Annotated in this window: 46 protein-coding genes, 14 tRNA genes and 1 rRNA gene; 55 read left to right on the top strand and 6 right to left on the bottom strand. The window is 39.8% G+C overall.

Annotation, left to right across the window (positions count from 1 at the left end; genetic code table 11):
* Positions 1-26: 26 nt before the first annotated feature.
* The 26 genes from J7E81_RS29470 to J7E81_RS30770 all read left to right on the top strand — a co-directional run bounded on the left by J7E81_RS29470 (position 27) and on the right by J7E81_RS30770 (position 15,777).
* A tRNA-Val gene (locus tag J7E81_RS29470) sits at positions 27-102 on the top strand.
* Positions 103-264: 162 nt separating this feature from the next.
* Positions 265-337 (top strand) — tRNA-Thr (locus J7E81_RS29465).
* 27 nt (positions 338-364) lie between these two features.
* Positions 365-449 (top strand) — tRNA-Leu (locus J7E81_RS29460).
* 37 nt (positions 450-486) lie between these two features.
* A tRNA-Gly gene (locus J7E81_RS29455) sits at positions 487-561 on the top strand.
* 5 nt (positions 562-566) lie between these two features.
* Positions 567-655 (top strand) — tRNA-Leu (locus tag J7E81_RS29450).
* Positions 656-689: 34 nt separating this feature from the next.
* Positions 690-766, top strand: a tRNA-Pro gene (locus tag J7E81_RS29445).
* A 20-nt stretch (positions 767-786) separates the two neighbouring features.
* Positions 787-862, top strand: a tRNA-Ala gene (locus J7E81_RS29440).
* A gap of 25 nt (positions 863-887) precedes the next feature.
* Positions 888-964, top strand: a tRNA-Met gene (locus J7E81_RS29435).
* Between the two features lie 25 nt (positions 965-989).
* Positions 990-1,082 (top strand) — tRNA-Ser (locus J7E81_RS29430).
* Positions 1,083-1,096: 14 nt separating this feature from the next.
* Positions 1,097-1,181, top strand: a tRNA-Tyr gene (locus J7E81_RS29425).
* Between the two features lie 4 nt (positions 1,182-1,185).
* Positions 1,186-1,259 (top strand) — tRNA-Trp (locus J7E81_RS29420).
* 25 nt (positions 1,260-1,284) lie between these two features.
* Positions 1,285-1,369 (top strand) — tRNA-Leu (locus J7E81_RS29415).
* A gap of 19 nt (positions 1,370-1,388) precedes the next feature.
* Positions 1,389-1,462, top strand: a tRNA-Gly gene (locus tag J7E81_RS29410).
* Positions 1,463-1,467: 5 nt separating this feature from the next.
* Positions 1,468-1,541: transfer RNA gene (locus J7E81_RS29405), tRNA-Ile, on the top strand.
* A 129-nt stretch (positions 1,542-1,670) separates the two neighbouring features.
* Entirely contained in the window at positions 1,671-2,480 is an 810-nt protein-coding gene (gene mutM, locus J7E81_RS29400; protein ID WP_215047696.1) for a bifunctional DNA-formamidopyrimidine glycosylase/DNA-(apurinic or apyrimidinic site) lyase, read from the top strand.
* Between the two features lie 202 nt (positions 2,481-2,682).
* Entirely contained in the window at positions 2,683-3,339 is a 657-nt protein-coding gene (gene ccpN, locus J7E81_RS29395) for a transcriptional regulator CcpN (RefSeq protein WP_308162309.1), read from the top strand.
* Positions 3,340-3,358: 19 nt separating this feature from the next.
* A complete protein-coding gene (locus tag J7E81_RS29390; protein ID WP_215047694.1) occupies positions 3,359-4,174 on the top strand; it encodes a pyruvate, water dikinase regulatory protein in 816 nt (271 codons plus the stop codon).
* A gap of 2 nt (positions 4,175-4,176) precedes the next feature.
* Complete coding sequence (gene ppdK / locus J7E81_RS29385) at positions 4,177-6,846, top strand: pyruvate, phosphate dikinase (protein ID WP_215047693.1); 2,670 nt, start codon at positions 4,177-4,179, stop codon at positions 6,844-6,846.
* Positions 6,847-7,113: 267 nt separating this feature from the next.
* Positions 7,114-7,305, top strand: a complete 192-nt coding sequence (locus J7E81_RS29380; RefSeq protein ID WP_215047692.1) for a YbxH family protein — start codon at positions 7,114-7,116, stop codon at positions 7,303-7,305.
* Positions 7,306-7,691: 386 nt separating this feature from the next.
* Complete coding sequence (locus J7E81_RS29375) at positions 7,692-10,268, top strand: DEAD/DEAH box helicase (RefSeq protein ID WP_215047691.1); 2,577 nt, start codon at positions 7,692-7,694, stop codon at positions 10,266-10,268.
* Positions 10,269-10,453: 185 nt separating this feature from the next.
* The gene (locus tag J7E81_RS29370) at positions 10,454-10,609 is read left to right on the top strand and encodes a hypothetical protein (protein ID WP_215047690.1); all 156 of its coding nucleotides are present in this window, start codon (positions 10,454-10,456) and stop codon (positions 10,607-10,609) included.
* A gap of 108 nt (positions 10,610-10,717) precedes the next feature.
* Positions 10,718-12,241 (top strand): M6 family metalloprotease domain-containing protein, encoded by a 1,524-nt coding sequence (locus tag J7E81_RS29365; RefSeq protein WP_308162307.1) that lies wholly within the window; start codon positions 10,718-10,720, stop codon positions 12,239-12,241.
* 167 nt (positions 12,242-12,408) lie between these two features.
* Positions 12,409-13,878, top strand: a complete 1,470-nt coding sequence (dacB, locus tag J7E81_RS29360; RefSeq protein ID WP_251028966.1) for a D-alanyl-D-alanine carboxypeptidase/D-alanyl-D-alanine endopeptidase — start codon at positions 12,409-12,411, stop codon at positions 13,876-13,878.
* A 247-nt stretch (positions 13,879-14,125) separates the two neighbouring features.
* Positions 14,126-14,992 carry a deoxyribonuclease IV gene (locus J7E81_RS29355; RefSeq protein ID WP_215047689.1) on the top strand — a complete coding sequence of 289 codons (867 nt, stop codon included), beginning with the start codon at positions 14,126-14,128 and terminating at the stop codon, positions 14,990-14,992.
* A gap of 63 nt (positions 14,993-15,055) precedes the next feature.
* Positions 15,056-15,328, top strand: coding sequence for a hypothetical protein (locus J7E81_RS30775; protein ID WP_251028965.1), 273 nt, complete (start codon positions 15,056-15,058; stop codon positions 15,326-15,328).
* A gap of 176 nt (positions 15,329-15,504) precedes the next feature.
* A complete protein-coding gene (locus tag J7E81_RS30770) occupies positions 15,505-15,777 on the top strand; it encodes a hypothetical protein (protein ID WP_251028964.1) in 273 nt (90 codons plus the stop codon).
* Positions 15,778-15,889: 112 nt separating this feature from the next.
* Here the strand turns inward: J7E81_RS30770 and J7E81_RS29345 are convergent, their stop codons facing one another.
* Positions 15,890-16,606, bottom strand: coding sequence for a hypothetical protein (locus tag J7E81_RS29345; protein ID WP_215047688.1), 717 nt, complete (start codon positions 16,604-16,606; stop codon positions 15,890-15,892).
* 234 nt (positions 16,607-16,840) lie between these two features.
* On the opposite strand from J7E81_RS29345, the gene J7E81_RS29340 reads away from it, so the two are divergent.
* Positions 16,841-17,563 carry a DsbA family oxidoreductase gene (locus tag J7E81_RS29340; protein ID WP_215047687.1) on the top strand — a complete coding sequence of 241 codons (723 nt, stop codon included), beginning with the start codon at positions 16,841-16,843 and terminating at the stop codon, positions 17,561-17,563.
* 67 nt (positions 17,564-17,630) lie between these two features.
* Here J7E81_RS29340 and J7E81_RS29335 read toward each other — a convergent pair whose 3' ends face one another.
* Positions 17,631-17,933 carry a hypothetical protein gene (locus J7E81_RS29335; protein WP_215047686.1) on the bottom strand — a complete coding sequence of 101 codons (303 nt, stop codon included), beginning with the start codon at positions 17,931-17,933 and terminating at the stop codon, positions 17,631-17,633.
* Between the two features lie 250 nt (positions 17,934-18,183).
* Here J7E81_RS29335 and J7E81_RS29330 point away from each other — a divergent pair, with 250 nt between their 5' ends.
* The 3 genes from J7E81_RS29330 to J7E81_RS29320 all read left to right on the top strand — a co-directional run bounded on the left by J7E81_RS29330 (position 18,184) and on the right by J7E81_RS29320 (position 21,771).
* Positions 18,184-18,936 (top strand): GTP cyclohydrolase II, encoded by a 753-nt coding sequence (locus tag J7E81_RS29330; protein WP_215047685.1) that lies wholly within the window; start codon positions 18,184-18,186, stop codon positions 18,934-18,936.
* Between the two features lie 178 nt (positions 18,937-19,114).
* Positions 19,115-20,065, top strand: coding sequence for an alpha/beta hydrolase (locus J7E81_RS29325; RefSeq protein ID WP_215047684.1), 951 nt, complete (start codon positions 19,115-19,117; stop codon positions 20,063-20,065).
* Between the two features lie 113 nt (positions 20,066-20,178).
* Positions 20,179-21,771 (top strand): long-chain-fatty-acid--CoA ligase, encoded by a 1,593-nt coding sequence (locus tag J7E81_RS29320; protein WP_215047683.1) that lies wholly within the window; start codon positions 20,179-20,181, stop codon positions 21,769-21,771.
* Positions 21,772-21,816: 45 nt separating this feature from the next.
* Here J7E81_RS29320 and J7E81_RS29315 read toward each other — a convergent pair whose 3' ends face one another.
* Positions 21,817-22,794 carry a ring-cleaving dioxygenase gene (locus tag J7E81_RS29315; RefSeq protein ID WP_215047682.1) on the bottom strand — a complete coding sequence of 326 codons (978 nt, stop codon included), beginning with the start codon at positions 22,792-22,794 and terminating at the stop codon, positions 21,817-21,819.
* A 376-nt stretch (positions 22,795-23,170) separates the two neighbouring features.
* Between J7E81_RS29315 and J7E81_RS29310 the strand changes: the two genes are divergently transcribed.
* The 6 genes from J7E81_RS29310 to J7E81_RS29285 all read left to right on the top strand — a co-directional run bounded on the left by J7E81_RS29310 (position 23,171) and on the right by J7E81_RS29285 (position 28,014).
* On the top strand, positions 23,171-24,364 hold the full coding sequence (locus J7E81_RS29310) for a glucose-1-phosphate adenylyltransferase (RefSeq protein WP_215047681.1): 1,194 nt from the start codon (positions 23,171-23,173) through the stop codon (positions 24,362-24,364).
* A 125-nt stretch (positions 24,365-24,489) separates the two neighbouring features.
* A complete protein-coding gene (locus J7E81_RS29305; RefSeq protein WP_215047680.1) occupies positions 24,490-25,284 on the top strand; it encodes an HAD family hydrolase in 795 nt (264 codons plus the stop codon).
* A gap of 307 nt (positions 25,285-25,591) precedes the next feature.
* Positions 25,592-26,470 carry a LysR family transcriptional regulator gene (locus tag J7E81_RS29300; protein ID WP_215047679.1) on the top strand — a complete coding sequence of 293 codons (879 nt, stop codon included), beginning with the start codon at positions 25,592-25,594 and terminating at the stop codon, positions 26,468-26,470.
* A 135-nt stretch (positions 26,471-26,605) separates the two neighbouring features.
* Positions 26,606-26,974, top strand: coding sequence for a CidA/LrgA family protein (locus J7E81_RS29295; protein ID WP_215047678.1), 369 nt, complete (start codon positions 26,606-26,608; stop codon positions 26,972-26,974).
* A complete protein-coding gene (locus J7E81_RS29290; protein WP_308162308.1) occupies positions 26,974-27,666 on the top strand; it encodes an LrgB family protein in 693 nt (230 codons plus the stop codon). The genes J7E81_RS29295 and J7E81_RS29290 overlap by 1 nt, the downstream gene beginning before the upstream one ends.
* Before the next feature lie 180 nt (positions 27,667-27,846).
* Entirely contained in the window at positions 27,847-28,014 is a 168-nt protein-coding gene (locus J7E81_RS29285; RefSeq protein WP_215047676.1) for a hypothetical protein, read from the top strand.
* 106 nt (positions 28,015-28,120) lie between these two features.
* Here the strand turns inward: J7E81_RS29285 and J7E81_RS29280 are convergent, their stop codons facing one another.
* Positions 28,121-28,924, bottom strand: a complete 804-nt coding sequence (locus J7E81_RS29280; protein WP_215047675.1) for an HAD family hydrolase — start codon at positions 28,922-28,924, stop codon at positions 28,121-28,123.
* Between the two features lie 161 nt (positions 28,925-29,085).
* On the opposite strand from J7E81_RS29280, the gene J7E81_RS29275 reads away from it, so the two are divergent.
* Positions 29,086-30,195 carry a threonine aldolase family protein gene (locus tag J7E81_RS29275; RefSeq protein WP_215047674.1) on the top strand — a complete coding sequence of 370 codons (1,110 nt, stop codon included), beginning with the start codon at positions 29,086-29,088 and terminating at the stop codon, positions 30,193-30,195.
* A gap of 102 nt (positions 30,196-30,297) precedes the next feature.
* Here J7E81_RS29275 and J7E81_RS29270 read toward each other — a convergent pair whose 3' ends face one another.
* On the bottom strand, positions 30,298-30,747 hold the full coding sequence (locus tag J7E81_RS29270) for a S1 domain-containing RNA-binding protein (RefSeq protein WP_215047673.1): 450 nt from the start codon (positions 30,745-30,747) through the stop codon (positions 30,298-30,300).
* Positions 30,748-31,519: 772 nt separating this feature from the next.
* Here J7E81_RS29270 and J7E81_RS29265 point away from each other — a divergent pair.
* The 5 genes from J7E81_RS29265 to J7E81_RS29245 all read left to right on the top strand — a co-directional run bounded on the left by J7E81_RS29265 (position 31,520) and on the right by J7E81_RS29245 (position 34,088).
* The gene (locus J7E81_RS29265; RefSeq protein ID WP_251028963.1) at positions 31,520-32,173 is read left to right on the top strand and encodes an LbetaH domain-containing protein; all 654 of its coding nucleotides are present in this window, start codon (positions 31,520-31,522) and stop codon (positions 32,171-32,173) included.
* A gap of 82 nt (positions 32,174-32,255) precedes the next feature.
* Complete coding sequence (locus tag J7E81_RS29260; protein WP_215047671.1) at positions 32,256-32,525, top strand: hypothetical protein; 270 nt, start codon at positions 32,256-32,258, stop codon at positions 32,523-32,525.
* A gap of 106 nt (positions 32,526-32,631) precedes the next feature.
* Positions 32,632-32,772 carry a hypothetical protein gene (locus J7E81_RS29255; RefSeq protein WP_215047670.1) on the top strand — a complete coding sequence of 47 codons (141 nt, stop codon included), beginning with the start codon at positions 32,632-32,634 and terminating at the stop codon, positions 32,770-32,772.
* Between the two features lie 20 nt (positions 32,773-32,792).
* Positions 32,793-32,936 carry a hypothetical protein gene (locus J7E81_RS29250; RefSeq protein ID WP_215047669.1) on the top strand — a complete coding sequence of 48 codons (144 nt, stop codon included), beginning with the start codon at positions 32,793-32,795 and terminating at the stop codon, positions 32,934-32,936.
* A 150-nt stretch (positions 32,937-33,086) separates the two neighbouring features.
* Positions 33,087-34,088, top strand: coding sequence for an LLM class flavin-dependent oxidoreductase (locus J7E81_RS29245; protein WP_215047668.1), 1,002 nt, complete (start codon positions 33,087-33,089; stop codon positions 34,086-34,088).
* Positions 34,089-34,135: 47 nt separating this feature from the next.
* Here J7E81_RS29245 and serC read toward each other — a convergent pair whose 3' ends face one another.
* Positions 34,136-35,233 (bottom strand): 3-phosphoserine/phosphohydroxythreonine transaminase, encoded by a 1,098-nt coding sequence (gene serC, locus J7E81_RS29240; protein WP_215047667.1) that lies wholly within the window; start codon positions 35,231-35,233, stop codon positions 34,136-34,138.
* A gap of 260 nt (positions 35,234-35,493) precedes the next feature.
* On the opposite strand from serC, the gene J7E81_RS29230 reads away from it, so the two are divergent.
* The 13 genes from J7E81_RS29230 (at position 35,494) to rrf (ending at position 46,854) form a co-directional block, all read left to right on the top strand.
* On the top strand, positions 35,494-35,964 hold the full coding sequence (locus J7E81_RS29230) for a redoxin domain-containing protein (protein ID WP_308162306.1): 471 nt from the start codon (positions 35,494-35,496) through the stop codon (positions 35,962-35,964).
* A gap of 180 nt (positions 35,965-36,144) precedes the next feature.
* Complete coding sequence (locus tag J7E81_RS29225; RefSeq protein ID WP_215047697.1) at positions 36,145-37,701, top strand: spore germination protein; 1,557 nt, start codon at positions 36,145-36,147, stop codon at positions 37,699-37,701.
* Between the two features lie 26 nt (positions 37,702-37,727).
* On the top strand, positions 37,728-38,840 hold the full coding sequence (locus tag J7E81_RS29220; RefSeq protein WP_215047665.1) for a GerAB/ArcD/ProY family transporter: 1,113 nt from the start codon (positions 37,728-37,730) through the stop codon (positions 38,838-38,840).
* A complete protein-coding gene (locus J7E81_RS29215; protein ID WP_215047664.1) occupies positions 38,821-40,044 on the top strand; it encodes a Ger(x)C family spore germination protein in 1,224 nt (407 codons plus the stop codon). Before J7E81_RS29220 ends, J7E81_RS29215 begins: the two co-directional genes overlap by 20 nt.
* 19 nt (positions 40,045-40,063) lie before the next feature.
* Entirely contained in the window at positions 40,064-40,264 is a 201-nt protein-coding gene (locus tag J7E81_RS29210) for a CLC_0170 family protein (RefSeq protein ID WP_215047663.1), read from the top strand.
* Positions 40,265-40,296: 32 nt separating this feature from the next.
* Positions 40,297-40,452 (top strand): hypothetical protein, encoded by a 156-nt coding sequence (locus J7E81_RS29205; protein WP_215047662.1) that lies wholly within the window; start codon positions 40,297-40,299, stop codon positions 40,450-40,452.
* 74 nt (positions 40,453-40,526) lie between these two features.
* Positions 40,527-41,174: an SDR family oxidoreductase gene (locus J7E81_RS29200; protein ID WP_215047661.1), complete on the top strand. Its 648-nt coding sequence runs from the start codon at positions 40,527-40,529 to the stop codon at positions 41,172-41,174.
* A gap of 284 nt (positions 41,175-41,458) precedes the next feature.
* Positions 41,459-42,559 (top strand): iron-containing alcohol dehydrogenase family protein, encoded by a 1,101-nt coding sequence (locus J7E81_RS29195; protein ID WP_215047660.1) that lies wholly within the window; start codon positions 41,459-41,461, stop codon positions 42,557-42,559.
* A 26-nt stretch (positions 42,560-42,585) separates the two neighbouring features.
* The gene (locus tag J7E81_RS29190) at positions 42,586-43,575 is read left to right on the top strand and encodes an ABC transporter substrate-binding protein (RefSeq protein ID WP_215047659.1); all 990 of its coding nucleotides are present in this window, start codon (positions 42,586-42,588) and stop codon (positions 43,573-43,575) included.
* 79 nt (positions 43,576-43,654) lie between these two features.
* The gene (locus J7E81_RS29185) at positions 43,655-44,452 is read left to right on the top strand and encodes an ABC transporter permease (protein ID WP_215047658.1); all 798 of its coding nucleotides are present in this window, start codon (positions 43,655-43,657) and stop codon (positions 44,450-44,452) included.
* A 1-nt stretch (position 44,453) separates the two neighbouring features.
* On the top strand, positions 44,454-45,284 hold the full coding sequence (locus J7E81_RS29180) for an ABC transporter ATP-binding protein (protein ID WP_215047657.1): 831 nt from the start codon (positions 44,454-44,456) through the stop codon (positions 45,282-45,284).
* 94 nt (positions 45,285-45,378) lie between these two features.
* Positions 45,379-46,587 carry an aminotransferase-like domain-containing protein gene (locus tag J7E81_RS29175; protein WP_215047656.1) on the top strand — a complete coding sequence of 403 codons (1,209 nt, stop codon included), beginning with the start codon at positions 45,379-45,381 and terminating at the stop codon, positions 46,585-46,587.
* 151 nt (positions 46,588-46,738) lie between these two features.
* Positions 46,739-46,854: ribosomal RNA gene (gene rrf, locus J7E81_RS29170) — 5S ribosomal RNA — on the top strand.
* Positions 46,855-46,991 lie beyond the last annotated feature (137 nt).

Below are 46,991 nucleotides of genomic sequence, written 5' to 3'. Positions count from 1 at the left end.
GAGTAGGACGTTGCCAGGCTTTTTATGGAGGATTAGCTCAGCTGGGAGAGCATCTGCCTTACAAGCAGAGGGTCGGCGGTTCGATCCCGTCATCCTCCACCATATACCTTGCCGGGGTAGCTCAATTGGTAGAGCACGACCGAATAAGCTTCCTGAATAAACTTCAGCATACTGACCGAGCTGCTGCTTGAATAATCTTTCTGAGGTCAGGATGACGGTAACAAGGACAATGTGCCTCAAATTAATATATTTCTCTTACTTTACGCCGGGGTAGCTCAATTGGTAGAGCAACTGACTTGTAATCAGTAGGTTGGGGGTTCAAGTCCTCTCGCCGGCACCTTTTCTATTAGGTTATTTTAATTATGCGGGTGTGGCGGAATTGGCAGACGCACCAGACTTAGGATCTGGCGCCGCAAGGCGTGGGGGTTCGACTCCCTTCACCCGCACCAATGTTTTTTTGAAACCATAAAAATTATTTATCATAATGCGGAAGTAGTTCAGTGGTAGAACACCACCTTGCCAAGGTGGGGGTCGCGGGTTCGAATCCCGTCTTCCGCTCCATATATGCCGGGGTGGCGGAACTGGCAGACGCACAGGACTTAAAATCCTGCGGTAGGTGACTACCGTACCGGTTCGATTCCGGTCCTCGGCACCATATTAAATTTTACGATAAGTAGAACTAAAAGTTTCGGGAAGTAGCTCAGCTTGGTAGAGCACTTGGTTTGGGACCAAGGGGTCGCAGGTTCGAATCCTGTCTTCCCGACCATGAAACATCTTAAACAAATTGGGGTCTTAGCTCAGCTGGGAGAGCGCCTGCTTTGCACGCAGGAGGTCAGGGGTTCGATCCCCCTAGACTCCACCAATGTTTTTTAAAAAAATGATAATATGGCGGTGTAGCTCAGCTGGCTAGAGCGTACGGTTCATACCCGTAAGGTCGGGGGTTCGATCCCCTCCGCCGCTACCATAATTATAAATATGGTTTTTTAAATGGAGGAATACCCAAGTCCGGCTGAAGGGATCGGTCTTGAAAACCGACAGGCGGGTTAAACCGCGCGGGGGTTCGAATCCCTCTTCCTCCGCCATTTTTATATTCTTTGGAGGGGTAGCGAAGTGGCTAAACGCGGCGGACTGTAAATCCGCTCCCTCAGGGTTCGGCGGTTCGAATCCGTCCCCCTCCACCATTTTAGGGGCATAGTTTAAAGGTAGAACTAAGGTCTCCAAAACCTTCAGTGTGGGTTCGATTCCTACTGCCCCTGCCAGATATTTTCTTTGATTTTAATACATGCCGATGTGGCGGAATTGGCAGACGCGCACGACTCAAAATCGTGTTCCGTGAGGAGTGTCGGTTCGACCCCGACCATCGGTACCATCTAGTATTTTAAACTTTTGCGGGTGTAGTTTACTGGTAAAACCTCAGCCTTCCAAGCTGATGTAGTGGGTTCGATTCCCATCACCCGCTCCAATAACGGGCCTATAGCTCAGCTGGTTAGAGCGCACGCCTGATAAGCGTGAGGTCGATGGTTCGAGTCCATTTAGGCCCATTAAAATATGAATGAATCAACCCGAACAGAGTGCTGTTCGGGTTTTTTTGTATCGATAAAGAAATAAATTTTATTTTCTGCTGTGTAATGGGAACGATAGTAGAAAATGAAATAAGGGAGGATTCCAACATGCCCGAGCTCCCGGAAATGGAAAACTATAAAAACCTGTTAACAGGCAAAATTGTAAATCAGCTCATAACAGATGTACAAATAAACCGTGAGAAATCCATCAATATCAATCCTGATCTCTTCAAAAAGACAGTTCAGCAACAAAGAATCATGGATATCAAACGTCGAGGAAAACATCTTCTTTTTCAGCTGGAAAATGAGCAAACACTATTATTACACTTAATGTTGGGAGGATGGATGTTTTTCGGGACAGAATCAGAAAAACCAAAACGAACGATTCAGGTTCGACTATCATTTGGACAAAACCATCTTTATTTTATCGGTCTCCGGTTAGGATACTTACACCTATATAATCAAACTCAAACAGAGGAAAAGCTATCGGACTTGGGTCCAGAGCCATTAGATTCGGAATTTACTGTAAATGACTTTTTAAAAAGAATAGGTACTAAACACGGTCGTTTAAAAACCACTTTACTCGATCAATCATTTATTGCCGGTATCGGGAATTGCTACTCTGCGGAGATTTGCTTTCAGGCTGGGATCAAACCGACCAAGGATATTGATGACATAAATAATGGAGATCGAAACAAACTCTACGATTCCATGAAAAGTGTTCTTCAAGATGGTATCAAGCACGGCGGCTATATGGATAACCCTCTCTTTAAAGGAGACACATTAACTGGTGGGGTTAATAACCAATGCCAGGTTTATGACCGCGAAGGACAACCATGCAATCGGTGTGGCACAACTATTGTCATTGAGGTTATCTCCTCTAGAAAAACTTTCTTTTGTCCGAGTTGTCAGAATTAAAAGATACCTAGTAGGGTTATAACATGCATACTCTTATAAAAAGACACTAACGATGTTTTAAGATCGCTGGTGTCTTTTTTATGTTGCTTTATCAAGTTTTTTTGCAAATAACTATTTCACTTTATATTTAAATGTTATATACTAAATGAAATTAAGTATAACACATTTAAATCGATTACACATATTATAACATGATAATAGAATAAAGGGGGTGGTAAAGATAAAACTTTCAAAGCGTCAGGACGAAATTCTCGAGATTGTAAAACAAAACGGGCCAATCACAGGAAAAGAGATTGCTGAAAAGTTGTCATTATCGAGGGCAGCGTTAAGACCTGACCTAGCCATCTTAACCATGTCAGGAAATATCGATGCAAGACCGCGTGTCGGTTATTTTTATAATGACAAATTTAGGGTTAAGCGCCAAGCCGAACGAGTCCTGCATCAAAGTGTCAATAATTATAAAGCCCACCCTATAGTCGTTGGTAAATCAGCCTCCGTATACGATGCCATTGTCCAATTATTTTTAGAGGATGTTGGTACACTTTACGCGGTAGATTCCGAAGGGCTTCTAGCTGGGGTCATTTCTAGAAAGGATTTGCTCAGAGCATCACTTGGTAACCAAAATCTCTCAGAGTTACCAGTCAGCGTCATTATGACAAGAATGCCAAATATTATCACCATAAATCCGGAAGAAACCTTACTTGAGGCAGCTAAAAAAATGATCCAAAATCACATTGATTCGCTTCCAGTTGTGCGGAAATCTGACGAACAGACGAATACATATTTGCTGGTGGGGCGTATTACAAAAACAACCATTACAAGGGCCTATTTAGAAGTGATGGATGAAAAAATAGACTAAGGGAGGAGTGGCTGTCATTTTGGCACAAAAAGAAGTAGTCTATGTGGTTTCCGACTCAGTTGGGGAAACGGCCGGATTTGTTGTAAAGGCAGTGGCTACACAATTTAACGGGGGACAGGTGGACATTCGTCGTAATTCTTACGTGGAAGATTTTGAAGATATTGAAGACGTCCTATTATTAGCCGTAAAATCAAACTCGATTATTGCTTATACGATTGTCATACCAGCTTTAAAAGGGTATTTAGATCGTCGTGCTGCCGAAGAAGGAATTATGGCAGTGGATCTGCTAAGTCCATTGATGAATGCATTCGAAACCAAATTTAATAAAGAACCGCATCACCGTCCAGGATTAATGAGGAAGCTTGATGAGGAATACTTTCGAAAAATAGAAGCGATTGAGTTTGCCGTAAAGTACGATGATGGACGTGACCCAAGGGGGCTACTAAAAGCCGATATTGTCCTGATTGGGGTATCACGTACTTCGAAAACACCACTATCGATGTACTTGGCGCACAAGCGGTTTAAGGTGGCCAATGTGCCTCTCGTCCCGGAAGTGCAGCCGCCTGATGAACTATTTCAAATTCCGAGAAAGAATTGCATTGGACTTATTATTTCACCCGATAAGCTAAACGAAATCCGTAAAGAACGGCTAAGAGCGTTAGGATTAGCCTCAAGGGCCAACTATGCTAGTTTCGAAAGAATACTAAAGGAACTTGATCATGCAGAAAAGATCATGAAGCGGGTAGGATGTCCGATTATTGATGTATCCAACAAAGCTGTGGAAGAAACTGCTGGGTTAATACTAGATGTTCTAAAAAAAGAGAGGAGCTTTTAAAGATGGAGAAATTTGTTTACTTATTTCATGAGGGACAAGGTAATATGAGAGACTTACTTGGGGGTAAAGGGGCAAATCTTGCCGAAATGACTAGAATTGGCCTTCCAGTGCCATTTGGTTTTACACTAACGACCCAGGCCTGTAATGCTTACTATGAAGCTAGTAAAACCATTCCAGCTGAAGTGGAAAAACAAACACTGGAAGCACTTAGTCGCTTAGAAGAAAAAATGGGGAAAAAATTGGGCGACCCTAAAAACCCATTGCTAGTGTCAGTACGGTCTGGCTCCGTTTTTTCAATGCCAGGGATGATGGATACGATCTTAAACCTTGGAATGAATGATGAAACCGTAGCAGGTTTAGCAGCATTAACAAATAATCCTCGGTTTGCTTATGATTCCTACCGCCGCTTTATTCAGATGTTTAGTAATGTAGTCCTAGAAATTGATACATTTTACTTCGAGCAATTCTTAGAAGAAACACGTGAACAGAAAGGATACAGTACTGATCCAGAAATGTCTGCTGAAGATTGGCAGGAAGTGATTAGTGGCTATAAAGATATTGTCAAAAAGCATACGAGAAGAAATTTTCCTCAAGACCCAAAACAACAGCTTTTTCTAGCGATTAACGCTGTCTTTAATTCTTGGAACAATCAGCGCGCCATCGTCTACCGCCGCTTGAATAAAATCCCAGATCACCTTGGAACAGCAGTTAATATTCAAAGTATGGTGTTTGGCAATATGGGTAATGATTCAGGGACTGGAGTTGCTTTTACACGAAATCCTTCAACAGGCGAACATGTTTTATACGGTGAATACTTAATAAACGCCCAAGGAGAGGATGTGGTTGCGGGTATTCGGACACCACAGCCAATCGTTACATTAAAGGACGAAATGCCTGGGGTATATAAGCAATTTACAGATACATGTAAAATTCTTGAACAGCATTATCAGGAAATGCAAGATATCGAATTCACGGTAGAACGCGGCAAGCTTTTCATCCTGCAAACCCGGAATGGGAAACGGACGGCACAAGCAGCGATTCGAATTGCCGTAGAGATGGTTCAAGAAGGCATTATTGATAAAAAGACGGCCCTGCTGCGCGTAGACCCTGATCAGTTGAACCAACTGCTCCACCGCCGGATTGATGACAAATTCCAAAAAAATATTTTAGCTAAAGGATTGCCAGCATCACCGGGTGCTGCAACAGGTCAGGTAGTTTTTGATGCTGATGAAGCGGAAAGTTTAGGGAATGATGGGAAAAGAGTCATCCTCGTTAGGCCGGAAACAACTCCTGACGATATTCATGGCATTGTCGCTGCGCAAGCAATTTTAACAAGCCGTGGAGGAATGACCAGCCATGCAGCTGTTGTAGCACGGGGGATGGGAAAAGCTTGTATTTGTGGATGTGAGGCGTTAAAAATCGATGTAAGAGCAAAACAATTTACTGTTGGTGAAACAGTGGTAAATTATGGTGATATAATAACAATTGATGGTTCCACCGGAGAAATTATGCTTGGGGAAATTCCCATGATTGACCCGGAACTTTCTGATGAATTTCAACTTCTTTTAGCTTGGGCTGACCAAGAGCGGAAAATGGGTGTACGTGCGAATGCAGATACTCCGGAAGATGCGAAGAAATCTTTTGAATTTGGCGCTGGCGGCATTGGATTATGCCGTACGGAGCATATGTTCATGGATTTGAAGCGGATTCCAATTGTCCAAAAAATGATTTTGGCTGATAATTACGCTGAAAGAATGGAAGCCCTAAGCGAACTGCTGCCAATGCAGCAAGGCGATTTTGAAGGGATTTTTGAAGCTATGCAAGGCTTCCCGGTTACCATTCGTTTACTAGATCCGCCGCTCCATGAGTTTTTACCAGATAAAGAGGAACTGTTAGTAGAAGTGACTAAGCTTCAAATTACGGATCCACGATCAGCTGAATTAAAGAAGAAAGAGCAATTGCTTAAAAAGGTTCGTCAATTAGATGAATTTAACCCAATGCTGGGACACCGCGGCTGCAGATTAGGGATGATTTATCCAGAAATTTATGACATGCAGGCAAAAGCGATCTTTTATGCTGCTGCACAACTTGCTGAAAAAGGCTTGGAAGTTCAGCCTGAAATCATGATCCCATTAGTCGGTCATGTGAACGAGTTGAAACAAATGCGCCAATTAGTGATGGAAGCAGCAGAGCTAGTTCAGCAAGAAACCGGGAAGAATTTCCATTATACAATCGGTACGATGATAGAAATTCCTCGTGCCGCCTTAACGGCAGACCAAATTGCCGAGGAAGCTGATTTCTTTTCTTTTGGAACCAACGATTTAACGCAGACCACATTTGGTTATAGCCGGGATGATGCAGAAGGCAAATTCCTGCAGGCGTATATTGAAAATAAAGTACTGCCAGAAAATCCATTTGCTGTACTTGATCAGGATGGGGTTGGCAAATTAGTTGAAACAGGTGTGAAGCTTGGCCGTGCGACAAAGCCGTCGTTAAAAACAGGGATTTGCGGCGAACATGGCGGAGAGAAAAGTTCGATTGACTTCTGTTTCAAAATTGGTCTAGACTATGTCAGCTGCTCGCCATACCGTGTACCGCTTGCCCGCTTGGCTGCAGCACAGGCAACTATTCGCCATGAATTAAACAAAGAAGAGGTTTATACAACTGCCTAAATAAACTTGGGAAAAGGATGTGAGCATCCTTTTCTTTTTTTATTTATTTGAATTTGGAGTAATATGTAAAAATAGCCAAAACTATCGAAAAATGAGCCAATAATACATGAAAATGAGCCAAAGTCGTTAAAGAATCGGCCATAAAACGAATAAAAGAGCCAATCCTCTTCTAAAATGAGCCAATCACAAAACGGAACTTTTTCTAAACATGATAATCTCCACATTTTCCGATTATACTATAATAAAAAATGAAAAAGGGGTCTATTAATGGGGGCAATTGAACGAGGCGGATACCGATTTGTACCAGAGTATAGTATCATCCAACAAAATGGGGCTATTCATGTGTATAATCGCGAGAGTTTTATTGAGGAAATTCAATTTAAATTTACGGGGAAATATCCAGAACTGGACAAAATTGAGGAATTAGTTGATGATTATTGTAATAAACATAATATTTAAAGAACACTTGTTCGATATTTTGATTAATGCTATAATGAACATGCAATAGCATAGTTATTCTCAAGGGTGGACGGCACATCTCCTAACAGAAAGGGGGTGATGCTTTTTGACAGTTTTTCAGGCATTGATGTTTAGCTTATCGTTTGCTAGTCTCATTGTCACGGTTCTGTCCTTCCACAAAAAAAAATAATCCACCCTTGAGCCGGCAAGCAGAAGCGGTGGATTATGGTCCGTAACGCCGATCCCCGGAAAAGGGAAGCAGCTATTGCATGACCGAGCCATTTTATCGTCATGCTCGGTCTTTTTTACTATACGATAATCTATACTCACATTATACATAACTTCGAGAAAAAAGGAAAATCAAATTTTCCCTGGAGGGATGAGATTTGAATAAATTAACCAATATATACCCTCAAGCGATTGAACAGACAAAAGTGAAAATTTATGAGGATATCAATCGCTATCTAGAAACTCAAGAATTCTTGCCGACATTTGAACAATATTTAGCTGACCGTGGCCACTATAGTGAGCAAATATGGGTAAATGTCTGGTTGAACAAAGTAACAAACGATGTACCAAAGAATGAAAAGAAGCAATTTTTAGCTGAAAAAGGGTTTGAAGTTCAGGGTGTTGATCGTAAGCTTATAAATAAGCTTTTTCGTGATGAAATGAGGACCTATTTGCCCTTTGATGCCATGGAATGGCTTCGAGAACAGTTTGAAGGCCAAAAGGAACAGTGGACTAACCGGTATTATGTTGCCAAGAAGAACTTCGTGAAGCGGGAGGAACAGAAAAAACTCGAAGAACAGAAGCGCTTAATACAAACGGAAATAGAGGATGTTGCAGTAGGTATTTTGGAGGATCAATACGAACTGTTTTATTTATACGTTCGATACTTTACAGCCAAACAGCTGGATGCAGATATAAAAAATAATGTAAAGTTCCAATCGGTTGATACTTTTGCCCTTGAAGAAAAACTGGTTGATCAGGGGGCATTCAATCCGTCTGCCTATACAACCGTGGCCACCTTTTTTGAAGAGCTAACCGGCGATATTCATAAAACCTTGCATTGGGGGAGGAGCTTTTATGAATACCAAACCTATTTTTTCATTTATGAAAGCTTAATTTCTGACTACCTGTCCGATTTAATTCCCCAGAAAGTACTCGAACAGCTGCCGAATGATCTTAAGAAAGATTTTTATGAAACCTTTCATGAAGAAATTTCAGCATCCTTTGTCAAGGGAAGCATCACACAGCCTTTATATGATGTAGAGAGCTATTTTATTGAAGATATTCAGCAAGAATACCTGGCAGATTTACTAAAATTATCAGAAGTCCCTTTTGACGAGGATGTTCATAGTGAAATTTTTGAAAAGGATTATCAGGAGCGGGAAATAAAGAAAAAAGCTGAAGAGGAGGAACTCAGGCGCAAAAAAGAAGCGGAAGATCGGATGATGCAGGATATCTTTGGGGAAGAGTACGACCCTTCGTTAAGACGAAATGTCCGCTATGTACTGCATATAGGTGAAACCAACACCGGTAAAACCCATCATGCCCTTGAAAAAATGAAAGAGGCAGCCAGCGGTTTATATTTAGCCCCGCTTCGCTTATTAGCACTTGAGGTTTACGACAAATTAAATGCTGAAGGAATAGCTTGTTCGTTAAAAACAGGTGAAGAAGAAAAAATTGTTGCTGGTGCGGAGCATATCTCAAGTACTGTCGAGATGTTCCACGAAAAAGCATATTACGAGGTTGTAGTTATTGACGAAGCACAAATGTTAACTGACAAGGATCGAGGTTTTGCTTGGTATAAAGCGATTACCAAAGCCAATGCAGAGGAGGTCCATATCATTGGCAGCCGCAATGCCAGGACGATGGTTTTGCAGCTATTAGGAGATGCTAATATTGAAATTCACGAATATAGCCGCGATACCCCTTTAGAAGTGGAAAAGAAAGAGTTTAATATCAAACACGTTAAAAAGGGCGATGCCTTAATCTGTTTTTCAAGAAGACGCGTGCTGGAAACGGCCTCTAGGCTGCAAAATGACGGCCATTCTGTCAGCATGATTTACGGCAGCATGCCTCCGGAAACGAGAAAAAAACAAATTGAGCAGTTTAATACAGGAATGACCAAGGTAATTGTTGCAACCGATGCAATTGGAATGGGTCTAAACTTGCCAATTCGGCGTATTGTTTTTTTGGAAAATGACAAGTTTGATGGAACTAGAAGAAGGCTGTTAACCTCACAAGAAGTGAAGCAAATTGCCGGTCGTGCTGGTCGAAAAGGAATTTATGATGTCGGAAAAGTCGCTTTCACGAGTGATATTAAGAAAATGCGCAATTTACTGGAACAGGAGGATAAACCGGTTCATACCTTTGCCATTGCCCCAACTAACTCAGTCTTTGAACGCTTTCAGCGCTATTATCACGACTTAGGAACATTTTTTGATCTTTGGGATAAATTTGAAAGCCCTAATGGGACGAAAAAAGCTTCTTTATCTGAAGAAAAGTCACTATATCAACTCATTGCAGGGACTGAGGTGGAAGCGCGTCTCTCATTAATGGATCTTTATGGATTTTTACACCTCCCTTTTTCAAAGAATGAACAGGTGTTAACGAGACAATGGGAAGATACCATGTATGCCCTCATCCAAGGCAGGGAGCTGCCGGAACCGACTGTAAAGGATCGAAGCCTAGAGGACTTAGAATTAAGTTACAAAGCGATTGGGTTGCACCTTTTATTCTTGTACCGGTTAGGGGAGCGGACGGAAGCCATTTATTGGGAACGATTGCGGGAAGAAGTGAGTGATCGGGTGCAAGACCGTTTGAAAACGGATATTAGAAAATTTGTTAAAAAGTGCAAAACGTGTGGAAAAAAACTGCCGTGGGATCATAGCTTTCCAACTTGTGATGCTTGTCATGCTGCTAAGTATAAACGATATCGATATGGTGAGGACTATTAATATTGAAAGTGAAAAAAAGGCCTAAATTAGGTCTTTTTTTATTACAAGGTGGAAAATGGCACTAAGAGGTGGGATTAAGTATAAGGACCTACATTTCGGGTATCTAAATAATGATAATATAGTAACTTTTTATTTATAAACTATTCTGATAAATTTGAATTCTACAACAAAAAGGGGTGTTGAATATGTTAAAGGTTCTGTCTCAATCTGCGTTCGCTTTAGCGTTAGCAGGGTGTGTTGCTTTTAGCGGGGTACCAACAAGTGGTTCTTCAACAAAGGCAGCAGCACTAAAAAATACATACGAATTAAGCCTCGCTCACTATGTAAGCGCATCACCTTAGCTTCAAGCTAAGGCAAAGGAATTAGGCAAAGATTTATCAAAAGTTGACCCTGCTGAAAAAATAGCGAACCAGCAAGGGGAAAAGTTTCAACAGGCTGGAGACAATCATGTGGCGAATCAGCCTACAACAGGAGATGTCCCAGTATTAGTTATTTTAGCCAAATTTAAAGAGGGAGATGAGCCAAAGGGGGATGTACCTGGACAAATCCCGGCGAAGTATTTTGAAGATTTAATTTTTGGTGATCATTATAATCCATATGAATTAGATGAATTTAAGAAGTATGCAGAATTCAATGGTGAAAAAGCTCCAACCGATAGAACGATGCAAAATATTTACAAGGAATCCAGTTATGGAAAAGTGAAACTAGTAAAAAAGGATAATACTGATCTAGTTTGGGTTGAACTTCCTAAAGGTGCATCCTACTACTTAGACCAAGATGGGACATATGCGGAAGGCGGAAAGTATGTTAACGGTAACGTTAATGGTGATGCCCATAATGGCGAGCTTGTGACCGATCTTTTTAAAGCAGCTGATAGTGTAGTAGATTACTCGAAATATGCTGTAAATGGACAAGTACCAAATGTATTTATTGTTCATGAAGGTACAGGTGCCGAATTCAGTGGGGACCCTGCGCAAATTTGGTCACACAAGTGGAACGCGTTAAGTGCCCAATATTATGGAAAGTATTATGAGACAGGTTACTTTACACCGGATGTAAACAAAGACGGTAAAGTTTCTTCAGCGGAAATGAGTACTTGGCAGGCTCAATTTATTAAAGACCATACATTAGATGGCGTTCTAGTTAACAATTATAATATCCAGCCGGAAATCGGCGGAAACGTAGCAGGTTATAATGAAACAACGGGTGGCTATGATGAAGCTTCGAAAACAGGTCCATTCCCTGGACAAGCTGGTGTGTTTGCCCATGAATTTGGACATGCCCTAGGCCTTCCGGATTTCTATGATACGGTCTATACATCAGAGGGGGTTGGAAACTACTCCATGATGGCAGGCGGTTCTTGGATGAGGTATCCTGATGCTGCAGCATACTCTGGTAACTCGCCAACCCATTTCGATCCATATTCAAAAATTTTCCTTGGCTGGGCTACTCCTAAAGAGGTTAAGCCAACAGATGGTATCCAAACCATAACATTACCACCAGTGAATGCAGCCGAATCAACGAATGGAATTGTTAAAATGGAGGTACCTGGTTCAAACGGTACTGAGTATTTCTTATTTGAAAATATTCAACAAAAAGGCTTTAATAAAGGTTTAATTCGTGAAGGAGCCGATGCTCATGGGCTGATTGCATGGCACGTAGATGAAAATGTGCTTCCACTCTATCAAACTGCCGGCTTCCGTCCAAATAATGTAGAGAATTGGATGAACAAACGTTTCCAATTTAATCAATCACAAACAGCCAGCAATGGAACGGTTGTTACACATTACGGTTTATCAGTTCTTCAGGCAGATGGTAAGTATGATTTAGAAAAGAATGTTAACCGCGGAGATGCGGCAGACTTTTTAAAACAGGCAGCAAACTTACTCCTGTTTCCGGAAACGTGCATACTGGATCTTATTACTTCTGGAAAGGCTACAGTGCAACTCCAGCTGATTCTGGCATTCATGTAACTGACATTAAAGAAAACAATGATGGGTCAATTACAGCAAAATTTTATTATAACTTTAACGAATCAAATTAAAAAGTAATGAACCTGGGTCTTTATGATCCGGGTTTTTTATCATAATTTGTAAAGGATGGGAAACACTGATAAGAAAAGGGAAGGCTGGAAAATAGTTTGATTAAGATAGATAAAAGAATTGTCATTATTTTCATAACGATGACTATTTCTTTAATACCCTATACACAGGTAAGAGCAATGACCGGTATACAGAGTATGACTATTCAACTGAACGAGGTCATCATGAAAGATCCGGCCTTACAAGGGGCGATTGCTGGAATAAGTGTTAGATCTGCAGCAAACGGCGCAATCCTATATGATTACCAAGGAGATGTCCGCCTGCGGCCTGCTTCTAACATGAAACTATTGACAGCCGCAGCCGCTCTCAAGGTTCTGGGTGAAAACTATACTTTTTCCACAGAAGTACAAACAGATGCAAAGAAAATCGAGAAAACCATTCAAGGGAATCTCTATTTAAAAGGAAATGGTGACCCCACCCTGCTTAAGGATGATATTGGGAATTTGGCAATGGCGATTGAAAAAATCGGTGTAAAAAAAATTAAAGGAAATTTGGTCGCGGATGATTCTCGTTACGATCATGTTCGCTATTCACTCGATATGCCTTGGAGTGATGAAACCGCCTACTATGGTGCCCAAATTTCTGCCCTAACTGTCTCGCCAACAAAAGATTATGATTCAGGTTCCATTAAGATAAAGGTGAAACCTGGAACGAAGATAGGAGAGAAGACAAAAATAACGGTTACACCAAAAAGTAATTATGTGAAAATAATTAACCATGCTGTAACAGTTGCTAAAGATGACAAAAAAAAGATTAAGATTGAACGGAAGCATTCAAAAAACACAGTAACCATTGAAGGGACATTCCCACTTAATGCCAAAGAAACTAAAGAATGGATCGGTGTTTGGGAGCCAACCCGTTTTGCGGCAACCCTTTTTAGACAAGCGTTAGCAGAACATGGGATTACGGTAACAGGAAAAATAAAAGCAGGTACAGTCCCTGAACAGGCAAAACTGTTAACCAAACATCAATCGATGCCGTTGTCGGAATTGCTTGTCCCATTTATGAAACTTAGCAATAATGTTCATGCTGAAATATTGGTCAAGGAAATGGGAAAATTAAAAAAAGGTGAAGGTAGTTGGGATAAGGGATTAACTGTGATGAAATCGGAAGTGGCTAAGTTAGGAGTAAATCCTAATATAATGGTTATAAGAGATGGATCAGGGATCTCCCATGTGGATAGTATTCCGGCCAATCAACTTTCTAAGCTATTATTTTCGGTCCAGAAGGAAAAGTGGTTTCCTGTCTACTTGAATTCGCTTCCTGTCGCTGGAAATCCAGAAAAAATGGTCGGTGGTACGTTAAGGAAACGCTTAACAGACCCTAGTATGGCAGGAAGAGTAAAAGCAAAGACAGGAACGATTTCAACTGTGACTTCTTTATCTGGATATGTGAACACGAAAAGTGGGCAAGTCCTAATTTTCTCTATCCTGTTAAATAATATGCTGGATGAAACAAAGGGAAAAAAAATTGAGGATACCTTCGTAACCATTTTAGCAAATCAATAATTCAAGATAGGCCTGTTAAATAGCAGCCTATCTTAGGATTTTCTACTTATTTTAATTCTTTCTTCTACATTTTCGATCTTCTTTTTACCTAATTCTACCACAGGAAATATTTTTATCATATAGATAGGAGAAAAGGTGTGAATAAAAATCCTTACTTTCTCCGTGAAGTAAAACCAGCATGCTGTATAGAAATAGCTGCGACTACAAAAAATAACCTCTATCACTTTGGTGGAGAAGGGATGATTCCATGATAATCGGTAGTCATGTCAGCATTAGAGATGGATATACAGGTGCAGCCGAAAGAGCAGTTGCAAATCAGGCATCCGCTTTTCAATATTTTCCGAAAAACCCAAGGAGTTTGTCTATCAAGGAGTTCGATCGAGAAGATGCGAAAAACTGCAGCAGTTTTTGTCTTGAACATCAGCTTTATTCCGTGGCCCACACACCCTATTCTACTAGCTTAACTCCAGTAATAGACAAACAAGAGCTAACGATTGCCTCTCTTCTTAATGATTTAGAAATTGCAGATGCCTGCGGCTCGATTGGGGTAGTTGTTCATTATGGCAGTCAAATTAGTAAAACAGATCCCCTCGCCAGTTATCATTTGATGTTAGATATACTCAACAGTGTACTTAGTCAGTGGAACGGAAGCTCTCTAATTCTCTTAGAAAATAATGCTGGTACAAAGGGTGCACTCGGAACAACCCTTGAAGAACTCGTTCAGATTCGAAACTTATGTGGCTATCCTGAAAAAATTGGTTTTTGCCTGGACACTTGTCATGCCTTTGCAAGTGGTCTTTGGAATGGGGAAAACACAGAAGAGTTGATTGCGAAAGGCGAGAGCTTAGGTTATTGGGAGCAATTAAAGGTCATTCACTTGAATAATTCTAAGTATCCAACCGGTTCCAAAAAGGACCGTCATGCCAATATATTTAACAGCAGTATTGGCTATATTAATGCGGATCAGTTGAAAGAACTTGTTGGGGCATCTGTACTGGCAGGAATCCCGTTGATTTTAGAGACTCCTGATGATGAGGGGATCAGTCATAAAGAAGAGATTGAAATGATAAAGCAAAAATGGAATCAGAAGTTTCTTGAAAATTTCGAGTGTTGAATTTACTATAAAATTAAAAGGTATATGAATCAAAGAAGCTTTAGTATATGGGAGAATGGGATTATGAATAAAAAGCAGGGACAACTTTTGTCGGAGCGTTTTGAGGTAGCCTTCAATCAGGTTCATGAGGCCTTAAGGGATATTGTTCAGATAAATGATGAGAGATTCGTAGTGTTAGTGAAAGTCGGGGCCAAAAAATATCAAATTATCGATACGTTTAAAAAAGATTTAGAGCAATATGCGAGGCTGAGAAATGCATTGTCCATGAAAAAATGGAGGTTGGCTTTTATATCGCGGAGCCCAATGCCAAGGTTGTACACCACATTGAAAAAATAGCCAATGTTTTAAGCCAGCCGAATTATGCCATGAGTATTGCCACAAATAGGGTGATTTACTTTGATTATCAGGACAGCATTTTAAAGGTGACTGATGCTAGTAAGGAGTAAGGTTATTCAAAATTTCCAATCTATCATAATAAAAAATGTATCGGTCTGTTGACTGCTGGCACCATCATGAAATGGATGGCGCAAAATATGGAAAATGGTATGGTGAACCTATCAACTATTAAGGTTTCAGATGTCATGGATTTCGAAAAGGAGCATTCTATTGAGATTGTCGCCAAAGATATAAATATCTTCGAAATAGAAAACATTTTTGAAAAGGCCCATAAAAAGAAACGCAAAATCGAAGGCGTGATTATTACTGAAAATGGGAAAATAGAGGAAGTTCCCTTAGGAATCATCACTGCCTGGGAACTGATTCAAATTGACTATACAATTGATTAAACTCAAGAAGGTGGAAGGCCATTATTCAGACTCGGCCACCTCAAGCCCTTTCTATATTGTTAATCAATTAAAAGAACGCATGGTAAAATACCATGCGTTTTAGGTTATTTAATTAAAAGTCAAACTCGCTTAATTGGTCCATGTGGCTGGCAATCATGGCGATAATCGTGGCCGCTTCTTCTTTGCTAAAAATAAAGTGGGATTCGTCTCTGATCAATTCATCTTCAGTGGTCCATATTCGGTTAATCCGTTTTAGCACACCATCACCTGTTTCCTGAACAACCCCAAACTGATAGGTTACTTCCACTTCGTCCTCGTGCTTGAAAGCCGTCACTTCAGGCGTGGACCAGTCAACTTCAATTTCCTCAAAAATATCATCTTCATTAACTTGTTCTGCTTGATAATATTCTTCGTCCATGTCGTCTTCAGCAGCCTCGCAGTCTTCTTCATCAGATTCTTCCTCTGACTGAAGGTAGACCCCATCATCTGTATAATGGTCATCTCCATTTATGTAGTCATGAAGACTAGCATGCACTTCATCGATAATCTCCTCAATATCTGAAAGGATGATTTTCGCCGTGTGTCCACTGTCAACATCGAAGCTATCGACGTAAAACTCTTCATTCTGCGGATCAAAGAAAAGGGTGCAGAAATATTCACGGTCAAGTTCTTCTGTGTCTACATCTGCTGTCTCCACAAAGAACTCAATCCTTGGATGTTTGGCAGCTCTTTCAATTGTCATTTGACCAACTTGATCATATTCTTCACAAATAGACTCTAGGTGATCCTGCAATTCAGCACTTACTCTGTCAAACCATTCTAACGACATCAAACATCCCATCCTCTCAAGGTTATCGAGGTTATTATTGCCAACTATTCACTATTTATGTTTGATTTTTCCCTTATCCCTGAGATTTTACGACCTGTATTGCCGGCTAGTCAAAGAAACTAAAGGAAATATCCATGGGAACGATTCATAATATACACAGGATGAGCACTTTGTATCGGTTTTTACATTCTTTATGATACGATGTACATAACCAATGAAAATCGAGGTGTAGACATGAAAATTGAAGTTTGGTCAGATTATGTATGTCCGTTTTGTTATATTGGAAAACGCCGTTTAGAGCTGGCGTTAGAACAATTTCCACATAAAGATGAGGTAGAAGTAGAATTTAAAGCATTTGAACTTGACCCAAATTCCCCACCGTACAAGGGGGAAAGCATTCATGACGTACTTGCCAAAAAGTATCGGATGAGTGTGGAACAGGCAAAACAAGCTAACCAGAATGTTGGACAACAGGCCGCAACGGTAGGTTTATCGTATCAATTTGATGAAATGAAGCCTACTAATACATTTGATGCCCATCGTCTAGCAAAGTTTGCTGAAACTAAAGGAAAAGCGGCTGAAGTATCTGAAAAATTGTTACAGGCTTACTTCACAGAGGGAAAGAATATCGGGGATCTTGATACATTAGCAGACCTTGCGGAAACCTCAGGGTTGGACCGCAAAGAAGTGTTAAATGTTCTTCAGGATAAAACTGTATTTGCCAATGAAGTTCGTGCAGATGAGGCAGTAGCCCAGCAATACCAGATTGGCGGGGTACCGTATTTTGTTATTAACTCAAAGTATGCAATATCTGGTGCACAGCCGCTTGAGACATTTAAGGGTGCCTTACAAAAGGTTTGGGAGGAAGAAGCACCTAAACCAGTGTTTCAGGATCTCTCAACTGAACAGGATGTCAGCTGTGCAGATGGGAACTGTTTGATTCCTGAAAAAGAATAAATGAATTAAGTCATAATAAAAACGGGAAAGGTTTATTATATCTTTTCCCGTTTTTATTCGTTACAGCTCATCTAGGTCTTCTTCTCTTTCGGAACTCCCACATGTTTCCATCCGCCCAACAAATTTTCGTTTGGGTATTGCCGTGATCTGAGTTCTGCCATTTTGATTTTCCACAGTTTCTTGGATGTTCTCTAGATGGACTCATTTGGATATCCGAAGGTGATTCGGAAGATCTGTGATCGCTTGAACTGCTATCACTGGATGAGGATTCATGATGATCAAAGAGGGGCCTAAACATAAAGTCACCAAAGCCGCCCCGTCTTACATCTGCTGACTTACTTTCGCTTTCTTCAGATGAAAAATCACTCATTATATTGCCCTCCTTACAAGCTAGAAAAGAGAGTACGATAATTTACAATAGAACATTTTCTCGCCTGACCCACTCTTCTTTTACCAATTTACGTACCAAAGACTGTCCATGTTTGGGACAAAAGCCTAAACGCAGAAAAAAAGGTGACTATAGTGAAAATGGTGCCTGACACCATCACCTTCTAGAGAAATCTTCCAAGAATGCCAATGGGGCAGTAGTTAAACACTATGCTAAAAAGGAGTGCTTAAATTTGAAGCAAACACTCGATGCTAAAGTAATTTCTGTTTTGGAAGACAAAATTCAGTTAATTAAAACAGATAAAGGGGCTATTTATTTAGTTGGTCCTATCCGTCTGCCCGTGAATTTGTATGGTGAAACGGTTGTGTTTAAATGGTATTGCTGGCTAAATTGTGATGAAGTAACAGAAGATTTTCAACGAATTATTGATAAATTATCATCGGTAAACTTAGCGGAATTCCAGCAATCAAGTGTTTTAGCCTATGGGGATTTTGAATATGGAGACGATGCCATTATCCGGTTTCATTCCATTTGCCATACAGGAGATATTTTTGGAAGTAAGCGATGTGATTGTGGTTTCCAATTAAAGCAATCCATGAAAATGATCTCTGACCACGGAACGGGGGCATTATTTTACTTAGCGAACCATGAAGGAAGAGGAATCGGTCTTTTTAGCAAAGCCATGGCTTATATTTTGCAGGAGAATGGCTATGATACAGTTGAGGCCAATGAGGCCCTTGGCTTTGTCGATGATTCTAGAAATTATGGAGATGCTATTCTCGTCCTTAAAGCATTGCGCGCTAAACCAGTTTCATTAATCACGAACAATCCTAAAAAGCTAAAAGCATTAAAGAATGCTGGTTTAGAGGTTTCGGGCAGGGAATCGTTATGGGGAGATATTTCAGAATACAACGAGAAGTATTTGAAGACCAAAATCAATAAGTCTGGTCATTTAAACGAAGAAGGCACGTGTTGTAATGACTAAAGGTCTACCAGTGAAATAACTTAGAATACGACGATTACAGAGCTAATCTTTGAATTGAGATTAGTTCTTTTTTGTAGAGGAAATAAAAATGAAAGCGATTGCTAAGTACAGAAGGATATTTAAACTTAATAGCGAAGTAATAAATGTAAGATTATTCCACGTGAAAGAGGGCGAACTGATGTCTCTTGATCCACAAACGAAAATGTTACTAGATTACTTAGCTTCTTTAGGTACACCGCCATTAGAAACGTTAACACCTGAGTTGGCTAGGAAAGCTTTTCAGCTTCCCCAGGGGGAGATCGAGCCGGTAGGAAAAGTGGAAGACCGGAAAATCCCAGGTCCCGAAGGTGAAATTCCTGTCCGAATCTATTATCCACAAGAGGCTCAAACAAGATATCCTGCACTTATTTATTACCACGGCGGTGGATGGGTGGTCGGCAATATTGACTCACATGATAATATCTGCAGGGCATTAACAAATCTTGCAAATTGTGTAACGATTTCTGTTGATTATCGATTAGCACCTGAACATAAATTTCCAGCTGCCGTTTATGATTGCTACGCGGCAGTAGAATATGTGTCTGAACATGCGGATGAGTTTCAAGTGGACCCAGAGCGAATTGCTGTGGGCGGGGATAGTGCGGGGGGTAATCTTGCAGCTGTTATCTCAAATTTGGCTCAGGACAAACAGACCCCGGCAATTTGTTTCCAACTACTACTTTATCCTGCAACAAACATTTGGGGTGAACCAACTCCGTCTATGCTCGAAAATGCAGAAGGTTATTTTTTAACTAGAGGAACAATGGAATGGTTCCTTGACTGTTATTCGAACGGGGAAGAAGAGGACAAGGGTAATCCACTTTTAGCACCAATTTTATATAAAAATGTCAGCGGACTTCCACCAGCTCTTGTTATTACAGCCGAATGCGATCCGCTCCGAGACGAAGGGGAACTTTATGCGAAAAAGCTGGAGGATGCTGGCGTAAAGGTAGAGTTAGTGCGTTATGATGGAACAATTCATGGTTTCATGAGCATGGCTTCCGTCATAGGACTTGGAAAGGCTGCCCTTGAAAAATCAGGCTTGGCCTTAAAAGAAGTATTTTATCCAGTCAAAAGCTCTATTAAATAACATCGTCCCAACTTAAAACATATGCTTTACAGGCATATGTTTTTTTGAAATATTTTTGAGGAATACAATGAATTATTAAATGAATATCCAAATTATAAAAAGGAGTGGATAAGATGTTTTCACCACTAACGCCACTTGATTGGAAACGGAGAGCAATCAAGTATTATCCGAAAAAGACAGCAGTTATTGATGGTGAGAAAGAATTTACATACACAGAATTTGGACAACGAGTCGATCAGCTTTCAACTGCTCTGCACCATGCAGGTATACGGGAAGGAGAGCACGTAGCTGTTATGCTGCCTAACACCCATTACATGTTGGAATGTTTTTATGGGATTTGTCAGCTTGGTGCGGTAATGGTCCCCTTGAATTACCGGTTATCAGCAAAAGATTTAGAGTATATTATCAAGCATAGTGATGCGAAGATGTTAATCGTCGATGAGGAGTTTACTAAACCAATTGAGGAAATAGTTGAAAAACTAGCTTTGGATCAAATAATTATTGTGCGTGTACCTGGACAAGAATCGACTTTAAATGGAATAGACTATGAGGATATTCTTCAGCATGCCGTGGAAAAAGCCGATTTTCCTGTGGTTGAGGTTGATGAAAATCAGTTGCTTACATTAAATTACACTAGTGGGACCACTTCTCATCCGAAGGGTGTCATGCTTACCCACCGTAGTAATTATTTGAATGCTGCTAATTTCATGTACCACCTGGGCGTAAACCATGATGATGTTTATCTTCACACATTGCCAATGTTTCATGCAAATGGCTGGGGAGGAGTCTGGGCGATTACTGCTGCAGGTGGGACCCATGTTTGCTTGCGCAAGGTAGATCCACCATTAATCCTGAATCTGTTTGAAACCAAAAAGATTTCATTACTTTGCGGTGCTCCAACTGTGATTAATATGTTAGTAAACGAACCAAAAGCGAAGGATATAAAAGTGAAAACCCATCCGCGGATGGCGACAGCCGGTGCACCACCAGCAGCAGCTCTTATTCAAAAGGCACAGGAGATACTAGGACTGAAGATGATTCATGTTTACGGTCTGACAGAAACTTCCCCATTTATTCTTTACTGTGAATGGAAACAAGAGTTTGATACAAAATCTGCTGATGATCAGGCGACGATTAAAGCAAGACAAGGGATTGAACTTGCCTTTAATGGCGAAACAAAGGTCGTTCGTCAGGACGGTGAAGAAGTGGCCTGGAATGGAAGAGAGTTAGGTGAAATTGTCACCCGCGGCAATGTCGTCATGTCGGGGTATTACAAAGACCCTCAAAATACAGCTGCAGCGATAAGAGATGGCTGGTTTCATACCGGGGATTTGGCAGTCACGCATCCAGATGGATACATTGAAATCCAAGACCGTGCGAAGGATTTGATTATTTCTGGTGGAGAGAATATTTCTTCCACAGAAGTAGAAGGTGTGTTGTATAAGCATCCATCAGTTTTAGAAACGGCAGTAATTGCGATACCAGATGAAAAATGGGGCGAGGTACCAAAGGCCATTATTGTTTTAAAACCTGATGCAGCCGTAACAGAAGAAGGAATTATTGAGTTCTGCCGTGCCAACATGGCCCACTTTAAAGCACCTAAAACAGTTGAATTTGTGGAAGCGTTACCAAAAACAGCGACAGGTAAACTGCAAAAATATCGTCTCCGTGAAATGTACTGGAAGGGCCCTAAGAAGGTAAATTAAATTTTAAAGGCAGTGATTTTTTAAATAATCACTGCCTTTTACTATCTATTCTTTAATGAATTCTATCGTGCTTCTTACTGTATTAATAGGGCGGACATAACTTTCAATTTGTTCACGTTTTGGTTCAAGGAATGGCGGCAAAGAAAGCTTTTCACCAAGAGTTTCATAAGGTTCATCACCCATAAATCCTGGACCGTCAGTGGCAAACTCGAATAGAATTTGCGAAGCAACACGTACATACAAGGAAGCAAAGAAGAAACGGTCGACGAAACCAGAAGTTTGGAAACCGAAACCTTCCATTCGGTTAATCCATTCATCTAATACAGACCGGTCTTCTACACGGAAAGCTGCATGATGAACAGTTCCGAATCCTTGCTGTGCGGGTGGAAGAATTGCATTATATTCGACCACAACCTGCGCTCCATTTCCGCCTTCACCAACTTCAAATAGATGAAATGAGCCTTCATGGGCTATTTCTTTGAACATAAGGACTTTTTCCATCATTTCTTTAAAATAATCAAAGTTAGCTACCCGCACAAAAATAGGTCCTAGTCCTGTAATCGCAAATTCCAATGGGATAGGTCCTTTTTGCCATGGAGTCCCGGGAGCAACTCCTTCATTCATCTCATCAGAAATCAATTGATAGTGTTGATCATCGAAATCAACGAATGACAATGTCTTTACCCCAAATTGTTCTTTAATGCCAGTATGATTGACTTCTAAGCGGTCAAATCGCTTGACCCAATATTCTAGTGCAGCATCACTTGGTACCCGGAAGGATGTTTTATAAATCTCATTCGTGCCATGTTTACCTTTTGGAATACCAGGAAAATCGAAAAAGGTCATATCAGTTCCAGGGCTTCCCTGATCATCCGCAAAAAATAGGTGGTAGGTTTGGATATCATCTTGGTTGACCGTTTTCTTTACAAGGCGCATCCCTAAAATATGAGTAAAAAATTGATAATTTTTTTCGGCACTGCTCGTAATCGCTGTTACATGGTGAATACCTTTTAAATGGTTCATCTATAAACGCTCCTTTTCTATTTATGATTCTCTCCTAGTGATAATCCACTCTAATAAGTTTTAGGATTATCATGAATATTTATCTCAAAACTATTTATCTTTAATTCAAGATAAATATATCATTGAAAAAAGAGTTTGTCAAATAAATGATTTTATAAATGACATGTCCTTTACTTATATCTGAAAATCTGACAATACTAGTCAGTTTCTTGTGGTACCGCTTTTTTTCTGTCGATAAAAAAGCCTGACTTCTTCACAAAGCTGTAACAGCTTCAACGGAAAAATGGAAAAAATCGGAGATAATAAAAGTATAAGTAGAACGAAAATTACCTTACACGAACTAAAGTTTGAAAAAATGAAGAGCAGGAGGTAGACGATGAAAAAACAAAAGTGGATTGCATTACTGCTGGCTGGTGGAAAAGGAACAAGACTAAATCTGCTTACCAAAACATTAGTTAAACCTGCTGTGCCTTTTGGCGGGAAGTACCGGATCATTGACTTTGCTCTAAGTAATTGCTGGAATTCCGGGGTAGAAACGGTTGGGATTTTGACACAATATAGACCATTCGAGCTGCATGCTCATCTTGGCCGTTGTCATTATGGGAATCATTACAACCCTTATGGAGGGTTGACCATTCTTCCACCCTACCAGCGAAGTGACTCCGGTGTAGAATGGTATGAGGGAACTGCACATGCTGTCTTTCAAAATATTGAGTTTATTGAACAATCCAATCCAGAGCATGTTCTCGTTTTGTCTGGCGATCAAATCTACAAAATGGATTATTCTATTATGCTGGAGCAGCATATGGAGACAAACGCAGATTGTACGATAGCCGTAGTGGAGGTTCCCTGGGCGGAAGCTAATCGTTTTGGGCTGATGAAGACGGATCCGTTGACTTATAAAATAACCAGCTTTGAAGAAAAGCCTAAAAACCCGACATCTAATCTAGCATCTATGGGCGTCTATATTTTTAAATGGCCGATATTAAAAGAATATTTGCTGCGTGAAGAACTAAAGGAATTTAGTAATCGAGATTTTGGTAAGGATATTATTCCTTCCATGTTAAGTGATCACTTACAGCTGTATGCATATTATTATCATTATTATTGGAAGGATGTAGGCACCGTTCATAGTTATTGGGAAGCAAACTTGGATTTATTATCAGGTGAAAAAAATATTTTTTTGCAAAACCCTGATTGGAGAATTCAGACTGCCCATTATGATGAACCCCCGTTATACTTTGATGTGCGTGCCAAGATGCATCAAAGCATTGTAAGCGACGGCTGTGAAATATATGGAACCATTGAAAATTCAGTTTTGTTTAGTGGTGTAAAAGTAGGAAAAGGAGCGCGAATCAAAAATGCCGTTATCTTGCCTCAGACCATTATTGGAGAGAATGTTTGGATTGAAAATGCCGTGGTGGGAAGCCAAACACAAATTATGGATGGGGTCATTATCGTTTCTAAAAATGCTGATGCCCATTTATTGGTCGTGGGTCATAATGAAATCATTAACCCTGCCTTGCAAGATTTTTCTAGTAAAAACAAGGTGATCTCAGTAGTTTCTTAAACGAGAAAACGGTATGTGAAGCCGTGCTTCACATACCGTTTTCTTTTACCCGGAATTGAAGAAATATTTTGTTTTTAACTCGTAAAATGGTAAACTATAAAAAAATCTACTAGAGGAGTTTCAAAATGATAAAAGCAATATTTTTTGATTTAGATGACACACTTCTTTGGGATCAAAAGAGTGTGAAGGAAGCTTTTGCATCTACATGTAAGGTGGCAGAAGAACGTTATGGAATCAATGCCGAACAACTAGAACAATCGGTTCGTGAAGCTGCAAAAGAACTGTATTCTTCCTATGATTTTTACCCATTTACACAAATGATAGGGATCAATCCATTTGAAGGATTATGGGGCAATTTTTCGGATGAAAATCTAGAGGATTTCAAAAAAATGAAGGTAACCGTTCCAGGCTACAGAAAGGATGCTTGGACAGGTGGTTTGAAGAAAATGGGAATTGATAACCCTGATTTTGGTTCTGTGTTAGCAGAGCGATTTCCTGAGGAGCGGAGAAAGAGCCCGTTTGTATACGAAGAAACGTTTGAAATACTCGATTCTTTAAAAGGTAACTACCAGCTTCTACTTTTAACAAACGGATCACCGGAACTGCAAAATACGAAATTAGAGATTACACCGGAGCTTGTTCCATATTTTGACCAGATTGTCATTTCAGGTGATTTTGGGAGAGGAAAGCCTGATCCATCGATATTTGAGCATGCTCTTTCTCTAATGGAATTACAAAAAGATGAAGTTCTAATGGTAGGGGATAATCTAATGACCGACGTATTAGGAGCCAATCGCGCCGGGATCAAAACAGTTTGGATTAACCGTCATGACAAAGAGCGCAATGAAGTAATTCCAACTTACGAAATTATGCATTTGGAAGAGCTCTACCCAATCTTAGATGAACTAAAGGAAAAATAAACGAATCTTAAAGTAACAAAGAAAAACGAACAAATTATAACCTGTTTAAATTAAGACTAAGTTAAAGAACCTGTTGGTTGGAGTGGAAGGCGGCGAAGACTCCTCGAAAATGCTATCGCATTTCCTTCGTGCGTGNNAGCGAAGCCGCCTGGAGCGGAAATCAACAGCCAAGTTACATACACAACATACATTTAAGGGACTATTCAAATGCCCTCCACTTGGGTGGGGTTATTTTTTTATGTGAACAGAAACATTTATTTAGGACAATAATAATAGTTATTAGTTTGTTTATATGGGGTGTTAGCTGTTGGAATTAAGACAACTGAAATTATTTTCTGAAGTGGCGAAGCATAAAAGTATTACAAAAGCAGCAGAGGCCATGCATTTATCACAGCCGGCTTTAAGTAAGTCGATTATGGCGTTAGAAGAAGAGCTCGGCATGACGTTAATCCTTCGGACCAATAAAACGAGCGATTTAACCGATGCAGGCAGGGTAGTGCTCGACTATGCACAAAAGATGAATGGTCTAGTGGATGAAATGAAAACTACCCTTAACGATATGACTAATTTAACAAGAGGGCAGATTGACATCGGTCTTCCTCCATTTATTGGAAGCTTATTTTTCCCGAGAGTGATGGCAAAGTTTCATCATTCATACCCTAATATTGAACTCAATATTACAGAGTATGGCGGTGCAAGGGTCGTAAAAAGCGTTGAGGAAGGGGAGTTCGAACTTGGTGTGGCCGTGCTGCCAATTGATGAGCAGCTGTTTGATATTTACCCCATCGTCGAAGAGGAAATGAAGCTGTTAGTATATAAAGACCACCGGTTGGCGAGGCGGAAAGTGGTCGATATAGGGGAATTGAAGGATGAGGAGTTTATCTTTTATCACGAAGAGTTTGCGCTCAATCAAATTATGAGGAACCGGTGTATTGCTGCAGGGTTTGAACCGAAAATTTTGTTTAAAAGTTCTCAATGGGACCTCATGACAGAGATGGTAGCGGCTAATCTCGGTATTACAATCCTTCCGCATTCCATCTGTAATCGTGTCTTTACCAGTGATATTGAGGTAATTGACCTTAAACAAAAAATTCTGTGGCGCTTGGCAGTGCTTACAAAAAAAGATCGATATATCTCGAATGCAGGCAGGACCTTTATTGACTTTATCCTAAAGGATCCATTATAACTTTAAGTTATGAAAATGATTCGTAATATGTATTTTACGAATGGCAATAATGAGCGTAGGATTACTCTATAGTTAATTTCGTGTAGCAAAAAGGAGAGTATTACTTCTTTTTTGTATATAGAAAGGGTCATGAAGATGAAACTTGGAGTAATCGTGTTACAAGTACTATGTTTGCATGTGTTTCTATTTTTAGGTGCTGTGCTTAAGGAAGTGATTCCACTTCCGATTCCAGCTTCGATGTTTGGCTTATTCCTTTTGTTTCTGGCACTCTGCTTTAAAATCATTAAGCTGGAGTGGGTTGAAAAAGGGGCCAATTGGTTATTGGCAGAACTATTGCTATTTTTTATCCCATCAGCAGTGGGGATTGTAAATTATGATGAAATTATCAGCTTACAAGGCGCCGAGATTGTTGGTTTAATTGGGATTAGTACGATTATTGTAATGGGTATGACGGCCTTAACGGCGGAAAAAATAAGTGGTCGAAAAAGGAGTGAGCAGCATTGATGATGATTGTATTTACAATAGCGACGTATCTTATTTATCGTTTGTCGAAAATGGCATATGGAAAATGGAGCATGCCATTTTTTCACCCATTGCTGCTTTCGCCAATTATGTTAATTGTGCTTATATCCGTGACACATGTATCTGCCAATCAGTACCTTCATGCTTCCAAATGGCTGACTCATTTGCTTGGCCCTGCGACCGTTGCGTTCGCGGTGCCAATTTATAAAAACTTAGCTGTGATAAAAAAGTATATTGGGACCATTCTTATTAGTATTACGTGTGGCTCTCTAGTGGCCATTTTTTCCACCTTTGCACTTTCAAAATTGTTCCATTTAAAACCTGATTTTATTATCTCCATTTTGCCGAGGTCGATTACGACGCCGATTGCGATCGAGGTTTCTAAGGAAATTGGCGGTCTGCCAACGTTAACAACAGTGTTTGTCATTATTACGGGAATTGTTGGCGGTATTGTTGGACCTTCGGTTATTAAGGGATTGTCGATTAAAACACCTATTGCTAGAGGGCTTGCTTTAGGCATGGGAGCACATGGTGTTGGTACTAATAAAGCGATGGAATACGGTAAGCAAGAAGCTACTTTTTCATCATTAGCAATGATTTTTGCAGCCTTGATTACCTTAGTTTGGGGAGCATTATTGATCCCTTCTTTAATGAATATCCATCATCTATTATAAAAAAGCATATGGCTGCCATTTTTGACAAATGGCGGCCATATTTTTTTTATGTTTAGCGTTATTATTAACTGAAAAAAATGGTAGTTTTAAAGGGCTAAACGAAAAGGTATACACATAAAATGAAGGGGTTGTTCCAAATTGAATTAGGTAGTAATGCATTTCTATTAGGGAGGAAAATAAATGCTCCGAAATGTGATAGTTGTGAGGGATAATGAGGAAAGTGTCAAAAATGCCATTAGAGAAATATTACGTTCTAAGCATAAAGGCCATGAAGTAGCACTTGATTTGACGAGGATCTCGGATAAAGAGAGAAAAAGAGAGATTATGAAACAACTGACCAGATTTTAACACGAATGCAGACCGTACTTTTTAAGCCGAATTTGTATGAGCATTCACCCCTAATAGGTAATAAAAAATGGGGGAAAGATAGTGTCCGTTCCCCCTAAAGTAGTAGTTAGTCTAATAAGCCCAGTTGATGGCGGACTGCATAAGCAAATCCATCTTCATCATTGGTCTTCGTAATCAAATCTGCCGCCTGTTGAACCTCCATTGGGGCATTTCCCATTGCTACAGCGGTTGTCGCTACCTCAAATTGAGCGATATCATTGCCGCCGTCGCCAAAAGCAATAATCTCTTCAAAAGTAAGGTTCATCATATCTTGGTAGCGTAATAATGCCTTTCCCTTATGTGCTTCATTTGAAGTAATCTCCACATTATTTGGATGTGATGACGCAATCGAGATTGGAAATTTCCCAGCTAATGCTTGTTTAACTTCGTCAATCTTTGCTAACTGATCTGGGTGAACAAGTGCAATGAGTTTGTAAATCTTTAAATCTTTAAGTTCAAGGATCTGGCTATAATCAAATTCAGTAAAAATCTGGTCAAGCTCTTGTTTACTTTTATCATGCAATGGGGGGAGCGTTGAAGGAAGGCCGCCGTGATTTGTGTAAACGAGGATTCCTACACCCATCTCATTTAATATGGAAAAAACATCCTTATAGACATCAATAGATAAGGTTGCTTCAAAGAGAACCTCTCTGTCTGCTGAGAATAATACTGAACCGTTAACGCAGAAAATAGGCATTTTTATCTTTTGGACAGCCTCTAATTTGATGACGTCCGCATAAGCCCGTCCTGTGTTTAAAATCAGGCAGTGACCTTGTGCCTGCAGTTCGTTTAAGACTTTCACATTCTCTTCGGTAATTTCATGCTTAGAGTTTAATAACGTACCGTCTAAATCAATTGAAATACATTTCATGGGTGTCCTTTAATTCCTTTCCATTTTACATATAGCTACTATATCAGATATAGAATAATGCTGCCAAACGGAATATTATTCATTTCGGTAAGCTAATAGGCTTTTAAGAAAATTCTATAAATAGTATGATGAGTGAGAAAATTATTGAAGGAGAGCTAACATTGACCGAGAAAAATAGTTTATTAGAAGCTTTTAAACAAACAGAGTTTCGACTAGGCGGGCATGGCCCGAGGGATCTTCATATGCTAAAAAAAGCAGTGATGAACCTAGATGACCATATTGAGAGTGATATGTATGGAAAAGGGGATGTCATTGAAAAGTTCGAAGAAAAAATGGCACGATATCTTGGGAAAGAGTCAGCCGTCTTTTTTCCGAGTGGAACAATGGCTCAGCAAATCGCGCTGCGTATTTGGTGTGATCAAAAAGGAATCAAAAAAGTAGCCTATCATCCATTATCCCATTTAGAAATTCATGAAGAAGACGGGTTAAAAGAATTGCACTCGATTGAACCTATTTTACTTGCTGAAAAAGACCGTGTCATTCAGCTTGATGATGTGGTTGAATTGAAGGAAGATATCTCATGTTTATTACTGGAATTACCACAAAGGGAAATTGGTGGACAGATGCCAGATTATCATACCCTTGAAGCTATTTCAGCTTATTGCCGCGAAAAGGGGATAAAACTGCATTTAGATGGTGCACGCCTGTTTGAGATACTGCCTTATTATCAAAAATCGGCTTCCGAAATTTCCGCCTTGTTTGATAGTGTTTATGTTTCTGTTTATAAAGGGTTAGGTGGTATTGCTGGCGCAATTCTTGCAGGGGATAAGGATTTTACAGAAATATCTAAAGTGTGGAAACGTCGTCATGGCGGAGATTTAATCAGCCTTTATCCATATGTCCTAAGTGCGGATTATTATTTTGAGCAGCGAGTTGGAAAAATGGAAAAGTATTATAAAGAAGCACAAGAACTAGCAATTTTCTTTAATCAATGTCAGTCTGTTTCTACATTGCCTAAGGAGCCGGTTTCGAATATGTTCCACGTCCATATCGACGTACCAAAAGAAACACTGGAACCTATCTTTATCAAACTTACCCAAAATACAGGTATCGGTTTTAGCAGTTACCTAAAAGAATTAAACAGCGGAGCTAGTTACTTTGAATTAGGAATTGGCGATATGTATGAGCTAATCCCAAAAGACAAACTAAAGGCAGCTTTTACATTACTGAATGAAATGGTGACAGGCACCATTTCTAATCTAACGAAGTGAAAAAAGCCCTAGAGCAAAAAGCAGCTTAGATAAATAGAAAGGCAAGCCTTGGGATAGGCTTGCCTTTTGATCTATATAGAGATTTATTAGCAGGTGGGCATTTTAACCGCGTCTGCCGCCTCGGCCACCGCGTTTTGTTTCGGTGTTGCGTTTGAGGCTTGATAAATTCTCTTCACTCGACTTTAGGAACTTCGCCATTTTATCTTCAAAACTTTCCTTAGGTTTAAAGTTTCCTTTAGACCGGAAATCTTTTGAACGGCTATCCCCTCTACCCTGACGCTGTGGGCGCTGTGAATAAGAAGATGTTTGTCCTTCAGGTCGATCAATTGCTTTTTTAATGGATAGGGCAGTTTTTCCGTCTTTCTCGCTAATTACCTTAACTTCAACTACATCGCCAATTTTGAGATGATCGTTAACATCCTTTACATAGCTATCTGCAACCTCACTAATATGCACTAGGCCGGTTGTGCCGCCTGGCAATTCTACAAATGCTCCAAAATTAGTGATTCCGGTTACTTTACCTTGTACTTTACTGCCTACTTCAACTGACATAAAAATATGTTTCCCCCTCATAAATGTTAAAGACACTTTATTATAACAAAAACTTTAGAAAAATAACATAAAGTCTATTTCATCAATTTTGCCAATTCATACCTAGTCGAAAAACGTCTTTTTACTAATAAACTAAAATCTCAATCATAATCGATGCTCCCAGCCTGAATGGTATTCTAAAAGGTTCACAGGAATGTAACATCTATATAGAAATACTTAGAGAAGCAAGGAAATAATAGTAGTGTAATGAAATGCAATGAACCAAACGAATTCCGATTGGAGAATACAACTGCCAAGGAGGTGGATCTGGTTCATTAAGAAAATGAGAATTTCTTGTGCCAGTAGAAAGGAGGAACCATTTTCTATTGAAAACTGCGATAAGTCTAAAGTGAATCGGAATTTGCTTGGAAAGACCTGATTGTTTTGCATTTCATTTTCATTATGGCGGGGGTTGGGATATTGCTGTATATAAATAAAAAGCTTTCGTCATAATCGCAAAACTTTATGTCTTAAGGTAGTTACGTTGCTTGCCATGGTAACTTTGAAGTAAATCGCAGTATAGACTTTGCGGTCAATCCAATCAATTGCCTCTTCTAACACAACATTTTGCTGATGTGAAAAACTGGGGGATTGCTAATGAAATAAATAGCTATGCAGTCGAGTCAGCCCACGTGCTGACTCGCTTTTTATATTAGTAAGGTTATGATTTTAACTGGTGCTCCATATAAGTATATAAATGCGAAATGATCTTTCTGTGAAAGGAGAAATGATGATGACGAACCAATCTGGACCCTATAATATATATAGCTACTTTATTGGCGCCAATCCGTCGACCTCCTTCAATCCCAATCCAATCTTTCCAAAAATTAAAAGAACGGTTTTTCTTAGTCCGTTCACCTCTGTTATAGGGGATGTAACCATCCGCGATCATACCTACGTTGCTCCTTTCGTAAGTATCCGTGCGGATGAAGGTAGTCCATTTTATATAGACAGAGATTGTAACCTCCAGGACGGCGTCATCCTGCATGGCTTAAAAAATAAACAAGTGGACGTTAATGGGAAAAAATATTCAATTTACATAGGACCAAGAGTTTCTTGTGCTCATGGTTCACTGATTCATGGTCCCTGTGAGATTCAGCAAGAGGTTTTTGTGGGGTTTAAGGCAATCGTTTATAACGCACAGATAGGTGAAGGATCCTTTATTTCGACAAATGCCCTTGTAACGGGTGGTGTCACCCTAAAACCACACAGCTTTGTACCGCCTGGAGCCCATATTGATACGCAAGAAAAAGCAAATAGTTTATCTGAGGTCCCAATAAGCGAAGTAGAATTCGCAAAAGAGGTGCAAAGAGTAAACAAGGAGTTCCCGTCCTCCTATTCCTTCCTATTCGGGAAAACTAAGTGTTCTTGTGGCTTGGCGTACTGATTCTAAATAAAAAAGGAATAAGATAGTTTTTCCGCGGTGAAACTACCTTTTGTTGACTATTTGAAGAAATGGGGATTAGAAAATGAAGGAAGTCCTACAGCAAGTAAAAGAAGAATTAGAAAAAGCATATGACCATCCACAATCTTCTAACTTAGATCGTTGTATTGACCAGCTGCAGCAAGCACTGGAGCAAAATGGTGATAAAGGCACCATGATTGAGGATTGTATCCGCGCATTAACCCAAGCCAGGAATGCCGTGGGGGCCTTGGAAAATGCAGGAGATGTATCGTCTGCAGCTGCCTTTGGTGAAGCATACAATGCTCTAGATCAGGCTATCGAGTCTTATACCTGATACTGTTAAGCCTCTAGAATTAGCTAGAGGTTTTTTTTCAAATGGATATAGCAGAATGAACCAGTGGATTCAGTCCATAATAAATAACGTAAAGGGGGTATGAACGATGGACGGAAAATATAATACAAATGATGACGCAAATATTGAATTAAAGAACGCTCTACAAAACAGTCCACCTAAAAAAAATCCAAACATGAGTGAAGCAGAGTATAAATTAAAAATTCTAGGATTAGGAAAAAAAAGCTAAAGAAAAAAGCAGGTGAAATAATGCCAAAAAATAATCCGATTGAGTATACAGGAAGAGTATTGGACCAAAGAAATGACCTTACTGGTCCAAATGCCGGGAAAGCCACTTATCCGGAACGGCCAAAAAATGTGCCGATCCAGGATTCCAAAAAGCAGGGTGAATAACTTCTTGAAGGCTGCCTAGAGGCAGTCTTTTATTTTTAATTACAAGCGGGTGCTTGGATTCTTTTTAGTACAACCTAAGCATATAAGTTTGTTTCGGTTATCTCAATTGTTACTATAGTAGTAAATCTTGAAAATGAAAGGAAATTTACTATGGGAACCATTCATATACCTGTTTCAGTGCTGAATCTTGCCCCAATTCGCGAGGGACAGAACTCCAAACAAGCGATTGAGGCAATGGTTGACCTTGCCCAAGCTGTAGAAGAAATGGGCTATCAACGCTATTGGATTGCAGAGCATCATAATACTTCCACACTAGTCAGTTCAGCGACATCTATTTTAATCCAACATACTTTAGAACATACTAATCATATCCGAGTAGGATCTGGTGGAATCATGCTTCCAAACCATGCACCGCTTGTAGTGGCCGAACAGTTCGGCACAATGGCGACGATGTTTCCAAACCGCGTCGATCTGGGTCTTGGCCGAGCTCCTGGAACCGATATGATGACAGCAAGTGCTTTAAGGCGTTCGAAAAATGATTCTGTTTACACCTTTCCTGAGGATGTACAATCATTGCTTACCTATTTCGGACCACTTGAGCAACAAAGTTACGTCAAAGCATATCCTGGGGTCGGGACCAATATTCCTATTTATATTCTCGGGTCCTCAACGGATTCTGCTTATTTGGCAGCAAGTTTGGGTTTACCTTATGTATTTGCCTCCCATTTTGCTCCAAGATTCATGGAAGAGGCAATATCGATTTATCGGGAACAATTCCAGCCGTCCGAGTATTTGGAGAAACCATATATGATGGTTTGCTTAAATGTGATTGCAGCTGAAACAGATGAGGAAGCGAAATGGCTGTCAACAACCAAGGAGCAATTCTTTCTAAATGTAGTCCGCGGGACACAAAATCCGTTACGTCCTCCTGTCGAAAATATAGATGAGCTATGGAGTCCGATGGAAAAAGAAATGGCTTCTTCTATGTCGAGTGTCACGTTGTTGGGAAGCAAGGAAACCATCCGTCAACAATTAACGAATTTTCAAGATAGATACCACGTCGATGAAATTATGGCTGTATCTTATATCTTTGATGAAGAAAAACAAAAACGTTCTTATGAGATTTTTAAGGAAATCGTGGATGGCAAATAAAACTTCCTAAAAAAATCACCCTCTAAACATGAAGAGGGTGAATTTTTTTAGTTATTTTCTTTTTGAAATTTAGTCATAAATTCACTAAAAGCTTGGCAAGCTTCAACCGGAACCGCATTGTAGGCAGAAACGCGGCATCCACCAATAGAACGATGACCATTCACACCAACAAAGCCTTCTTGTTTGGCCAGTTCTAAGAATTCCTTCTCTAATTCAGGTGTTTTAAGATTAAAGGTAAGGTTCATGAGTGAACGGCTGTTTTGTTCAGCGTGGCCAATATAAAAACCATTACTTTCATCAATAACGGAATAGATGAAGTTTGCTTTTTCCTCATTTCGTTGGGCGATAGTTTCCAAACCGCCCAATTCACGTGCCCAGTTAAGAACTTCTCCAAGCATGTAAATACCAAAGGTTGGCGGTGTATTATACAAGGAATTATTTTTCGCATGAGTACTGTACTTTAACATTGTTGGGATGTTCGTATTCGCACGCTCCAGCAAATCTTTGCGAATAATCACAACGGTTACACCTGAAGGACCAAGGTTCTTTTGCGCACCCGCATAAATTAGGGCAAACTTGCTGACATCAATCGGCTTAGAAAGGATATCGCTCGACATGTCCGCAATCAAAGGTACATTTCCAGTATCAGGGAAGTCCTTCCATTGTGTCCCGTAAATCGTATTATTGGAGGTAATATGCACATAAGCATCTTCCTGATCGTACTGTAATTCATTAAGTTTTGGGATGGTGCGGTATTTTCCGTCTTTTGTTGAAGCTGCTTGGTAAACATCACCAAATAATTTAGCTTCGGTGAAGGCCTTTTCTGACCAAGAACCCGTCATAACATAACTTGCTTTTTTCCCAGGCTGTAAAAAATTCATCGGAATCATTGAAAATTGAAGGCTGGCTCCGCCTTGAAGAAATAGAACTTCATGGGTATCAGGGATCGCCAATAGGTCGCGTAAGCTGCTTATCGCCTGATTATGTACCTCTTCATACGGGCGGCTTCGGTGGCTGAGTTCCATTACTGACATTCCTGTACCACGGAAATCGATTAATTCTGCTTGAGCTTTCTCTAGTACTGAAAGAGGTAATGCGGAAGGGCCGGCATTAAAATTGTAGGCACGTTGTACTTGTACTTTCACTTTTCTCACTCCATCTTTTTGGTTTATTTGACTATACCATAGATTCAATTTTCGGAAAATAAGTTTTATTCCAATAAGGAAAGATATTTTAAAAAAATTAATTTTAGGATAAATGGAAGCGTTTTATAAGGCTGGTTATGTAAGTAATGTAAAAAGTTAGTATCATATTTAGCACTTCATAGTCTAAATCCAGCCATTATGGAAAGTATACATAAGGAGTTAATGCTATTTCATTTTAACCTTAGAAAGGAGAAGTTTGCATGCAAGGATTTTTGAAAGTTGGAGAAATGGCTCCGGACTTTTCACTGCCGGCTACAACAAAGGAGCATATTTCTTTATCGGACTACCGCGGTCAGAAGAATATTGTAGTTGCCTTTTATGGAATGGATTTTACTCCAGGCTGAATTAAAGAAATAGCCTCTTGGAAAGAGGATTATAAACGATTTGAACAAACGGAGTCTGAGGTTCTACCAATCAGTGTCGATCATATTCATTCACACCGGGTCTTTGCCGCAAGCATGGGCACACTTCCATATCCACTGCTTTCAGATTGGCATAAACAAACCGTAAAAAACTACCAAGTGTTTAACGAAAAAGGGGAGACTGCAATCCGTTCCGTATTTGTTGTAAATAAAGCAGGAGTCATAACCTATTTAAACACTTCATTTAAAGCAGATAAAAAAGAAGACTATGAAGCCGTTTTTAATGAACTTGAGAGGTTAAATTCGTAATTTAATAAAAATATAATAGGTAAACACACATAATTAAGGACCATAAAAAACATGGTCTTTTTTTTTAGCTCTCCCTAGAAATTCACGTCTCTAAAAATAAACAGAAACAAAAGGAATATTAAAAAAAATTTGGCAAAAGTTATTAATTAGGCGGTGGTGTACGTGTCTTTATTTCGAAAAATGAAGAATGCCAAAAGCGGTCTGAAAAAAAGGCCTTTTACAATACCTGATAAAATTTTAGAAGGCCAAAGTAAAATATCTGTGTCCCTAAAAGATACTGAAGTTTTAATAAAAGAAGTACTAGGGGAAAATGATGATTTTCAGGTGAAGCACTTTAAAATTTTTGGACAGTATTATGCGGCCATTTTCTATTTTTCTAATTTAGTGAATCAGGACAATCTTAATAAGGATATTTTAAGACCGCTTATGTACGTACCTGAACATTTACTATCTAAAGAGAAGCCGCTAAATAAATTAATTGACATAATCATGAATGAAACCCTTTACCATGGTCAGGCCAAGGTAGAGGAAAGTTTAGACAAACTAATAGCGGTTCTTCTAAGAGGAGAAACGGTTATATTAATTGATGGTATTACGGAAGCCATCCACATTTCAACAAGAGAAGTGGAACATCGTTCTGTCACCCAGCCGGAAACAGAACAGGTTATTTTGGGTCCACGCGAAGGGTTTATTGAAAATATTGATACCAATATAGCCATGCTGAGGTACCGTCTTCCAAGTTCAGATTTTCAAGTGAGGACAATGAAAATTGGTCGCTTAACGAAATCAACGGTATGTTTTTGTTATATAAAAGGAGTGGCAAACGAGACCGTTATTTCAGAGGTAGAACAAAGACTTTCGGCAATTGATATTGATGCGATATTGGATGCTGGATATTTAGAACAATTTATTGAAGATAACCACTTTACACCGTTTCCCCAAGTCCAAGCAACAGAGAGGCCTGACAAAACAGTCGCCAATTTAGCGGAAGGCCGAGTAGCCATCCTTGTAGATGGGTCTCCTTTTGCTTTATTAGTTCCAGTGGTCTTTAATCAATTCTATCAAACAGCTGAGGATTATTCTTCAAGGTTTTTGATGGGGACTTTTGCAAGGTTTGCTCGGATGTTGGCACTTGTCTTTTCCCTGGTTTTCCCCTCACTTTATGTTTCGTTAATTGCTTTTAATCCTGAACTGCTGCCGACAGAATTTGCTGTCGCCGTTGCAGGGGGCAGGGCAGGTGTGCCGTATCCTGCTGTGGTTGAGGTCCTCATTATCGAAATAGCTATGGAGATATTAAGAGAAGCGACTGTACGGCTGCCAAGGCAAGTTGGGGGTGCCCTATCCATTGTAGGGGTGTTAGTAGTCGGGCAGGCGGCGGTGGAAGCTGGGTTAGCGAGCCCAATCACAGTGGTGGTTATTGCTTTAACGACGATTGGTTCATTTGCAACCCCGGCCTATACAGCTGCTTTTGCCTTAAGGATGTTAAGGTTCCCGATCATGATATTAGCTGGTATATTCGGTCTTTACGGTGTCATGATTGGTATCATTCTAACTTTCAATCATTTACTCAATCTTAAATCCTTCGGGGTACCGTATATGGCACCTGTTTCTCCAGGGGATTCACAGGGTATGAAAGATGTTGTCACACGGAGCCCGCTTTGGTCGATGTCTAAAAGACCCAGCTTTCTTCAACCAGCTAATCGTAAAAGACAGGAACAAAATAATAATGAAGAATAGGAACAAATCAGTGGGAGGTACGAATAATGGAATACCCTAGGGAAATCACAACCGTACAAGCCTCGATGATCCTAATAAGTACCATTATTGGTGTAGGAGTACTTCCATTGCCGTTGTTTGCTGTTCGGGGTGGAGGAACGGGGGCGCCGCTTGTCACTCTTGCGGGAATCATCTTAGCAACAGTAGGGTTATTTATTCTGACAATCTTAGGAATTCGTCATCCAGAAAAAACGATTATAACTTATGGAGAGGATATTGTCGGAAAATGGATTGGGAGAATGTGCAGTATGATTGTAATTTTCTTCTTTGTCATATTATCTGCATTGGCTGCTCGTGAATTTGGAGAGGTTGTTGTTTCGGCTGTATTAAGAGAAACCCCATTGGAAGTTACCGTGATTGTCATGCTGCTGATTGCATGCATAAGTGTAAGGTACAATATAAATACTTTTGCTTATATACACAATTTCTATGTACCTGCAATTTTGGGGCCTGTCTTAATTATTGTTGCATTTTCTTTGAAAAATGCTAATCCCATCTACCTGCGTCCTCTTATCGAAAAAGATTTTATTTCAATGGTTAAAGGTATGTTAACTATTTCTGGTTTGTTTCAAGGCTCATTTATCGTCACGATGATTATTCCTTTTATGAAAAATCCAAAAAAAGCAAAAAAGGCAAGCTTTTGGGGCATTTTTATAACAGGAGGGGTTTACCTATTAATAGTTATCGCTACCATTGCCGTATTTGGAACGGAAGAGATTAAACAGATCTTCTGGCCAACCCTTGAATTAGCTCGGACCACTGCACTGCCGGGAAATATACTTCAGCGATTAGATGTAATCTTTTTAGCTGTTTGGGTGACCGCTGTATTTACAACCTTATTTTCAAGCTATTATTTTACAATTTATTCAATAAAACAAATCGCCAAACTAAAGGACCACCGGATGTTGTCGTTTTTTATTATGCCGTTTGTATTTTTTTTAGCTATGCTGCCCCAAAATATTTTGCAATTGTATGATGTGATTCAAATCGCTGGAAGAGTAGGATTATTAATAACCATTCTTTACCCCGCCATGCTATTAGTCATTGATCTCTTTAGGAGTAGAAGAAGGAGGGAAAAAAGTGTGGTACAAGAATCCTAGCTTACGGTTAATTATCATTTTTTTTCTCCTTTTTCCTCTCCTTTCAGGGTGTTGGGATGCACAAGAAATTGAACAGCGTGCTACTGTATTAGCGATTGGTATTGACCAGGCTTCGAATAAAGAGGAAGATCAACAATCTGAAGGCGGTATTACCCATTTAGACAAGAATTCCTCCGAACCAAAGGAGGAGCTGATTAAAGTGACGGCTCAAATAGCGGTTCCAGGGCGTATCCCTTTAGGACCAACTCAGGGTCAGAGTTCGCAAAACTCGGTGTTAATTGTCCAAGTTGTAGGTCACACCATTCAGGATGCAATGCTCAATCTTCAACAGCAGGTTGCTTACGAAACCTTCCTCGGACATTTACGCATTATTGTCCTTAATGAAAAAGTGGCGAAAAAGGGGACGCAACGATTTAATGATTTTTTGAGGCGTAATCCAGAGATCCGCAGAACAGCATCACTTGCGGTATCAAAGGAGCCGGCAGCAGATTATATGAAGCTTGTTCCAGAATTGCAACGGGTACCATCATTATATCTAGCGGATATGGTTGATAATTTATCGGCATTAGGAAGATTTCCACCTAGTTTTATTGGTTTGTTTTGGACGATCCTGTCTAGTAAAGGGCAAGATCCTTATCTTCCCTTTCTTACCATTAAAGACAAGAGGTCTATTCAATTAAGTGGATTGGCTTATTTTAGTGGAGATCGGATGGCAGGAAAGACCTCTCCCCTTGAAATTGGATTTTTTATGGCTATAAGGGGGATAGGCAGGGGTGGATACAGCGCTTTTATTAAAGTTCCTGGTAAAGATGAATTTGTCCTAGTTAAGGCGATTTCTCGAAAAACAAAAACCAAAGTTAGCTTAAAGGATGGGAAACCTCATGTCGATATAAAGGTTCGTTACGAGAGCGAAATAGAAGAAAAGACAAGTCAAAATATTTATATTAACAATTCAAGGGTTGTTGGGAAAATACAAAATCAAGCGTCAAAAGAAATTGCAAAATCTCTAAAGAAGCTTATTGCCAAAACCCAAAAAGCCGAGAGTGATATTTTTGGTTTTGGTGAACAATTCAGGGCAAAATACCCGAAATATTGGCAAAAGGAAATAGGAACGAAAGAAAAATGGAACCAAGTATATAAGGATATTACTTATGATGTTCATGTTGATTCCCGTATTCATCGAGTCGGCATGAAAGCGAAGTAAATTACGGAGGATTCAGAGCATGTTTCTTGGTTTTTTGCCATATGTCATCGGGATTTTTATTGGATCAGGGCTTTTCGTTCTTCTGGTCGATGCCAAAATGTATAAAAAGGAAAAACAGAAAAAGGAACAAAAAGCATCATTAATTTTCGGCTGGATGAATTTAGCCATTGGTCTTGGCATATTTTTGGCTAATTGGATATACAATAATTTTATTTGGTAAGCAGTCAATTCTATTATTGGAGGGGTCAACATATGGAACAAAAAGAAAAAATGGAAAAATTACTTCGTGATTATGGGTATCCTGAACAGTCCATCCCACGGCTAATGGAGGAAATTAGTTCCATGAGCTTTGAAAAGGTAAAAAAACTGATTCTCCCATATAACGATATTACAGCAGAAAAATCGTAAAAAGTAAAGAAAGGCAAAATGTGATATTGAATAGTTTCGATAGAGGATCAATTAATCATGAGGGGTTAGAACAAATGAAGATTTTTGTAGTTGGAGCCAACGGTAAAATCGGAAAACACCTCGTTCAATTATTATCAGATTCGAATAAATATACCGTTAAAGCAATGGTTCGAAAAGAGGAGCAAGCACGTGTATTGCAAACTTTAGGAGTGGAAACAGCAATCGTTGATTTGGAAGATAGTGTTGAAGAAATTGCGAATCGTGCTAATGGGTGTGATGCGATTGTCTTTACGGCGGGTTCTGGCGGTCATACCGGTGCAGATAAGACGCTTTTAGTCGACTTAGATGGTGCAGTTAAAACGATCGAAGCTGCAGAAAAAGCAAAAATTAAACGATTTATCATGGTCAGTGCTCTTCAAGCACATCGGAGAGAAAACTGGAATCAAGCGATCAAGCCGTATTATGTGGCAAAGTATTATGCCGACAAAATGCTTGAACAAAGTAATTTAACCTATACAATCATCCGCCCTGGAAGTCTATTGGATACCTCAGGTACTGGAACTATATCAGTGGCAGAAAATATTAGCAGCGGGACCATTTCTCGTGAGGATGTAGCGAAAACCATTATTGCCTCATTAGAAGAAGGAAATACCTTTTATAAAGCGTTTGATCTCGTTTCGGGTGAGATTCAGATAGACGATGCGTTAAAGCTAATCAATTAATGCAAAAGAACAGATTCCAATTTTGATGGGTCTGTTCTTTTATTTATTAGTTAACAATGAATATCACCAACTTAAAAAAGTATCTGCATAATAATTTTTTGATTTAAAATTATCCCTGGATTACTTTAATTGACTATTGAATGAAAGAACTCGAATGATTATCGATCAAAATCAATAAAAGTAATATTTAGAATATTTTTATAATATATTGACATCAATTAGTCATGCATTTATATTAATAGAATATTACTAATAAATATACAGTGATTTAGAGGGTGATGGATGTGTTTGTTACGGTGGGTCCCGGACAATATCACAGAAATGCAGGTTTATTATCAGATGCTGGTTTATACATAAAAAGGTTTGGAACAACCGCTGTTCTAGTCGGAGGCAATCTAAGCCGCAAGGTTATCGATGGGCCGCTCCGGCAAAGCTTTTCCGAGAACGGGTTGACATTGAAACATTCATTATGGTTTGGGGGAGAATCTTCACAAACCAATATTGATAGATTGGTAGAGCAATTAGAGAATGAAACCTTTGACGTGATCATTGCTGCTGGTGGAGGAAAGGCACTAGATACCGCTAAAGCCACAGCCTTCCAACTGAACAAGCCGTTAGTGGCTATCCCTACAATTGCCGCTACCTGCGCCGCAGCAACACCAATTTGTATTCTCTATAGTGACGAAGGAGAATTTTTGGAAATTGGCAGGAATTCAAAAGTGCCGGAACTGGTCCTGGTCGATACAAATATCATTCTGGCAGCACCTGTCCGTTATTTAGTTGCAGGAATTGGGGATACATTAGCAAAATGGTTCGAAACCAAGTGTTCGATTAAAAAAGCAGTGCCTAACGCCATTAATCAAACAGCAATTGCAATAGCCGGCCAGTTATATGAAAGCTTAATCCAAAAAGGTGAAAAAGCCGTCAGTTCCATGAATGCACAAAAAGCAACGATTGAACTTAATGACATCATTGATGCGATTATATTAGTCAGCGGAAGTGTAAGCGGCTATGGAGGGGATGATTGCCGGACAGCCGCAGCTCATGCGATTTACTCGGGATTAACAATCTTCCCGGAAATTCACCATACCTATCATGGTGAGATTGTCGCTTTTGGGATTTTAGCGCAGTTATGTATGGAAGGTACCGATGAGGAAGAAATAAAAACGTTAATTCACTATTACCAACAAGTTGGTTTGCCTTACACCTTACAGCAAATGGGGATCAACGGATTAACAGATGATCAATGGATAGCGCTGGGTGAAATTACAGTGACGATTGAAGATATGGCAAATATGCCGTTTGAGGTGACACCCGATATGGTCATAAAGGCTGTCCGTCAGGCTGACAAAATAGGAACAGAAATGTTAGTCGTTTCAAACTAATATAGAATTAATAGGGGGAAATTTAGATGAAAAAGTGGTTAGGGTTAATTTGTACACTAATGTTGTTATTTGCGCTAGCAGCTTGCGGGAAAGACGCAGCATCCAGCAGTGCGGATGGAAAGAAATCATCCGAACCTTTAAAGGTAACACTGCCGACTTGGACGGGCTATGGTCCGTTATTTTTGGCAAAAGAAAAGGGCTTCTTTAAGAAAAATGGGATTGATGTAGACCTTTCAATCGTAGAGGGGTTAGCAGAGCGTAAACAAGCTTTAGCAAGTGGAAAAATTGATGGAATGGCAACAGCATTAGATGTTCAGGTTACACTGGCTGCATCAAAGATACCTGTTCAAGTGGTGTGGGTATTAGATGATTCCCACGGCGGTGACGGAATTCTTGTCAAGAAGAACATCAACAGCGTGAAAGATTTAAAAGGAAAGAAAGTAGCATTTGAAGTAGGTTCAACAAGCCATATGCTTGCACTTACCGCATTAAAACAAGGCGGTTTAACTGAGAAAGACGTAGAAGTTGTTCAAATGTCAGCAGGTGACGCCGGAGCAGCATTTGCCGCAGGTAAAGTAGATGCAGCGGTCACATGGGAGCCTTGGTTGTCTAAAGGGTCACAAGCAAATGGCAAGGTTTTATTATCGACAAAAGATCTTCCAGGAATCATTGTTGACACCATTAGCTTTAAAGAAGACGTGATTAAAAACCGTCCAGATGATGTCAAGGCGTTCGTAAAAGCAATGGGTGAAGCTATGGCCTATTGGAAAGAGCATAAAGATGAAGCGGATGAAATTATGGCTAAGGGTCTAAAAATTGATACTAAAGAATTTGTCGGAACGGAATCTGGCCTGCAGTTCTTTACAAAAGAAGAAAACAAAGACCTATTCGGGACGGAAAGCAGTAAAGGGTCTATTTATAAATCAACCGAAAATGCAATTCAGTTTTATAAAGAGCAAGGAATTATTAAAACTGAACCGAAAGCAGAAGAGGTTATTAACCCAAGCTTTCAGTAATAAGAAATGTACCGAGGCCTAATATATGAGATTCTCATATGTTAGGCTTTTTAACAGATTGATAGAATGGGTGATTAAAATGTTGGCAAAATTGTTTACGCCTAATAGAGAGATTCCGAAAGGTTTTTATTCCACCGCAGGGTTTGTTACATTTATGGTATTTTTAGCCGTTTGGTGTGTCCTAACGTATGGAGGAATTGTTAATCCGCTGTTTTTGCCGACACCAACGGCAGTACTAACCACCGGTATTGATTTATTTGTAAATGGAGATCTCCTTTCTGATATTGGCATCAGTTTTACAAGGGTATTAGTAGGATTTCTTGCAGCCGCGATTATTGGTATACCTCTTGGGATATTGATGGGTTCGTTAAAAATCATGGAAGGCGCCTTTGAACCTATTATTGGATTTATCCGTTACATGCCGGCCTCTGCTTTTATTCCCTTATTAATCTTATGGATTGGCCTTGGAGAGCCGGAAAAAATGAGCGTTATATTCATAGGGACCTTTTTTCAATTAACGCTGATGATCATGGATGTAACAAAAAATGTTCAAAATGACTTGATTGAAGTTTCCTATACCTTAGGAGCAAAAAAAGGTCAGGTGTTTACCAAGGTCATTTTACCTGCTGCACTTCCAGGGATTGTCGATACCCTTAGAATTACATTTGGATGGGCATGGACATATTTAGTCGTAGCGGAAATTGTCGGGGCCTCTAGCGGATTAGGCTATATGATTATGCAGGCTTCACGTTTCCTTCAGCCAGATAAAATTATAGTGGGTATTTTAATCATTGGTATCCTCGGGCTGTTAACAGATATGGTCTTTAAAGCCATTTATCGCGCTTCATTTTCATGGATGAGAAAGGATGGTTTGTAAGATGGTCACAACAGCTGCAAAAAATGTAGAATTTGATAAATCTCAACCAAAACTGGTAACGCCAAAGTTAGAAATTAAAGAAGTTGGTAAAGTATTTAAAACCAAAAGCGGTGAAACGACGGCATTGGAGAAAACATCCTTTACCATAAGTGAAGGAGAGTTTGTTACAATCTTAGGCCCATCAGGCTGCGGTAAATCAACGGTTTTACGAATCGTTGCCGGCTTGGAAGAAGCTACATCCGGAGAGGTATTACTTGATGGGCAGAAGATAAATGGTCCGGGACCTGACAGTGGGATGGTGTTTCAGTCTTATACCTTATATCCGTGGCTATCAGTAAAGGAAAACATTACATTTGGCTTAAAATTACAAGGCATTTCTCAAAGGGAACGAGATGACGTTGCTCGCCATTATCTACAATTAATTGGGTTAGAAGGATTCGAGAAACATTATCCCATTCAATTGTCTGGCGGTATGAAACAGCGGGTGGCGATTGCGCGTGCGTTGGCGAATGATCCTAAAATCCTTTTAATGGATGAACCGTTTGGTGCGCTAGATGCGCAAACAAGAAATATCATGCAGGAAGTCCTTTTAAAAGCGTGGGAGGAGTCAAAGAAAACGATTTTGTTTATCACCCATGATGTAGAAGAATCGATTTTTCTGGCTGATTCGGTGTATGTCATGACGGCAAGACCTGGGCGTCTAAAGAAAAAGGTTCCAATCGCATTGGCAAGGCCAAGGGATTTTAGTATAAAAGGATCAGTGGAATTTGCAGAATATAAGGAAGAATTGTTGTCGTTGATTAGGGAAGAAAGCTTAAAGGCAATTAATTAAAATATGAGTACAATTCTTGTATGATGGATCGTATTCTGAAAAATCGAGTATTTTTAAATTATATAATTTCCTTTAGTGAAAGGTGTTTAGTAAGGTGAAAATAGAGTCTTTTATTTCTGTAAACGTAAAAGCGGCTCTTAAGAATGATCCGCCGGGTGAATGGATGCCTATGCTTCCGGAGGAGTGTATCCGCTTGAGCTCGGGCTATCCGGATCCATCTCTTGTTCCTTCCCATCAAATAAAGGAAGCTGTAGCAAAACTTATCGAGGAAGAACAGGATTTGCCTTTGCATTATCTTGGGAGTCCAAGGATTGACGTCCTTAAGAAGCAAATCCAAAAGAGATTATCGGAGCGTGGAATCAAGGCAGAAGCAGAGGAACTGTTAATCACTTCAGGAGCGTGCCAAGCCCTTGATTTAATTGCGCGTGTTCTTGTTGACGAAGAAACAATTGTCGCAGTGGAAGCACCAACTTATATGGAAGCATTAGAAATATTCCGGAACTATACGACAAGGATTATTAATATCCCTATAGATGAGAATGGACTTCAAACGAATCTATTAGAAAAAGAACTAAGGGAAAGAAAACAAAAAAATCTTCCCCTTCCTCGAATTTTATATACCATTCCGACTGCGCAAAATCCAACAGGGACAACAATGGGACTGGAACGTCGACATCATTTATTAAAATTGGCCGATGAATATAACTTCCTCATTTTAGAAGACGATGCCTATGGAGAACTTTCATTTGAAGATAGCCCGCTTCCTGTGAAATCAATGGATACGGAAGGAAGAGTTTTACATGTTGGCTCACTATCTAAGGTAGTTGCACCGGGAATGCGAGTAGGATGGATAGCTGGCAAACAGGCGTTTATTTCAGCTTTTGCTTGGTTTAAGAAAGATTTAGATCATCCATTTTCACAGGCATCCATGGCTTCCTTTCTAGAAGACATGGATTTTCAAGATCGGCTAAAAAGGATAAAAGAAGTGTATCGGGAAAAAAGTGAAACCTTAATCAAATCATTGGAGTTATATTTTCCTGAATGTGTTACTTGGTATATGCCAAGCGGAGGTTACTTTGTATGGCTTCATATACCTGGAATGGATACATCCGAATTATTAGACCTGTCCCTGAACAAGGGTGTGTCATTTATTCCAGGAAAATACTTCTTCTTAAACCCGCAGGATGGAACGGAGTTTCTTCGTCTTTCATTTTGTTATGAGGGTCAACCTGAAATAGTCGAAGGTATTCAAAGGCTAGGAAAGTTGATTACGGAATACTTAAATCTTTCTTTATTAAAATAAACAAAGGGGAATGTTCCTTATAATAAGGAATGTTCCTTTTTTGTTTTTAATTTAGTTAAACTAGTTTTGATTTTGGGGAAAATTGTCAGTTGTTTACACCTGGTATTGGTGGTATTATAAAAAAGTCGCCTCTGAGCGAACAAGTAAATAGTCTGGCAATAATGGCGAGAAGGTCACACCCGTTCCCATACCGAACACGGAAGTTAAGCTTCTCAGCGCCGATGGTAGTTGGGACTTTGTCCCTGTGAGAGTAGGACGTTGCCAGGCACGGAAAAAGACAATCTTTATTGATTGTCTTTTTTTGTGTATCTGCTTCTTTTTCAGAAGGAAGCTTAAGAGGATATCTGAGTGAAGAGCATGCTTTTCTTTGAAGAGTTTAGAATCCCGGACCTATTAGGAAGCAC

The sequence above is a fragment of the Bacillus sp. ISL-18 genome, assembly GCF_018613415.1.
Taxonomy (GTDB): Bacteria; Bacillota; Bacilli; order Bacillales; family Cytobacillaceae; genus Neobacillus.
Note: the sequence above shows the minus strand (reverse complement) of the source record. Positions and strands in the feature narration are given on the sequence as shown.

What these genes read in the sequence shown, in the direction of transcription:
- mutM (WP_215047696.1), top strand. Translation starts at nt 1,671, where the DNA reads ATGCCCGAGCTCCCGGAAATGGAAAACTATAAAAACCTGTTAACAGGC.
- ppdK (WP_215047693.1), top strand. Translation starts at nt 4,177, where the DNA reads ATGGAGAAATTTGTTTACTTATTTCATGAGGGACAAGGTAATATGAGA.
- J7E81_RS29380 (WP_215047692.1), top strand. Translation starts at nt 7,114, where the DNA reads ATGGGGGCAATTGAACGAGGCGGATACCGATTTGTACCAGAGTATAGT.
- J7E81_RS29370 (WP_215047690.1), top strand. Translation starts at nt 10,454, where the DNA reads ATGTTAAAGGTTCTGTCTCAATCTGCGTTCGCTTTAGCGTTAGCAGGG.
- J7E81_RS29355 (WP_215047689.1), top strand. Translation starts at nt 14,126, where the DNA reads ATGATAATCGGTAGTCATGTCAGCATTAGAGATGGATATACAGGTGCA.
- J7E81_RS30775 (WP_251028965.1), top strand. Translation starts at nt 15,056, where the DNA reads ATGAATAAAAAGCAGGGACAACTTTTGTCGGAGCGTTTTGAGGTAGCC.
- J7E81_RS30770 (WP_251028964.1), top strand. Translation starts at nt 15,505, where the DNA reads ATGAAATGGATGGCGCAAAATATGGAAAATGGTATGGTGAACCTATCA.
- J7E81_RS29345 (WP_215047688.1), bottom strand. Translation starts at nt 16,606, where the DNA reads ATGTCGTTAGAATGGTTTGACAGAGTAAGTGCTGAATTGCAGGATCAC.
- J7E81_RS29340 (WP_215047687.1), top strand. Translation starts at nt 16,841, where the DNA reads ATGAAAATTGAAGTTTGGTCAGATTATGTATGTCCGTTTTGTTATATT.
- J7E81_RS29335 (WP_215047686.1), bottom strand. Translation starts at nt 17,933, where the DNA reads ATGAGTGATTTTTCATCTGAAGAAAGCGAAAGTAAGTCAGCAGATGTA.
- J7E81_RS29325 (WP_215047684.1), top strand. Translation starts at nt 19,115, where the DNA reads ATGTCTCTTGATCCACAAACGAAAATGTTACTAGATTACTTAGCTTCT.
- J7E81_RS29320 (WP_215047683.1), top strand. Translation starts at nt 20,179, where the DNA reads ATGTTTTCACCACTAACGCCACTTGATTGGAAACGGAGAGCAATCAAG.
- J7E81_RS29315 (WP_215047682.1), bottom strand. Translation starts at nt 22,794, where the DNA reads ATGAACCATTTAAAAGGTATTCACCATGTAACAGCGATTACGAGCAGT.
- J7E81_RS29310 (WP_215047681.1), top strand. Translation starts at nt 23,171, where the DNA reads ATGAAAAAACAAAAGTGGATTGCATTACTGCTGGCTGGTGGAAAAGGA.
- J7E81_RS29305 (WP_215047680.1), top strand. Translation starts at nt 24,490, where the DNA reads ATGATAAAAGCAATATTTTTTGATTTAGATGACACACTTCTTTGGGAT.
- J7E81_RS29295 (WP_215047678.1), top strand. Translation starts at nt 26,606, where the DNA reads ATGAAACTTGGAGTAATCGTGTTACAAGTACTATGTTTGCATGTGTTT.
- J7E81_RS29290 (WP_308162308.1), top strand. Translation starts at nt 26,974, where the DNA reads ATGATGATTGTATTTACAATAGCGACGTATCTTATTTATCGTTTGTCG.
- J7E81_RS29285 (WP_215047676.1), top strand. Translation starts at nt 27,847, where the DNA reads ATGCTCCGAAATGTGATAGTTGTGAGGGATAATGAGGAAAGTGTCAAA.
- J7E81_RS29280 (WP_215047675.1), bottom strand. Translation starts at nt 28,924, where the DNA reads ATGAAATGTATTTCAATTGATTTAGACGGTACGTTATTAAACTCTAAG.
- J7E81_RS29270 (WP_215047673.1), bottom strand. Translation starts at nt 30,747, where the DNA reads ATGTCAGTTGAAGTAGGCAGTAAAGTACAAGGTAAAGTAACCGGAATC.
- J7E81_RS29265 (WP_251028963.1), top strand. Translation starts at nt 31,520, where the DNA reads ATGACGAACCAATCTGGACCCTATAATATATATAGCTACTTTATTGGC.
- J7E81_RS29260 (WP_215047671.1), top strand. Translation starts at nt 32,256, where the DNA reads ATGAAGGAAGTCCTACAGCAAGTAAAAGAAGAATTAGAAAAAGCATAT.
- J7E81_RS29255 (WP_215047670.1), top strand. Translation starts at nt 32,632, where the DNA reads ATGGACGGAAAATATAATACAAATGATGACGCAAATATTGAATTAAAG.
- J7E81_RS29250 (WP_215047669.1), top strand. Translation starts at nt 32,793, where the DNA reads ATGCCAAAAAATAATCCGATTGAGTATACAGGAAGAGTATTGGACCAA.
- J7E81_RS29245 (WP_215047668.1), top strand. Translation starts at nt 33,087, where the DNA reads ATGGGAACCATTCATATACCTGTTTCAGTGCTGAATCTTGCCCCAATT.
- J7E81_RS29225 (WP_215047697.1), top strand. Translation starts at nt 36,145, where the DNA reads ATGAAGAATGCCAAAAGCGGTCTGAAAAAAAGGCCTTTTACAATACCT.
- J7E81_RS29220 (WP_215047665.1), top strand. Translation starts at nt 37,728, where the DNA reads ATGGAATACCCTAGGGAAATCACAACCGTACAAGCCTCGATGATCCTA.
- J7E81_RS29210 (WP_215047663.1), top strand. Translation starts at nt 40,064, where the DNA reads ATGTTTCTTGGTTTTTTGCCATATGTCATCGGGATTTTTATTGGATCA.
- J7E81_RS29205 (WP_215047662.1), top strand. Translation starts at nt 40,297, where the DNA reads ATGGAACAAAAAGAAAAAATGGAAAAATTACTTCGTGATTATGGGTAT.
- J7E81_RS29200 (WP_215047661.1), top strand. Translation starts at nt 40,527, where the DNA reads ATGAAGATTTTTGTAGTTGGAGCCAACGGTAAAATCGGAAAACACCTC.
- J7E81_RS29190 (WP_215047659.1), top strand. Translation starts at nt 42,586, where the DNA reads ATGAAAAAGTGGTTAGGGTTAATTTGTACACTAATGTTGTTATTTGCG.
- J7E81_RS29185 (WP_215047658.1), top strand. Translation starts at nt 43,655, where the DNA reads ATGTTGGCAAAATTGTTTACGCCTAATAGAGAGATTCCGAAAGGTTTT.
- J7E81_RS29180 (WP_215047657.1), top strand. Translation starts at nt 44,454, where the DNA reads ATGGTCACAACAGCTGCAAAAAATGTAGAATTTGATAAATCTCAACCA.